At 64.3% G+C, this 57,671-nt stretch carries 48 protein-coding genes (2 of these 48 cut by a window edge); 18 read left to right on the top strand and 30 right to left on the bottom strand.

Going from position 1 to position 57,671, the window contains the following annotated elements:
* The 5 genes from M1D87_RS11195 to M1D87_RS11175 all read left to right on the top strand — a co-directional run.
* Window positions 1–743: the 3' portion of a shikimate dehydrogenase family protein gene (locus tag M1D87_RS11195; protein WP_123084419.1), read on the top strand. It extends 67 nt beyond the left edge of the window; only the last 743 of its 810 coding nucleotides appear in the window; its start codon lies off the left edge, out of view; the stop codon is at window positions 741–743.
* A gap of 4 nt (window positions 744–747) precedes the next feature.
* Window positions 748–2,481, top strand: a complete 1,734-nt coding sequence (locus M1D87_RS11190; protein WP_123084420.1) for an FAD-dependent oxidoreductase — start codon at window positions 748–750, stop codon at window positions 2,479–2,481.
* Window positions 2,466–2,786: an NIPSNAP family protein gene (locus tag M1D87_RS11185; protein ID WP_013972108.1), complete on the top strand. Its 321-nt coding sequence runs from the start codon at window positions 2,466–2,468 to the stop codon at window positions 2,784–2,786. The genes M1D87_RS11190 and M1D87_RS11185 overlap by 16 nt, the downstream gene beginning before the upstream one ends.
* A 39-nt stretch (window positions 2,787–2,825) precedes the next feature.
* A complete protein-coding gene (locus M1D87_RS11180) occupies window positions 2,826–4,505 on the top strand; it encodes an FAD-dependent oxidoreductase (RefSeq protein ID WP_123084421.1) in 1,680 nt (559 codons plus the stop codon).
* 191 nt (window positions 4,506–4,696) lie between these two features.
* The gene (locus tag M1D87_RS11175) at window positions 4,697–6,022 is read left to right on the top strand and encodes an MFS transporter (RefSeq protein WP_123084422.1); all 1,326 of its coding nucleotides are present in this window, start codon (window positions 4,697–4,699) and stop codon (window positions 6,020–6,022) included.
* A 357-nt stretch (window positions 6,023–6,379) separates the two neighbouring features.
* Here M1D87_RS11175 and M1D87_RS11170 read toward each other — a convergent pair whose 3' ends face one another.
* The 3 genes from M1D87_RS11170 to M1D87_RS11160 all read right to left on the bottom strand — a co-directional run bounded on the left by M1D87_RS11170 (window position 6,380) and on the right by M1D87_RS11160 (window position 9,182).
* A complete protein-coding gene (locus M1D87_RS11170) occupies window positions 6,380–7,195 on the bottom strand; it encodes a sugar phosphate isomerase/epimerase family protein (protein WP_123085847.1) in 816 nt (271 codons plus the stop codon).
* A 17-nt stretch (window positions 7,196–7,212) separates the two neighbouring features.
* Window positions 7,213–8,265, bottom strand: a complete 1,053-nt coding sequence (locus M1D87_RS11165; RefSeq protein ID WP_123085848.1) for a Gfo/Idh/MocA family protein — start codon at window positions 8,263–8,265, stop codon at window positions 7,213–7,215.
* Window positions 8,266–8,405: 140 nt separating this feature from the next.
* Window positions 8,406–9,182, bottom strand: coding sequence for an IclR family transcriptional regulator (locus tag M1D87_RS11160; RefSeq protein ID WP_023662480.1), 777 nt, complete (start codon window positions 9,180–9,182; stop codon window positions 8,406–8,408).
* Between the two features lie 194 nt (window positions 9,183–9,376).
* On the opposite strand from M1D87_RS11160, the gene M1D87_RS11155 reads away from it, so the two are divergent.
* Window positions 9,377–11,089, top strand: a complete 1,713-nt coding sequence (locus M1D87_RS11155; RefSeq protein ID WP_123085849.1) for an FAD-dependent oxidoreductase — start codon at window positions 9,377–9,379, stop codon at window positions 11,087–11,089.
* A 353-nt stretch (window positions 11,090–11,442) separates the two neighbouring features.
* On the opposite strand, the gene M1D87_RS11150 is transcribed toward M1D87_RS11155, so the two are convergent.
* From M1D87_RS11150 to M1D87_RS11130, 5 genes are all read right to left on the bottom strand, one after another.
* Complete coding sequence (locus M1D87_RS11150; protein WP_085721595.1) at window positions 11,443–11,706, bottom strand: DUF3077 domain-containing protein; 264 nt, start codon at window positions 11,704–11,706, stop codon at window positions 11,443–11,445.
* A 520-nt stretch (window positions 11,707–12,226) separates the two neighbouring features.
* Window positions 12,227–15,112, bottom strand: coding sequence for an HD domain-containing phosphohydrolase (locus tag M1D87_RS11145; RefSeq protein ID WP_123084976.1), 2,886 nt, complete (start codon window positions 15,110–15,112; stop codon window positions 12,227–12,229).
* Window positions 15,113–15,411: 299 nt separating this feature from the next.
* Window positions 15,412–16,905 carry an aldehyde dehydrogenase gene (locus M1D87_RS11140; RefSeq protein WP_039613332.1) on the bottom strand — a complete coding sequence of 498 codons (1,494 nt, stop codon included), beginning with the start codon at window positions 16,903–16,905 and terminating at the stop codon, window positions 15,412–15,414.
* A gap of 178 nt (window positions 16,906–17,083) precedes the next feature.
* Window positions 17,084–18,466: an aspartate aminotransferase family protein gene (locus tag M1D87_RS11135; RefSeq protein WP_123084975.1), complete on the bottom strand. Its 1,383-nt coding sequence runs from the start codon at window positions 18,464–18,466 to the stop codon at window positions 17,084–17,086.
* Window positions 18,467–18,508: 42 nt separating this feature from the next.
* Window positions 18,509–19,351: a helix-turn-helix domain-containing protein gene (locus tag M1D87_RS11130; protein ID WP_123084974.1), complete on the bottom strand. Its 843-nt coding sequence runs from the start codon at window positions 19,349–19,351 to the stop codon at window positions 18,509–18,511.
* Window positions 19,352–19,631: 280 nt separating this feature from the next.
* On the opposite strand from M1D87_RS11130, the gene M1D87_RS11125 reads away from it, so the two are divergent.
* Together M1D87_RS11125 and M1D87_RS11120 are read left to right on the top strand one after the other, a co-directional pair.
* Entirely contained in the window at window positions 19,632–21,011 is a 1,380-nt protein-coding gene (locus M1D87_RS11125; RefSeq protein WP_123084973.1) for an APC family permease, read from the top strand.
* A 162-nt stretch (window positions 21,012–21,173) separates the two neighbouring features.
* Window positions 21,174–22,547, top strand: a complete 1,374-nt coding sequence (locus M1D87_RS11120) for an 8-oxoguanine deaminase (RefSeq protein WP_123084972.1) — start codon at window positions 21,174–21,176, stop codon at window positions 22,545–22,547.
* A gap of 60 nt (window positions 22,548–22,607) precedes the next feature.
* Here the strand turns inward: M1D87_RS11120 and M1D87_RS11115 are convergent, their stop codons facing one another.
* Entirely contained in the window at window positions 22,608–23,099 is a 492-nt protein-coding gene (locus M1D87_RS11115) for a GNAT family N-acetyltransferase (protein WP_123084971.1), read from the bottom strand.
* A gap of 286 nt (window positions 23,100–23,385) precedes the next feature.
* Here M1D87_RS11115 and M1D87_RS11110 point away from each other — a divergent pair, with 286 nt between their 5' ends.
* Window positions 23,386–23,754: a hypothetical protein gene (locus M1D87_RS11110; protein WP_123084970.1), complete on the top strand. Its 369-nt coding sequence runs from the start codon at window positions 23,386–23,388 to the stop codon at window positions 23,752–23,754.
* 161 nt (window positions 23,755–23,915) lie between these two features.
* Here the strand turns inward: M1D87_RS11110 and M1D87_RS11105 are convergent, their stop codons facing one another.
* Window positions 23,916–24,062, bottom strand: a complete 147-nt coding sequence (locus M1D87_RS11105; protein WP_123084969.1) for a DUF2986 domain-containing protein — start codon at window positions 24,060–24,062, stop codon at window positions 23,916–23,918.
* Between the two features lie 153 nt (window positions 24,063–24,215).
* Between M1D87_RS11105 and M1D87_RS11100 the strand changes: the two genes are divergently transcribed.
* Entirely contained in the window at window positions 24,216–25,994 is a 1,779-nt protein-coding gene (locus M1D87_RS11100) for a phosphoethanolamine transferase CptA (protein ID WP_123084968.1), read from the top strand.
* Window positions 25,995–26,132: 138 nt separating this feature from the next.
* On the opposite strand, the gene M1D87_RS11095 is transcribed toward M1D87_RS11100, so the two are convergent.
* From M1D87_RS11095 to M1D87_RS11080, 4 genes are read right to left on the bottom strand one after another with little or no spacing between them, the layout of a single operon-like run.
* Entirely contained in the window at window positions 26,133–26,666 is a 534-nt protein-coding gene (locus M1D87_RS11095) for a PqiC family protein (protein ID WP_013972090.1), read from the bottom strand.
* A gap of 11 nt (window positions 26,667–26,677) precedes the next feature.
* Window positions 26,678–28,318, bottom strand: a complete 1,641-nt coding sequence (locus M1D87_RS11090; protein WP_123084967.1) for a PqiB family protein — start codon at window positions 28,316–28,318, stop codon at window positions 26,678–26,680.
* Window positions 28,302–28,946 (bottom strand): paraquat-inducible protein A, encoded by a 645-nt coding sequence (locus M1D87_RS11085; RefSeq protein ID WP_024086789.1) that lies wholly within the window; start codon window positions 28,944–28,946, stop codon window positions 28,302–28,304. The genes M1D87_RS11090 and M1D87_RS11085 overlap by 17 nt, the downstream gene beginning before the upstream one ends.
* Window positions 28,943–29,539 carry a paraquat-inducible protein A gene (locus M1D87_RS11080; RefSeq protein ID WP_013972087.1) on the bottom strand — a complete coding sequence of 199 codons (597 nt, stop codon included), beginning with the start codon at window positions 29,537–29,539 and terminating at the stop codon, window positions 28,943–28,945. The genes M1D87_RS11085 and M1D87_RS11080 overlap by 4 nt, the downstream gene beginning before the upstream one ends.
* A 150-nt stretch (window positions 29,540–29,689) precedes the next feature.
* Here M1D87_RS11080 and M1D87_RS11075 point away from each other — a divergent pair, with 150 nt between their 5' ends.
* Complete coding sequence (locus M1D87_RS11075) at window positions 29,690–30,163, top strand: YMGG-like glycine zipper-containing protein (protein ID WP_123084966.1); 474 nt, start codon at window positions 29,690–29,692, stop codon at window positions 30,161–30,163.
* 48 nt (window positions 30,164–30,211) lie between these two features.
* On the opposite strand, the gene M1D87_RS11070 is transcribed toward M1D87_RS11075, so the two are convergent.
* Window positions 30,212–31,117 (bottom strand): LysR family transcriptional regulator, encoded by a 906-nt coding sequence (locus M1D87_RS11070; RefSeq protein ID WP_013972086.1) that lies wholly within the window; start codon window positions 31,115–31,117, stop codon window positions 30,212–30,214.
* A 149-nt stretch (window positions 31,118–31,266) separates the two neighbouring features.
* Window positions 31,267–31,452: a hypothetical protein gene (locus M1D87_RS11065; protein ID WP_015269971.1), complete on the bottom strand. Its 186-nt coding sequence runs from the start codon at window positions 31,450–31,452 to the stop codon at window positions 31,267–31,269.
* A gap of 200 nt (window positions 31,453–31,652) precedes the next feature.
* On the opposite strand from M1D87_RS11065, the gene M1D87_RS11060 reads away from it, so the two are divergent.
* Entirely contained in the window at window positions 31,653–32,039 is a 387-nt protein-coding gene (locus tag M1D87_RS11060; RefSeq protein WP_013972085.1) for a VOC family protein, read from the top strand.
* 7 nt (window positions 32,040–32,046) lie between these two features.
* Here the strand turns inward: M1D87_RS11060 and M1D87_RS11055 are convergent, their stop codons facing one another.
* The 7 genes from M1D87_RS11055 to M1D87_RS11025 are packed head-to-tail and all read right to left on the bottom strand — an operon-like array spanning window position 32,047 to window position 38,330.
* Complete coding sequence (locus M1D87_RS11055; RefSeq protein ID WP_123084965.1) at window positions 32,047–33,414, bottom strand: sensor histidine kinase; 1,368 nt, start codon at window positions 33,412–33,414, stop codon at window positions 32,047–32,049.
* Window positions 33,411–34,073, bottom strand: a complete 663-nt coding sequence (locus M1D87_RS11050) for a response regulator (RefSeq protein ID WP_039613344.1) — start codon at window positions 34,071–34,073, stop codon at window positions 33,411–33,413. The genes M1D87_RS11055 and M1D87_RS11050 overlap by 4 nt, the downstream gene beginning before the upstream one ends.
* Before the next feature lie 2 nt (window positions 34,074–34,075).
* Window positions 34,076–34,717: a tetratricopeptide repeat protein gene (locus M1D87_RS11045; RefSeq protein ID WP_013972082.1), complete on the bottom strand. Its 642-nt coding sequence runs from the start codon at window positions 34,715–34,717 to the stop codon at window positions 34,076–34,078.
* Complete coding sequence (locus M1D87_RS11040; RefSeq protein WP_013972081.1) at window positions 34,714–35,520, bottom strand: SDR family oxidoreductase; 807 nt, start codon at window positions 35,518–35,520, stop codon at window positions 34,714–34,716. The genes M1D87_RS11045 and M1D87_RS11040 overlap by 4 nt, the downstream gene beginning before the upstream one ends.
* Window positions 35,507–36,187 (bottom strand): TenA family transcriptional regulator, encoded by a 681-nt coding sequence (locus tag M1D87_RS11035; protein ID WP_023663323.1) that lies wholly within the window; start codon window positions 36,185–36,187, stop codon window positions 35,507–35,509. The genes M1D87_RS11040 and M1D87_RS11035 overlap by 14 nt, the downstream gene beginning before the upstream one ends.
* Before the next feature lie 15 nt (window positions 36,188–36,202).
* Window positions 36,203–37,663 (bottom strand): AMP-binding protein, encoded by a 1,461-nt coding sequence (locus tag M1D87_RS11030; RefSeq protein ID WP_024086784.1) that lies wholly within the window; start codon window positions 37,661–37,663, stop codon window positions 36,203–36,205.
* Window positions 37,653–38,330: a thermostable hemolysin gene (locus M1D87_RS11025; protein WP_123084963.1), complete on the bottom strand. Its 678-nt coding sequence runs from the start codon at window positions 38,328–38,330 to the stop codon at window positions 37,653–37,655. Before M1D87_RS11025 ends, M1D87_RS11030 begins: the two co-directional genes overlap by 11 nt.
* 111 nt (window positions 38,331–38,441) lie before the next feature.
* Between M1D87_RS11025 and M1D87_RS11020 the strand changes: the two genes are divergently transcribed.
* Window positions 38,442–39,011: a hypothetical protein gene (locus M1D87_RS11020; RefSeq protein WP_013972078.1), complete on the top strand. Its 570-nt coding sequence runs from the start codon at window positions 38,442–38,444 to the stop codon at window positions 39,009–39,011.
* Between the two features lie 111 nt (window positions 39,012–39,122).
* Here the strand turns inward: M1D87_RS11020 and M1D87_RS11015 are convergent, their stop codons facing one another.
* The 3 genes from M1D87_RS11015 to M1D87_RS11005 form a co-directional block, all read right to left on the bottom strand.
* Window positions 39,123–40,799, bottom strand: a complete 1,677-nt coding sequence (locus M1D87_RS11015) for an MFS transporter (RefSeq protein ID WP_013972077.1) — start codon at window positions 40,797–40,799, stop codon at window positions 39,123–39,125.
* A gap of 213 nt (window positions 40,800–41,012) precedes the next feature.
* A complete protein-coding gene (locus M1D87_RS11010; protein WP_123084962.1) occupies window positions 41,013–41,438 on the bottom strand; it encodes a VOC family protein in 426 nt (141 codons plus the stop codon).
* A gap of 294 nt (window positions 41,439–41,732) precedes the next feature.
* The gene (locus M1D87_RS11005) at window positions 41,733–42,659 is read right to left on the bottom strand and encodes an alpha/beta fold hydrolase (RefSeq protein WP_015269963.1); all 927 of its coding nucleotides are present in this window, start codon (window positions 42,657–42,659) and stop codon (window positions 41,733–41,735) included.
* 254 nt (window positions 42,660–42,913) lie between these two features.
* On the opposite strand from M1D87_RS11005, the gene M1D87_RS11000 reads away from it, so the two are divergent.
* The gene (locus tag M1D87_RS11000) at window positions 42,914–47,773 is read left to right on the top strand and encodes an NEL-type E3 ubiquitin ligase domain-containing protein (RefSeq protein ID WP_421091791.1); all 4,860 of its coding nucleotides are present in this window, start codon (window positions 42,914–42,916) and stop codon (window positions 47,771–47,773) included.
* Between the two features lie 7 nt (window positions 47,774–47,780).
* Here the strand turns inward: M1D87_RS11000 and M1D87_RS10995 are convergent, their stop codons facing one another.
* Window positions 47,781–50,297 carry a UvrD-helicase domain-containing protein gene (locus M1D87_RS10995; RefSeq protein WP_123084960.1) on the bottom strand — a complete coding sequence of 839 codons (2,517 nt, stop codon included), beginning with the start codon at window positions 50,295–50,297 and terminating at the stop codon, window positions 47,781–47,783.
* 175 nt (window positions 50,298–50,472) lie between these two features.
* On the opposite strand from M1D87_RS10995, the gene M1D87_RS10990 reads away from it, so the two are divergent.
* Window positions 50,473–51,171 carry a pirin family protein gene (locus M1D87_RS10990; RefSeq protein WP_013972071.1) on the top strand — a complete coding sequence of 233 codons (699 nt, stop codon included), beginning with the start codon at window positions 50,473–50,475 and terminating at the stop codon, window positions 51,169–51,171.
* Window positions 51,172–51,513: 342 nt separating this feature from the next.
* Here the strand turns inward: M1D87_RS10990 and M1D87_RS10985 are convergent, their stop codons facing one another.
* Window positions 51,514–51,999 carry an isochorismatase family protein gene (locus tag M1D87_RS10985; RefSeq protein ID WP_061302472.1) on the bottom strand — a complete coding sequence of 162 codons (486 nt, stop codon included), beginning with the start codon at window positions 51,997–51,999 and terminating at the stop codon, window positions 51,514–51,516.
* Between the two features lie 61 nt (window positions 52,000–52,060).
* Window positions 52,061–52,972 (bottom strand): LysR substrate-binding domain-containing protein, encoded by a 912-nt coding sequence (locus tag M1D87_RS10980; RefSeq protein ID WP_123084958.1) that lies wholly within the window; start codon window positions 52,970–52,972, stop codon window positions 52,061–52,063.
* A gap of 195 nt (window positions 52,973–53,167) precedes the next feature.
* Between M1D87_RS10980 and M1D87_RS10975 the strand changes: the two genes are divergently transcribed.
* From M1D87_RS10975 to ttdB, 3 genes are read left to right on the top strand one after another with little or no spacing between them, the layout of a single operon-like run.
* Window positions 53,168–54,505, top strand: a complete 1,338-nt coding sequence (locus M1D87_RS10975) for a dicarboxylate/amino acid:cation symporter (RefSeq protein WP_023661378.1) — start codon at window positions 53,168–53,170, stop codon at window positions 54,503–54,505.
* 54 nt (window positions 54,506–54,559) lie between these two features.
* Complete coding sequence (gene ttdA, locus M1D87_RS10970) at window positions 54,560–55,459, top strand: L(+)-tartrate dehydratase subunit alpha (protein WP_013972067.1); 900 nt, start codon at window positions 54,560–54,562, stop codon at window positions 55,457–55,459.
* Window positions 55,456–56,064, top strand: a complete 609-nt coding sequence (ttdB, locus tag M1D87_RS10965; RefSeq protein ID WP_003259286.1) for a L(+)-tartrate dehydratase subunit beta — start codon at window positions 55,456–55,458, stop codon at window positions 56,062–56,064. Before ttdA ends, ttdB begins: the two co-directional genes overlap by 4 nt.
* Window positions 56,065–56,216: 152 nt before the next feature.
* Here ttdB and M1D87_RS10960 read toward each other — a convergent pair whose 3' ends face one another.
* Window positions 56,217–57,671, bottom strand: the final stretch of a protein-coding gene (locus M1D87_RS10960) for a peroxidase family protein (protein ID WP_123084957.1). Its footprint extends 9,303 nt past the window's final position; only the last 1,455 of its 10,758 coding nucleotides appear in the window; the start codon falls outside the window, past its right edge; the stop codon is at window positions 56,217–56,219.

The raw sequence follows: 57,671 nt of genomic DNA, 5'->3' as shown, positions 1-57,671 counted from the left end.
AAAACTTCAACACCTGGTTCGCCAACAACAACTGCAACCTCGCCATGCTGCCCATCGACCTGCAGGAGACCGCGCTGGATACCTTTGCCGGCACTCTGCGTGGCTGGCAGAACCTGCGCGGTTGCGTGGTCACCGTGCCGTACAAGCAGGCCCTGGCCAGCCGCCTTGATAGCCTAAGCGAGCGCGCAGCCGCGCTGGGCTCGGTCAATGTGATTCGCCGAGAGCGTGACGGGCGACTGCTGGGCGACAACGTGGACGGCGCCGGCTTCCTCGGTGCTGCACGCAAACATGGCTTCGAGCCGGCCGGCAAGCGTGCGTTGGTAATCGGTTGCGGCGGGGTCGGCAGTGCCATTGCCTATGCACTGGGCGAGGCCGGCATCGCCAGCGTCACCCTCAGCGACCCCAGCACAGCGCGCATGGGCGCTGTGTGCGAGCTGCTCGGCAATGCCTTCCCCACGGTCGAAATCGCCACCCGGGTCGACGGGCTGGAAGGCTTCGACCTGCTGGTCAACGCCTCCCCTGTCGGCATGGGCGGTAGCGCGGAGCTGCCACTGCCTGCCGCCCTGCTCGCCACCTTGCAACCCGAAACCCTGGTCGCCGATGTGGTCACCTCGCCCGAGATCACCCCGCTGCTGAACCGGGCACGCCAGGTTGGCTGCGCGGTCCAGACCGGCCCGGAAATGGCCTTCGCCCAACTCGGCTACCTGGGCGCCTTCATGGGCGTCACGCCGCTGGAGATCTGAAGCCATGCCGACACATGAACATGCGCAACACAACTTTGACCTGGTCGTGCTGGGCAGCGGCGCCGGTGGCCTTACCGCTGCCGCCACCGCCGCCCGCCGGGGGCTGAAAGTGCTGGTGGTGGAAAAGGCCGAGCACTTTGGCGGTACCTCGGCAATTTCCGGTGGGGCGGTGTGGCTCTATGGTACTGATCAAGCCCGCGCCGCTGGTGCGGTGGATTCCCCCGAGGCCATTCGCACCTACCTCAGGCAGGTCATCGGCGACGGCTATGACCCCGCGCTGGTCGACGCCTTCATCGAGCATGGCCACCAGGCGCTGCGCTGGCTGGAGCAGAACACCGAACTGCGCTACGCCCTGCGCCCGCATTCGCCGGACTACTACCCGGACGCCCCCGGTGCCACCCAGTTTGGCCGGGCGCTGGAGATGGTCGAGTACGACGGCAGGCAGCTCGGCTCGCACTTCAAGGACCTGCAGATGCCGCCGCCCGGCATGTTGCTGTTCGGCGGCATGATGGTCAATCGCGTGGATATCCAGCATTTTCTCAGTATTCGCCGCTCGCCCCGGTCGCTGTGGCATTGCCTCAAGCTGATGGCGCGTTACGCGCGGGACCGCCTGCATCATCCGCGTGGCACCCGCCTTACCACCGGCAACGCCTTGATCGCCCGCCTGGCCAGCAGCGCCTTCGCCCATGGCACGCAGCTGTGGTTGCGCAGCGAAGCCCTGGAGCTGATCGTCGAACGCGGCGTGGTCACCGGCGTGGTGGTGCAACGCGAAGGGCGCCGTGAACGGGTGCTGGCCCGGGGCGGTGTGGTGTGCGCCATGGGCGGGTTCGCTGCAGGCGCGCTGGCCGACAGCTACCGGCCGGCCCGGCAGGCGCCGCACCTGACCATGTCACCGCCCAGCAATGACGGCGCTGCCCTGCGCCTTGGCCAAGCCGTGGCCGCTGCCCAGGGTGAGGGCCTGGTGGCCAACTTCTTCTGGGCACCGGTTTCGGAACTGCGCCATGCCAGTGGCGAGCATGAGCGCTTCCCGCACCTGGTCACCGACCGCGCCAAGCCGGGGGTGATCGCGGTGGGCCCGGACGGGCGACGCTTCGTCAACGAGTCCGATTCCTACCACCATTTCGTGCAGACCATGTTCGCCAAAGGCATCGCCAGCTGCTGGCTGGTCTGCGATGCCGAAGCGATGAACCGCTACGGCCTGGGCCTGGCGCGGCCAAAGCCGGTGGACAACCAGACATTGATCGACGCCGGCTACCTGTACCGCGCCGCAACAGCGCAGGCCCTGGCCGAGGCCATTGGCGTCGACCCACAGGTGTTCATGCAGACCCTGGAGCAGTTCAACGCCGACGCCCGCAACGGCATCGACCGCGCGTTCGGCAAAGGCGGCAACAGCTACAACCGCTACATGGGCGACCCGCAACACACGCCCAACCCATGCCTGGCGCCGCTGACCAGCGGCCCGTACTACGCCATCCGCATCCACACCGGCGACCTTGGCTCAGCCCGCGGCCTGGTGACCAACGCCCAGGCCAACGTGCTGAACCGCGATGGCCAGCCGATTGCCGGGCTTTATGCAGTGGGCAACGACATGAACTCACTGATGAAAGGCACCTACCCCGGCCCCGGCATCACCTTGGGCCCCGCCCTCACCTTCGGCTGGCTCGCTGCCAACCACATCGCCGCGCGCCTACAGGCGCCAACCACCCAAATGGAGACCCCAGCATGTACTACGAACTGAGAACCTACACCCTGGACCCACTGAAAATGGCCGACTGGCTGAGCCTGTACCAAAGCCACGCGCTGGAGGTGCAAAGCGAGCATCTCGGTAACCTGGTCGGCTTTTTCACCAGCGAGTTCGGCGAGGTCAACCAGGTGGTGCATATCTGGGGCTATGCCAGCCTCGACGAACGCATGGCACGCCGCGCAGCCATGGCAGCGGACCCCCGTTGGGCAGAGTTCTCAAGGCGCAATCGCGAGCTGGGCGCGGTGCTGCGCTTGCAGTCGCGAATGCTGCGGCCCACCGGTTTTTCGCCGCTGCAGTAAAACTAAAACCTTCCTCCAATGCCTGAGCGGAACCCCACGATGCAACCCCTCGAATGTGACGTACTTGTCATCGGCTCCGGTGCCTCTGGCCTGGCTGCCGCCGTTACTGCCGCCCATCATGGCCAGCAGGTGATCGTCGCGGAAAAAGCCAGCCAACTGGGCGGCACCAGTGCCTGGTCGGGGGGCTGGCTGTGGATACCGCGCAACCCGCTGGCCATTGCCGAAGGCATCGTCGAGACCGACGATGCCCCGGAGCGCTACCTGCGCGGGCAAACCCACGTCAGCGAACTGGACCCGCGCCAGCGCGCCTTCCTGCACCATGGCCCGCAGATGGTGGCGTTCTTCCAGCAACACACCGCCGTGCAGTTCCAGTGCGGCAGCCGCATGCCCGACATGCGCGAGGGCGATGGCAGCACGCGCGGTGGTCGTTCGCTGTGCGCCCTGCCATACGACGGGCGCCTGCTCGGGCCCTGGCTGCACAAGCTGCGCCCACCGCTGGACATCGTCAGCCTGGCCGGCATGGGCATTGCCGGCGGCGCCGACATGGCCGCCTTCTTCAACGCCACACGCTCGCCCACGGCCGCGCTGCATGTGAGCAAACGCCTGCTGCGCCATTGCCGCGACCTGCTGCTGCACCGCCGCGGCCTGCAACTGGTCAATGGCAACGCCCTGGTGGCACGGCTGCTGCGCAGCGCCCTGGACCTTGGCGTGACGCTACTGACCGACAAGCCGGCCAGCCGCCTGCTGGGCGAAGGCCGGGTCAGCGGCGCACAGTTTGCCGACGGCCAGCTGATCCATGCCCGCCGCGGTGTGGTGCTGGCCTGCGGTGGCTTTGCACATGATCGCCAGCGCATCGCGCACCTGATGCCGCATGCGCCGGACGGTACCCAGCATTACTCCGCAGCCCCCAGGGAAAACAGCGGCGACGGCCTGCACCTGGGCGAACAGGCCGGTGGCCTGGTCCAGGCGACCACGGCCCATGCGGGTGCCTGGGCACCTGTGTCGAGGGTGCCGCGCAGCAATGGCAGCTTCGGCCATTTCCCGCACTTGGTCGATCGCGCCAAACCCGGCTTCATCGCCGTGCGCCGCGATGGCCGGCGCTTCGTCAACGAGGCCGATTGCTACCACGACTTCATGAACGCACTGTTCGCCGCCACGCCAAAGGGTGAAGCGCCGGAAGCCTGGCTGATCTGCGACCATGCCGCGCAACGTCGCTATGGTATCGGCTGGGCCAAGCCCTTCCCTTTCCCCACCCGTCACTATCAACGCTGCGGTTACCTGCACAGCGGTCGCACGCTGGAGGAACTGGCGCAGCGCTGCGGGATCGACATCGAGCAGTTGCAGCGCACGGTGGACGGCTTCAACCGCCATGCAACCCGGGGTGAAGACCCGCTTTTCCAGCGCGGTGTATCGGCCTACAACCGGGCGCAGGGCGAGCCGTCGCAAGCCCCCAATCCGTCGCTGCGGCCACTGCTGCACGGGCCGTTCCACGCAGTGAAACTGTTGCCGGGCAGCCTGGGTACCTTCGCCGGCCTGGGCACGGATGCCTCGGCCCGGGTACTGGACCGCAATGCGCGGCCGATCCCCGGGCTGTATGCGGTGGGCAACGACATGCACAGCGTGATGGGCGGGCATTACCCGAGTGGCGGTATCACACTGGGGCCGGGGATGACATTCGGTTATCTGGCTGGTAGAGCGTTGAGTACCTTGACCACCTGAATTCACGTTGCCCCTTGCCTCGCCTGCAGGCCCAACGCAACCGTTCGGTAACCGAACACTAGCCCCTCCCTTTAATTGACGCTGCCGCCTTCACTGCTCACCATGCACCGGCCTTGCGTGCCCCCTGCCTGGGAACTGGTCACGTACTCGCAGCACCGCAGCTGAATACAATTTCAAGAATCGAGCAGTTTATGAACCACTCCAAGACCACCCCCGCCGCCCCCCGGATGCCCCAGGGTTCGATCGGCGACAAGCTTCGCGGCGCCTTCGGCGTCGGCAAGACCCGTTGGGGCATGCTTGCCCTGGTGTTCTTCGCCACCACCCTGAACTACATCGACCGTGCCGCGCTCGGCATCATGCAGCCCGTCCTGGCCAAGGAAATGAGCTGGACGGCGATGGACTACGCCAACATCAACTTCTGGTTTCAGGTCGGCTACGCGGTCGGCTTCCTGCTGCAGGGCCGGCTGATCGACAAGGTCGGGGTGAAGCGCGCGTTCTTCTTCGCCGTGCTGCTGTGGAGCCTGGCCACCGGCGCTCACGGCCTGGCCACCTCGGCCGCTGGCTTCATGGTCTGCCGCTTCATCCTCGGCCTGACCGAGGCCGCCAACTACCCGGCCTGCGTGAAGACCGTGCGCCTGTGGTTCCCGGCTGGCGAGCGGGCCATCGCCACCGGCCTGTTCAATGCCGGCACCAACGTCGGCGCCATGGTCACACCGGCCCTGCTGCCGATGATTCTGGCCGTCTGGGGCTGGCAGGCCGCGTTCATCGCCATGGGCAGCCTGGGCCTGGTGTGGGTGGTGCTGTGGGTGTTGAAGTACTACAACCCTGAAGATCACCCGCGCGTGCGCCAGAGCGAGGTGGAGTACATCCAGCAGGATGACGAGCCCGAGCCAACCCGCGTGCCGTTCAGCCGTATCCTGCGCCTTCGTGGCACCTGGGCCTTCGCGGTGGCCTACGCGATTACCGCACCGGTGTTCTGGTTCTACCTGTACTGGCTGCCACCGTTCCTCAATCAGCAATACAGCCTGGGCATCAACGTGACCCAGATGGGCATCCCGCTGATCATCATCTGGCTGACGGCGGACTTCGGCAGCATCGGCGGCGGCATCCTGTCTTCCTGGCTGATCGGCCGTGGCGTGCGCGCCACCACCGCGCGGCTGGTGTCGATGCTGATCTTCGCCTGCACCATGGTCAGCGTCACCTTTGCCGCCAACGCCAGTGGCCTGTGGGTCGCGGTGGCGGCCATCTCGCTGGCGGTGGGCGCGCATCAGGCATGGACGGCGAATATCTGGAGCCTGGTGATGGACTACACGCCCAAGCACCTGGTGAGCACGGTGTTCGGTTTCGGCAGCATGTGCGCTGCGATTGGCGGGATGTTCATGACGCAGATCGTCGGTAGCGTGCTGACCGCTACCAATAACAACTATGCCGTGTTGTTCACCATGATCCCGGCGATGTACTTCCTGGCGCTGGTGTGGATGTACTTCATGGCGCCGCGCAAGATCGAGAGCGCCTGAACGCGCTGACCATTTTCCTCTACGGGGCCCTTGCGGGCCCTTTTTTTGGCCAGTCAGCAAACAGCAGTTCTTGCCTGCCCGGCCTCATCGCCGGCAAGCCAGCATTGGTTCGGCGAGGTTCTGTAGGAGCAGCCTTGTGCTGCGAAGAGGCCGGGGCTGACAAAGCCTGTCTATTGGCTGTACCGGCCTCTTCGCAGCACAAGGCTGCTCCTACAAAGGACGCGTCAGACGAGCGATATTGGTTCTCTGCGCGACAGCGCAGCCCAAAGGGCAGGGCAATCTCCCACAGTTACCTGTGGGAGCGGGCGTGCCCGCGAACACGGGCGGTAGCCCGTGCCATGCGCCGCCCTCTATCAATCAGACTCTGGCCAACACTGCCATGGCCTTCTCCAGCGCCATACGCGCACGCTGTTCGCCGCTCATACCCTGTTCCAGCAACTGCCGTGTGGGGATCTCCAGGCTCAACGGCACATTTGGCGGCAAGCCGCGCAGCAGGCCGACCAGATCGGCATCGCCCTCGCCCGGGAAGCGCCGCTCGTTGCGTGCCTGGCGCAGGATCTCGTCCATCTCGGCCGGCACCGGGCCGGCAACGTCGCACAGCTGGGCATAGCGCATGCGCTGCGGTGCCAGTTGCGCCAGATCGTCCAGCGAAGAGCCGGAGCGGTTGAAGTGGAAGGCATCCACCAGCACGCAGCCATTGGCACGGTCGGCGTTGGCCACCACCCGCATGGCCTGGCGCAGGTCACGCACATCAGTCCAGGGCATGAACTCCAGATGCGGATGGATGCCATACCCCACCGCCAGGTCACACAACGCAGCAAAGCGCTCGGTCAGCCGCGCTTCATCCGGGTCGTTGCCAGCCACCAGCAGCTCCGTGCCGCCCAGCTCGGCGCCCACCGCCAGGATCGGCTCGAAATCGGCGACACAAGTTTCCGGCTTCAGCCTCAGGATCTCCAGGTCGAGCACCTTGATGCCCGTGTCGCGCAGGCGCGCCTGGGTCTGCCGGCGCAGGCCTGCATCGGCCACCAGCGGGAAATGCTGCTCCTGCTCGGTGGCGGGCACCAGGCGCAGGCCAACGTGGCTGTAACCGGCGCGGGCAGCTGCCTCGACCATGTCCGGCGGGGACAGCTCGAGTACCGTCAGCGCTGCCAGAGAGAAAATTCGATCAGTCATTATCGTCACCCGACAATTCAAGCAATGTGCTCGGGCGCACAGGCCCGGCCAGTTTCCGCGGCCTGGCGGATCGCCTCGATCAGCGCCAGGGTACGGCCACCATCGGCGGCATCGATCAGTGGCGCCTGCTCACCCCGGGCAACCCGCACGAAGTGTTGCAACTGCAAGGTCAATGCCTCGCCGGCAGGGATGCTTTCCTCGCTCTGCAACAACGGCGTGTGCCAGCCCGACCCGGCCTCGGCGTAGTGCCAGCGCTTGAGTTGCGGAATGCTCAGCGCCCCCTGGGTGCCGGCCAGCAGGTAGCACGGTTGGCCATCCTGGCGCGGGTAGACCGGGCTTTCGCCGGAGTCCAGCTCCCAGCTCCACGGCGCGGCCACCGCGTCGGAGCCAGTCAGGCTGCCCAATGCTCCATTGGCGAACTGCAGTAGCACCGCGGCGCTGTCCTCGTTGGCAAAACCGCGCACATCGTTGCGGGTGAATGCCTGCACCTGTACCACCTCGCCGCACAGGTGGCGCAACAGGTCGAGGTCATGGATCAGGTTGGTCAGCAGGAAGCCAGCGCCCGGCTCGCGGCGCCAGGGGGTGTCGAAATAGCTGTCGGGCTTTTGCAACTGCCACAGCGCGGTGACGTTGATCAGTCGGCCCAGCTTGCCGTCGGCAATCACCTGGTGAGCCTTGGCGATCAGCGGGTTGTGCCGGCGATGATGGCCGACCAGCACCGGCACATCGTGGCGGCGCGAGGCTTCCACCAGCGCACGGACTTCATCCAGGTGCACGCCCACCGGTTTTTCGACCAGCACCGGTACACCTGCCTCGACGCAGTCCAGGGCGGTGGCGACATGCAGGTTGTTCGGGTTGGCGACGATCACTGCCTCGGGGCGCGCGTGCTCCAGCATCTGGCGGTGGTCGGCAAAACAGGGCACGCCGCATTCGGCGGCAAAGGCCTCGGCCTGCGGGCCCGGGTCGGCCACAGCGCACAGCTGGGCCTGCGGCACATTCAGCAAATGCTGGTAATGCTGGCGGCCCATGCTGCCGGCGCCGATCAAGGCAATACGAAGGGGTGCGTTCAACAGCCTGTCCTCTTGTCATTGTTGTCATGCGGATTCCGGAATCTTATTCCACAATCCACATTCGACAATTTAGAACCAGGTTCAGCTTTTAAGAAGAAGCCGCAGGACAGAGTGTGCGGTAATCGACCGGAAATGCACCTTCAGGCGAACAACTCACTGGCCCGGCTGGCCGCCGACAGTTCCTCTGCCGCCGCCAGCAACAGCGGCGCCAGTTCTGCCAGGCGGCTTTGCGCCAGGCGCGCACTGGGCCCGGCAATGCTCAGCACACCGATCACCTCGTCACTTTGCGGGCGGCGCACCACCGCAGCCAGGGCCGAGGTGCCAATGGCCGAGGTTTCCTCGACCCAGGCATAACCGCGCTCGCGGGCGCGGCGCAGGTAGCTGAGCAACTCGTCGGTGGAGCGCGGCGCATTCGGGCCGAACTGCGCCGGGTCGGCAATGCCCTGGCGCAATACCATCTGCAGCGCCTGCTCATCGTCCAGGCTGGCCAGCCAGGCATGCCCGGACGCGGTGTAGAACAGCGGCGCGTCGCGGCCCATGTCCGGGTCATAGCGCAGCCCGGAGCGGGCACCCTGGGACTTGGCGATCCAGGTCTGGCGGGCGCCGTCGATCACGCCAAGGCGCACCAGTTCGCCACTGTCCTGGGCCAGGCGGTCGAGAATCGGCTGAATGATGTCGGCACCGCTGCTGGCCAGGTAGCGGAAGCCCAGCGCCACCAGCTTGGCCGACAGCTGGTACCGGCTGTTGTCCCGGTTCTGCCGCACATAGCCCAGCCGCACCAGCTCGGTGAGCATGCGATGGGTGGCGCTCTTGGGGATATCCAGGCGCTCGGCCAGGGTTTGCAACGGCAGCCCTTGCGGCTCACCGGTAAGGCTTTCTACAAGACTGAAGGCGCGTTCGATCTGACTACCAGCCATGACACAGGTCCCTGAAATTTCTGCGAATTCTAGAAGATGATTCCACACCGCCGATAGCCGCCGCAGCAAGGGCGGCACGAACTGTCCGGTTATCGCCCATTACTTGCCCGGAAGGGCGGCCATACCCTTGCGGGCCGATTCGCTGCCGATAAGAATGTGGAACCTTGTTCCAATAACAATACAGGAATCCCGCAATGCCTTCCGCTCCCTACGAAACCGAATGCGATGTGCTGGTCATAGGTTCTGGTGCCGCCGGGCTGGCTGCGGCCGTGACGGCGGCCTGGCATGGGCAGAAGGTGATCGTGGTGGAGAAGGAGCCAGTGTTCGGCGGCGCCACCGCCTGGTCCGGTGGTTGGGCCTGGGTGCCGCGCAACCCGCTGGCACGCCGGGCTGGCATTGAGGAAGACATCGAGCAGCCGCGTACCTACCTTCGCAATGAACTGGGGGCGTATTACAACGCCGAACGCGTCGACGCCTTCCTCGAAGCCTGCCCGCACATGGTGGCGTTTTTCGAAAAGCACACGGCGCTGCAGTTTGCCGACGGCAACGGCATCCCCGACATGCATGGCGACACACCGGGCGCGGCCCAGGGCGGGCACCAGGTGATTGCCGCGCCCTATGACGCCCGCGAGGTGGGTGCGCTGCTGCCACGCCTGCGCAAGACCATGCGCGAAACCTCGTTCATGGGCATGCCGATAATGGCGGGTGCCGACCTTGCCGCGTTCCTCAACATGACCCGCTCGCCCAAGGCCTTGCTGCACGTGTGCAAACGCTTTGGCCGCCACCTGTACCACCTGGCCCGGTATGGCCGGGCGATGCACCTGGTCAACGGCGTGGCGCTGGTGGCCCGCCTGGCCAGGTCGGCACAAGACCTGGGCGTGCGCCTGCAGGAATCGGCGCCGGCCAAACGCCTGCTGGTCGAGGATGGCCAGGTGCGGGGCGCGCTGGTGGCTACACCGCAGGGCGAGCAACTGATCCGTGCCAAGGCCGTGGTGCTTGCGGCGGGTGGCTTCCCCAACGACAACGCCCGCCGCCAGCAACTGTTCCCGCGCGATGCCAGTGGCCATGACAACCTGGCCCTGCCCCCCAAGGGTTGTTCGGGTGACGGCCTGCGCCTGGGCGAGTCGGCCGGCGGTGTGGTCGCTACCGACCTGAAGTCGCCGGTGGCCTGGGCGCCGGTTTCGCGAGTGCCGCACCGCGACGGCAGCGTCGGCCATTTCCCGCACATCATCGAACGCGGCAAACCGGGCATCATCGGCGTGCTGGCCAACGGCAAGCGTTTCGTCAACGAAGCGCATGGCTACTACGACTACGTGTCAGCGATGATCGCGGCGGTGCCGCAGGGCGAAGAGGTGTGTTCGTGGCTGGTCTGCGACCACCGTTTCCTGCGCCGCTACGGCCTGGGCCACGCCCGCCCGGCGCCACTGCCGGTGTGGCCGCACGTGCGCAGCGGCTATCTCAAGCGGGCTGCCACCCTCGAGCAGTTGGCCCAGGCCTGCGGCATCGACCCGGTAGGGTTGCGCGCCACGGTCAGCGACTTCAACAACCATGCCCGCAACGGCCAGGACCCGGCGTTCGGCCGAGGTTCCACACCGTTCAACCGCAAGCAGGGTGACCCGCAGCACAAGGGGCCAAACCCTTGCGTGGCGCCCATCGAACATGGGCCGTTCTATGCGGTGAAGGTGCAGCCCGGCTGCTTTGGCACCTTTGCCGGGCTGCGCACCGACGGGAATGCCCGGGTGCTGGATGAAGCTGGGCAGCCGATTGCTGGCCTGTATGCGGCGGGTACCGACATGGCCAGCGTGTTTGGCGGCTGGTATCCGTCGGGTGGTATCAACCTGGGCCCGGCGCTGACCTTTGGCTATGTGGCCGGGCGGCATATTGCCGGGGCGCGGGAGTATGAGTGATTTGTCCTGTATGCCGAAAGGATTGCAGCGCCTGTAGGACCGAGCGCCGCCCGCGCGGCGCTTCGCGGGGCAAGCCCGCTCCCACATTTGTTGCAACGTGGCCATGCCTGTGAGGCCATGGTCGTCAGCCTTGGCGCACGACTGAAGATAGGTGGGGCGGCAGCCGCGCCAACGGAGAGATATCGTCATGCCAACAAAGCGGGCAACTATGGCCTGACAGGCTTGGCACGTTGCAACAAATGTGGGAGCGGGCTTGCCCCGCGAAGCGCCGCGCGGGCGGCGCTCGATCTGACAGGCGCTGAAACTGCCACGGCAAACACCTTGCGGCCCTCATGCGACCTGAAGGCAAACTCTCACTGCTTCATGCCCAGCTCGGCATCATCCATCAGCGCCTTGGCCATCGCGCTCAGGTAATGGGCGGCCCAGATCATCATCGGTTTCTCATCCATCAGGCCGGTGATGGTCAGTTCGCGGACATAGCCCATCAATTCCGAGGACTGCTCGCGGGCATCGCGGCAGGGGATGCCGGGCTCGATGCGGAACAGTGGATGGGTGCCGTTTTCGCCTTGGTAGAAGGTGGTCTTGCCGACGGTAAATTGGGTCTCTTCTGTGGTCATTGGTGAATCCCCTGAAATTTCTCGACTGCTTGCACTGGCCCTTTCGCGGGCACGCCCGCTCCCACAGGTACTGTGCAACTCTTGAGTACGGTGAAGATCCTGTGGGAGCGGGCGTGCCCGCGAAGAGGCCAGAACAGGCAACACATTACTTATGCCCTGGTGCAAAGTGTCTTCGAAGGAATCGGGGGATGTGGGGTGGATCGGGGACAACTTTCAGCATGCGTTGGTATCCATTTGTTGGGCCACTACCGGCCTGCTGTCAAACAAGTAGGTGGCAGCTGTACATAGGTTGACAGACCGGCGGATACCAGAACCGGCGCACGCGAACGTGCCCCATGCACAGCCACCATGAAGGGCAAAGCCATGCGAAGTATCTCGTCGCGGCCTGTCAAAGCCGATCGCTGATGTGCAGCGACCCGCCGAGACTAGAGCGCTGCCAAAGAGGCCGCAACGGGAAACAGGCGGCGTGAGTATCTTTGGGAAATGGCCTACAAGGAAGGGGCTAAATCTGATTTTTCGTTCAGGCCGGGCAACGCATCTGCTCCAGCCAGTACACCACGTCCACCTCGTCGATCTGCTCGGCACGCAGGAACCGCTCGGCATACTGGCGGTACACCCCACTGCTGAGGAACAGCTCCAGCAACTGGCCGTCGATGTGCCCGCCGCGGGCCATGCCCACCAGGATCTTCACAGACTCGGACAAGGTCTTCGGCGCCTTGTAGGGCCGGTCGGCCGCGGTCAGCGCCTCGAAGATGTCGGCAATCGCCATCACCCGCTCGGCAATGCCCAAGTCCTGCTCGCCCAGCCTGCGCGGGTAGCCGCTGCCGTCCATTTTCTCGTGGTGGTTGCCAGCGATGTCCGGAACCCGCTTGAGCTGGCGGGGGAACGGCAAGGAACTGAGCATGATGATGGTCTGCACGATGTGTTCGTTGATCTTGAAGCGTTCCTCGTCATTCAGCGTGCCGCGGCGGATCGCCAGGTTGTACAGCTCGCCGTAATTGCTGGCACAGGCCGGCAGGCGCATGTCGAAGCCCCAGCGGTTGCGCGGGTCGTCCTTGGCCACCGGCGGCTTGCGGGGGCCCCAGGGCACGCAATGCTCAGGGCGGTCGGCCAGCAGTGGCTCGTCAACCGGTAGCGCAGGTGGAGGCACGTCGGCAAAGCGCTCCAGCTCATCACGGGAGATGCCCAGGCGGTTGTCGAAATGGCGCTGCCAAAGGCGCTGGCCAATCTGCTGCAGGCGCTCGATGTCGGCGTCCTGCATGAACTCGCCGCCGATGTTGGCCTGGGCGACGAAGGCGAAGTCGTCCTGCAGCTGCGCCTGGCTGCGCACCAGGGTGGCTTGCAGCGCCTGCTGGTCGCCACCGCTGGCCAGGCCTTGCCAATAAGCTAGCTCGGCATCCCGCCAGAGCACCTCGAAACGCATGCGCACCTCGTGGATACGGTTGTACAAGGTTTCCAGCTTGGTCGCCTTGTCCACCACATACTCGGGGCTGGTCACCTTGCCACAGTCGTGCAGCCAGGCCGCGACGTGGAATTCGTAGCGTTCAGCCGCGGTCATGTTGAAACTGGCGTACGGGCCGGTTTCGGCCGCCACCGCCTGGTCCAGCAGCATCTGCGCCAGTTGTGGCACCCGCTCGCAATGGCCACCGGTATAGGGGCTCTTGGCATCGATGGCATCGGCCAGCAACTTGATCATGGCATCCAGCAGACGTTGCTGGGCTTCGGCCAGCTGGCGCGTCTCGATCGCCACCGCCGCCACCCCGGACAGTTCCGCGACAAAGCTGCGCAACGGCTGGCCTGCCTGCTCGTGTACATGTCCATCGCCCAGTTGCAGGATCAATATGCCCAGCAGCGCCTGGCTGCGGTCATTCAGCACCAAGGCCAGGGTGCCCTCATGCAGGCCGAGGGCCTGGCTCACTGCCGTGGCCAGGTGCTGCTGGGCAGTCTCATCCACGGCCAGCTCGCCAGGGTACTGCTCGCCATGGCAGGCAGCGGCCAGACGCAGCAAGGCGTGTTCGGCATCGAACAGGTAAACCACGCCGGCACTGCCCCCGGCGGCTTCCACCAGATGGGTCAACACACCGTCGAGCATGCGTTCCAGGTCGCGCTCGCTGCTGAGTGTGAGGGTAATCGCCTGAAAGCTGCGGATGGTGCCGGACATGCGGCTAAGCACGCGGCTCAGCTCGCGCACTTCGGATACCCGCGAGCGCACCCCGACTTCGCGGCTGAAATCAAAGCCGGCCAGGCCTTGTACCTGTTCAGCCAGCAACCGCAACGGGCGGCCGATACGCCGGCCAAGCACACCACCGAGCACCAGCAGCACGCTTATCAGGGCAGCGGTCCAGAGCAACTGTTCGAGCAGTACCTTGCGTGCACCGGCCAGCAACTCATGGCCTGGCACGGCAATCAGCACCTGCAGGTCCTGCCCGGCCAGGTTGGTCAGTTGCACACGCATGCCATACCAGGTCTGCCCGTCCACCTGATAAGGTTGCGGCCGGGTGCCTTGCGGCAGGTCGGCGTAAAGGTGCTCCAGGCTGGGAATGCCCAGTTCGTCGATGCGCGACAAGCGCACGGCCTGCCCTTCGTGCACGATTACCCGCTGCAGGTCCGGGTAGGCCACCACGCTGCCCTGGTCGTCGATCACGACGATCTCGGTGCCGGGGGTCATGCGCAGGCCCTGTGTCTCACTGGCCAGGTCGTCGACCGAAACGTCCATGCCGATCACCGCCCCGCCGTCGAGGCTGCGCTGGGCCATGGTCAGGCCGATCTCGCGGGTGGTGAAGAACACATAGGGGTGGGTCAGCACGGTGGTGGGCTGGGCACTGGCTTCGACAAACCATGGGCGCGTGCGCGGATCGTAGCGGTATTCAGGCTTGGCCTGGGCCTGTAGCAGGTTCAGCGAGCGGTCGTAGAAGCGCCATTCACCCTGCACCGCCCCGCCCTCACGGCTGACGGTCTGCACCAGAAATGCCGTGCCCGGCGGTGCGGCGAAACGCTGCAGCATCTGCGGGTCGCGCAAGCGGCGCACCAGCAGGAACTCACCACTGGGGTAACCGATGTAGGCAGCACTTAGCATGCGGTTGGCGTCCAGCGTCTCGACCAGTTGCGGCAAGCGCTCCAGGCGCTGAGCCGGGGTTTGCGCGGCCGGGTTGTGGGCGAGCAGGCGGATACTGCTGTGCACGGGGTCGATCAGGCGCCGGGCGCGCTCGTCGATGGTCTTGCCTATTTGCTGGGCAGAATCACCCGCTGCGGCCACCAAGGTCTGACGAATGCCGTGATAGCCCTGCCAGGCCAGGGCGGCGCCGAGCAGCAACATGCCCAGCACGATGGCGAGTGCCACCAGCCACTGCAGTGAAATGCCACGTCCAGCGTTGCCAGCAGCACGACCATTCGACACGCAGCCCATCTCAGGTACTCCATGTATGGCGGTTTGACGGGGCAGCCAGGACGATCATGCAGGCAGAAGCCATTCGCAGGCAGCGAGACGGGGGCGTGGCGGCACATAGCCCTGCCCCATCTTGGCAGCAGTGTAGAGCGGACCCGAGCTTTCTGCCGGGTTGGCAAGGAAAATTAACGGAACGCCATGAATGATCCGGGTACCGCGTCGCCTGCTTCGCGGGCTTGCCCACTTTCACAGGGACCGCGCAGCACCTGAGCCAGTGCAGTACCTGTGGAAGCAGGCGACGCGGTGCAAGATCGGATGTATCAGGCGCGCAACTGGTACCAGGTGGTCTTGAGCTGTGAATACTTGTCGAACGAGTGCAGCGACAGGTCGCGGCCAAACCCGGACTGCCTGCCGCCGCCGAACGGCACCGTCACGTCCAGCGCATCGACCGTGTTCACCGACACGGTGCCGGCCTTCAACGCCCGTGCCACGCGGTGCACCTGGTTGAAGTCATCGCTCCACACCGACGCCGCCAGCCCATAAATGCTGTCGTTGGCCAGGCACACGGCCTGCTCTTCACTGTCGAAGGCACTGACCGCCAGCACCGGCCCGAATACCTCTTCCCGCGCCAGGCTCATACGGCCATCGACACCGGCAAAAATGGTCGGCTCGATATAATTGTCCGAACCATCGATAGTCAGGCGCCGACCACCGCACACCAACCGCGCGCCATCCTGCCCGGCACGGGCGATGGCGGCTTCGATCCGGCCAGCCTGACCGGCATCGACAATTGCACCGGCACGGCTCGCCGGGTCCAGCGGGTTGCCTGGCAGCCACTGGCGGGCCTTGGCCTGCAGACGCTCGATGAACTCGTCATGAATGGAGCGCTGCACGTACAGCCGCGAGTTGGCCGAGCACACCTCGCCCTGGTTGAAGAAGATGCCGAATGCCGCCTTTTCCGCAGCCAGGTCCAGGTCCTGGCAGTTTTCGAAGACCAGGTTGGGGCTCTTGCCGCCGCACTCCAGCCATACCTGCTTGAGGTTGGACTGGGCCGAATACTGCATGAAGTACTTGCCCACCTGGGTGGAGCCGGTGAACACCAGGCAGTCCACGTCCGGGTGCAGGCCCAGTGCCTGCCCGGCCTGCTCGCCCAGGCCCGGCACCACGTTCAGCACACCTTCCGGCACACCGGCCTGCAGCGCCAGCTGGGCCAGGCGCAGGGCCGAGAACGGTGATTGCTCGGCGGGCTTGAGCACCACGCTGTTGCCAGCAGCCAGCGCCGGGGCGAGCTTCCAGGCGGCCATGTCGAGCGGGAAGTTCCACGGCACCACGGCGGCGACCACGCCGAGGGCTTCGCGGGTGATGGTGGCCAACGCGTTGGGCGCGGTGGGTGCCACCTGGTCGTACAGCTTGTCCAGCGCCTCGCCATACCAGGCGAACACCTGCGCCGAGCCCGGCACGTCGATGTTGTAGGCGTCCATGACCGGCTTGCCCATGTTCAGCGAGTCGAGCAGGGCCAGTTCTTCGCGATGGGCCAGGATCAGCTCGGCCAGGCGCAGCAGCACTTTCTTGCGCTCACCCGGGGCCATGCGCGGCCATGGGCCTTGCTCGAAAGCCCTGCGGGCGCTGGCGACGGCCAGGTCGACCTCGGCCTGACCGCAGGCGGTGACCTGGGCCAATACCTTGTTGGTGGCGGGGTTGATGGCGGCGAAGGTGGCGCCGTCCTGTGCGTTGACGGGCTTGCCGTCGATCAGTGCATTGGCCGGGAGGTAGAGGTCCGAGGCACGTTGTTGCCAGAATTCGAGGGTGTACATTTGTACTCCAGGCGACCGTCGTGCGGTCTTCTTGCGCAAGTAACAGGTACCACACAGTCCGCAAGCACGCCGCACTCCCTCTGTGGGAGCGGGCATGCCCGCGAACCAGGCGACACGGTGGATGGCACCGGCTTCACCGGTGTTCGCGGGCTTGCCCGCTCCCACAGGGATCAGCGGTCTAGAGTTTGCCGACCAGGCGCGCCGTGCGGTCCACGGCAATGCGTGTCTTCTCTACCAGCTCATCCAGCTCGCTGTGGTTGGCGATCAGTGCCGGCGCCATGATCATCCGGCCCAGGGTGGAGCGAATGATCACCCCTTCCTCGAAACCGAAGGTGCGGCACTGCCAGGCCAGGTCGTTCTCATTGGCAAAGCGCTTGCGCGTCGGCTTGTGCTCGGCGAACTGCAGCGCCGCCACCAACCCGGCACCCTGCACCTGGCCGATCAACGGGTGGTCGGCGAACACCTCGCGCAGGATGCGTTGCAGGTACGGCCCGGTGTCTTCCTTCACCTGGCGCACGATGCCTTCGTCACGCAGCGCCTTCAGGTTGGCGATGGCCACCGCCGCCGCCACCGGGTGGCCGGAATAGGTCAGGCCGTGGGCGAACACCCCGCCCCGCTCCACCAGCGCCTCGGCAATGCGCTTGCTCAGCACCAGGCCACCCATGGGCACGTAGCCGCTGGTCAGGCCCTTGGCGATGGACAGGGTGTCGGGCTCGAAGCCGAAGTACTCGTGGGCAAACCATTCGCCAGTGCGGCCAAAGCCGCCGATCACTTCATCGGCGCACAGCAGCACGTCGTACTGGCGGCAGATGCGCTGGATCTCTGGCCAGTAGCTTTCCGGCGGGAAGATCATGCCGCCCGCGCCCTGGAACGGCTCGGCGATAAAGCCGGCGACGTTCTCGGCACCCAGTTCAAGGATTTTCTCCTCCAGTTGCAGGGCGCAGCGGCGGCCGAACTCGGCCGGGGTCAGCTCGCCGCCCTCGGCGTACCAGTACGGTTCATTGATGTGCGCCACATCCGGGATCAACCCGCCCATTTCGTGCATGAACTTCATGCCACCCAGCGCCGTGGCGGCCAGGGTCGAGCCGTGGTAACCGTTCCAGCGGCCGATCATGATCTTCTTGTTCGGCTGGCCAACCACCTGCCAGTAGCGGCGCACGGTACGGATCAGCACCTCGTTGGCCTCGGAGCCGGAGTTGGTGTAGATCGCGTGGCTGTAGTGCCCCGGCAACAGGCTGAACAGCAGCTCGGACAGTTCGATCACCGCCGGGTGGGTGGTGTGGAAGAACATGTTGTAGTAGGCCAGCTGGTCCATCTGCGTGGCAGCTGCGGCTGTCAGGTCGCGGCGGCCGTAGCCGAGCTGGGTGCACCACAGGCCGGACATGCCGTCCAGGTAGCGCTTGCCCTCGCTGTCCCACAGGTGCAGGCGTTCGCCACCGACGATCACCCGCGGCCCTTCGGCGTTCAGCGCCTTCTGGTCGAGGAAGGCATGGATGTGGTGCGCGGCATCGGCTGCCTGGTAGTCACGGGTCTGGCGTTGCGGGGCGAAAGGCGCATTCATTGTTGGTTTTCCTTTGCGGTGGGGTTGCAGGGTGGCTTGCGCTCAGCGCAGCTTGCCCATGTAGCTTTCCAGCGGGTCCTTGCCCAGCACGCCCTGGGCATTGGCCAGCGCGTCGATGAACAGGGAGAACAGCTCGGACTGGGTGCCGATGTCGAGCTTGGCGTAGACGTTCTTGCGGTGTGACTTGATGGTGTCCTCCGACACCCCCAGGCGCTCGGCCAGCGACTTGGTCGAGTGGCCCCGCAGGATCAGCTGGGCGATACGGCATTCACGCTCGGTCAGCAGCGAGCTGCCGAAGTTGTTAAGCGCCGCGTGGATGCGCTGCTCGAGGATGTTCTCGAAGCGCCCGGCGCGGCTGTCCAGCCCGGCGAAATGCTTGCCGAGCACCGCCAGCACCCAGGGCGTGATACGCGCGAACAACGCACGGGTTTGCCCATCGAGCTTGTCGGTGAACGCCAGCGATACTGCCAGGCTCTGCCCGGGCGCGACCTGCAGGATGTAGTTGAGCTCATCCTCCAGGTGCGAGTGCCGGTAGAACGACTGGTAGTACTCGCTGACCTCGAAATGGTCGGGCGCCACTTCGAACAGGCCGTAGCAACCGGACTCGACCTGCTCCACACAGGCGCCGTAGAACGGGTCGAGCAGATAGAAGCCGGACAGGTAGCGGCTGACATTGCCCTCGGGCTGCCAGGGCGCCTTGTCGTCCTGCTCGAACAGCGCGCAGGGCATGCCGTCGTGCGGGTACAGGTACACCGTGGTCGCCTGGATCGGCCGGATCACGCCAAGCGCAGCAAACAGGGTGGCGGCAAAGCCCGGTCGGCCGATCGCCTCGGTGACCTTGGCCAGGTGCTCGAACCACTGTTGCGAAAGCAATTGATCAGTCACTTTGGGCCTGCCGTCTCAAGTAAAGGCACCGCTGCCAGTGCGGTGCGTCGTTGGCCAGATACTCCCATGGCACTGCAAACACCGAAATCACCCTTTGGGGTGAGCAGGCAAAGCCCCTCCCGGCTCACCCCAAAGGGTGATTCCGGGTACCGGCGGGGTGTGGGAGCATCAACCCGCCCCAGCGCTGCGAGCCACCCGCTCGACCTCCTTGCACAACACCTACCGGTATCGAGCCCGCTCGCATACCGCGGCGTCCTGCATCCCTTTCCAGGAGTTAGCAATGCATACAACAACAAGTACAGCCCATAGCCCTGCACATAGCCCGTCGCAACCCACCGCCAGCAACGGCCGTTTCCGCAAGTCCATGGGGCTGCCCGCCCTGGTGCTGTTCGGCCTGGCCTACATGGTCCCCCTTGCAGTATTCACCACCTATGGGCTGGTCACCCAGATGACCAAGGGGCACCTGCCCATCGCCTACCTGCTGACCCTCGCCGCCATGCTGCTGACCGCCTACAGTTACGGCCGCATGGTCCAGGCCCACCCCTACTCCGGCTCGGTCTACACCTACACCCGCAAGGCCTTCGGCAGCCACATCGGCTTCATCGCCGGCTGGACCCTGCTGCTCGACTACATCTTCCTGCCGCTGCTCAGCTACCTGCTGATCGGCATCTACATGTCGGAGTACTTCCCGGCCATCCACGCCTGGGTGTGGGTGGCCGGCTCCATTGCCCTGGTCACATTCCTCAACCTGATCGGCATCGAGTCGATCACCCGGGTGAACTGGATACTGGTGGTGGTGCAACTGGTGTTCATCGTCGTGTTCGTCGCCCTGTCCATCCACAACCTCAGCGGGCAGGCGCAGCCGGTGTCGCTGCTGGCGCCGTTCCACCACGAAGGCTTCAGCGTGCCGTTGATCATGACCGGCGCCGCCGTGCTGTGCCTGTCGTTCCTGGGCTTCGATGCGGTCTCGACCATGGCCGAGGAAACCAGCAATCCGACCTACCGCATTCCCGTGGCAATCCTTGCCGTGTCGCTGATCGGCGGCATGTTGTTCCTGGTGGTGTCGTACTGCGCACAGATGGTGTTCCCTGACTGGGGCAGCTTCGCCGACCCGGACTCGGCGTCGGTGGATGTGATGCGCCGGGTCGGCGGCGAGCTGCTGGTGACGGCCTTCACCGCCACCTACGTGGCCGGCTGTTTCGCTTCGGCCATGGTGTCCCAGGCCAGCGTGTCGCGGGTGCTGTTCGCCATGGGCCGCGACGGTGCGTTGCCCCGCGCGTTCGGCCAGCTGGTGACGAAAAAGCGCGTACCGGCCACGGCCATCCTGCTGGTCAGCCTGCTGTCGCTGATTGCCCTGGTGATCACCCTCGACACGGTGGCAAACATGATCAGCTTTGGCGCACTGTTCGCCTTCTCGGCGGTGAACCTGGCCGTGGTCAAGCACTACCTCATCGACCAGAAGCTGCGTGGTGGTCGCAACTACTTGCTGTATGGCGCCATTCCCGGCCTGGGCTTTCTCAGCACGTTGTGGCTGTGGAGCAGCCTTACCAGCCTGTCGTTCACCATCGGTTTGTGCTGGATGGGCATGGGCCTTGTGGTGCTACTGGGGCTTACCCGCGCGTTCAGGGTGAAGCTGCCGGAGTTGCAGATGGCCGAGTGACTTACGCGCTGTCGAGCATTTGCGCGGTCCCACAGGGGGCCGCGCATACAGAGGCCAGCACAGGACCATCAGCCCTGTATACAATCCACAAAAACCTTGCTTACAATGCCATGCGCCTATGACATCGGTAATCGCCGATGCGTATTGCGACAGGCTTAAGCCATGTCATCTACAAATGCTCCAAGAACGCTACTGGTCAAAAACGCCGAACTGCTGGTCACCATGGACGGCGAACGCCGCGAGATCAGGAACGGCGGAATGTTCATCGAAGGCAACCTGATCCGCAAGGTCGGCCCCAGCGATACCCTGCCACAACACGCCGACGTGGTGCTGGACATGGCCGGCAAGGTGGTCATCCCGGGCCTGGTAAACACCCACCATCACATGTACCAGAGCCTCACCCGCGTGGTGCCGGCGGCCCAGGACGGCGAGCTGTTCAACTGGTTGACCAACCTCTACCCGATCTGGGCACGCCTGACACCCGAGATGATCGCGGTGTCGACCCAGACCGCCATGGCCGAACTGATCCTGTCCGGCTGCACCACCTCCAGCGACCACCTGTACATCTACCCCAACGGCTGCAAGCTCGACGACAGCATCCATGCCGCCGACGAGATCGGCATGCGCTTCCACGCCGCGCGCGGCAGCATGAGCGTGGGCCGCAGCCAGGGCGGACTGCCGCCTGATTCGGTGGTGGAAAAGGAAGCCGACATCCTCAAGGAATCCCAGCGCCTGATCGAGGACTATCACGACGCCAGCCACGGCTCGATGCGCCGCATCGTGGTGGCGCCCTGCTCGCCGTTCTCGGTCAGCCGCGACCTGATGCGCGAAGCCGCCGTGCTGGCGCGCCAGTACGGTGTGTCGTTGCACACCCACCTGGCCGAGAACGTCAACGACATCGCCTACAGCCGCGAGAAGTTCGGCATGACCCCCGCCGAATATGCCGAGGACCTCGGCTGGGTCGGCCACGACGTGTGGCACGCCCACTGTGTGCAACTCGACCAGCACGGCATCGAACTGTTCGCCCGCACCGGCACGGGTGTCGCCCACTGCCCATGCTCGAACATGCGCCTGGCCTCGGGCATCGCGCCGGTGCGCAAGATGCGCGACCATGGGGTGCCGGTGGGCCTTGGGGTCGACGGTTCGGCATCCAACGACGGCGCCAGCATGATCGGTGAAGTGCGCCAGGCCTTGCTGCTGCAACGGGTGGGCTTCGGCCCCGACGCGATGACTGCGCGCGAGGCGCTGGAAATTGCAACGCTCGGCGGCGCCAAGGTGCTCAACCGCAATGACATCGGCGCACTGGCGCCAGGCATGGTGGCCGATTTCGTCGCCTTCGACCTCGGCCACGTGGCCTATGCCGGTGGCCACCACGACCCGTTGGCGGCACTGGTGTTCTGCACCCCGACCCAGGTGCACACCAGTGTCATCAATGGCCGTGTGGTGGTTAAGGACGGCCAGCTGGCCACGGTCGACCTGCCACGGGTGCTGGAGCGCCACAACCAGTTGGCACGCCAGCTGGTCAGCGGCGAGTAAGCAACCATTCGGGGCCGCCTTGGCGGCCCATCGCCGGCAACGCTGCCGTGTCTTGCGAAATCAGAGGACCATGAGCATCTCATGCCAGGCCATGCCGCCGTGGTCCGACGGCGACGGCTTCACGTACTGATACCCCAGCTTCTGGTACAACGCCACATGCTGTTCCTTGCACATCAGGTGAATGGTCAGCTTGCCCGCCGCCTTCATGCGCACGATGAATTCATCCATCAACCGCTTGGCGTAACCTTTGCCCTGGTGCGCCGGGTCTACCACCACCGACATGATCACCACGTGTGGCGCCGCCGGGTCATGCCCGACCAACTCCTTGAATGCCTCGTCGGACATCACCACTTCGTGGGCACAGCCGCTATTGATGAAACCGACGATCTCGCCCGCGTTTTCCAGCACCAGGAAGCCCTGCGGATACTGCGCGATGCGAGTGCGGATCTTCTCCAGCGTGGCCGCCTCGTCGCCTTCGTAGGCACCGATTTCGATGGCATAGCAGCGTTCGGCATCGGCGGCTGTGGGGGTGCGAAACTGGGGGGCGCTCATGGCGGGTTTCCTTGGTAATGGGCAAAAACAACCGCCATGGTAAATGAGCGCCGCTGCCACAGGTACAGCTTGTTTTGTGTCGCCATAGGCGCAAGGTGCCCTTTTTTGAAGCGCTGAAGTTCTACAAGTTGTTGCCGCTGCGAACTTTTTCCCGTTTACCGGTCTATGTGGGAGGCACAGAAAGGAAACGGAACGCGAGACTAGGTTCGCCCGACACCTGCTGGCCTGATGGCTCAATTGTTATCAGAGGTTGGCTTCGCTCATGAAAATACATGTCGCAAGGTTGATGCTGCTCGGCCTGTTCTCGTTCGCGGCGATGGGCACGGCATCGGCAACACAGATGAAGGCGCCCGCAGCGGCTGCCCCGGCGGTTCAATCACCGTTGCAGCCTGCCGGCAACCCCTGGTCCAGGGTGGCCAGTGTGGCCGATGAACAGCCAGCCACGTTGCTGGCCCACGATGACGACCGCTGGCATGACCACCGCAGCGACTGGCGCCGCGAACAGTGGCGCCGCGAGCAGGCCCGCCGTGATTGGGAGCGCCGGCGAGACTGGGAACGCCGACGCGACTGGGAACGGCGCCGCGACTGGGAACACCGCCATGAGCGGGCCATGCACCACCGCTATAACGATGACTACCGCTACTATCGCCGTTGATCGTTGATCCGCAGTTGGCACGCTCGATGTGGGAGCGGCTTTGTGTCGCGAAAGGGCTGCGCAGCAGCCCCAGCATTGGTTGCCGTAATGCTGCAACCAGGGGGCCGCTCTGCGGCCCGATTGCGACACAAGGCCGCTCCTACAAGGTCCGCGTCAGCCAGTCAGGTGGGGGTATCCCCCGCAGCCTCGGCCTCCATCTTCAAACGGTCGGCCTTGCAAACGTACTTGGGCTTGCGCGGCGCCAGCTTGGCACTGGCCTTCTTGGCGTGCGCCTGCAGTAGCTGCTTGATCTTCTTGCGACGGTTCATTCTCACTCGACCTGTCAGTCCGGTTTGGCTGAATACATCATACCTTGCCTGGGCCAGCGTCTCGTTGACGTTATTTTCACGCTCGGCAGATTAGCGTCACGCCCTTTCCGGCCACGAGCACATCCGCTGGCCGCCAAGTACGACGAGGCATACGTGTCACACACTCCATCCCCCTCCTCGCCCAAGCGCGTGGATTGGGCCGGCCTGGGCTGGCTTTTGCTGTTCTTCTGGTACTTCTCGGGGGTGACCCAGGCGTTGCTGCTGTTCAGCGGTACCACCGGGTTCGCCGGTTTTCGCGATGCATTCTTCCTCAGCAGCCTGTGGCTGGCCCCGGTACTGCTGCTGCCGCGTTTCACTCGCGCCACGGCAGCGGTCATCGGCCTGGTGTTGTGGGCTGCTTCGCTGGTGGGCCTGAGCTACTTCGGCATCTATCGCCAGGAGTTCTCGCAAAGCGTCATTTTCGTGATGTTCGAGTCCAACACCGCCGAGGCCGGTGAGTACTTCAGCCAGTACTTCAGCGCCTGGCTGGGCCTGGCATTGCTGTTGTACACGCTGGGGGCGGTGCTGCTATGGAAGCGCGTGCGCCCGGTCAGCCTGCCACTGCGCAGCCGCCTGCCGGTGGTCGCCCTGCTGCTGCTGGCCAACCTGGTGTACCCGTTCTACAAGCAGATGGTCACCCAGGAGCGCAGCTTCGCCGACGCGGCGGAGAAAGTGCAGCAACGCATGGAGCCCGCCGTGCCCTGGCAACTGCTGGTCGGCTACCGCCAGTACCGCCAGCAACTGGACAACATGCAAGAGCTGCTGGCCAAGAACGCCGCGCTGCCGCCCCTGCAGAACCTGCGTGACAGCAGTGGTGCAGCGCCACGCACGCTGGTGCTGGTGCTGGGCGAATCCACCACTCGCGAACACATGCACCTGTATGGCTACAACCGCGACACCACGCCCAACCTCGATGCGCTGGCCGCCAGCGACAAGGGCCTGACGGTGTTCCGCAACGTGGTGTCGCCACGCCCGTATACCATCGAAGTGATGCAGCAGATCCTCACTTTCGGCGACGAGCAGAACCCGGACCGTTTCCTCACCGACCCGTCGCTGATCAACCTGATGAAACAGGCCGGCTACAAGACCTTCTGGATCACCAACCAGCAGACCATGACCAAGCGCAACACCATGCTGACCACCTTCTCGCAGCAGACGGACGCGCCGGTCTACCTGAACAACCAGCGCAACCAGAATGCCAGCCAATACGACGACGTGGTGCTGTCGCCGTTCGAGAAGGCCCTGCAGGACCCGGCGCCAAACAAGTTCATCATCGTGCACCTGCTGGGTACGCACATGGACTATCGCTACCGCTACCCGGACGATTACGCGCACTTCAACGACCGCCAGGGGGTGCCCGGCAAGCTGACCGACGACCAGATGCAAACCTACAACTTCTACGACAACGCGGTGCGCTACAACGACTACGTGGTGTCTAGCCTGATCAAGCGTTACTCGGCCAGTTCCCCCAATGGTTTCCTGCTGTACCTGTCCGACCATGGCGAAGATGTGTACAGCTCTGGCAACCACGACCGCCTGGGGCGCAACGAAGGCGCGCCGACCCGACCGATGTACACCATCCCGTTCTTGCTGTGGACTTCGCCAAGCTGGCAGGCCGAGCACCCGCGCGACTTGCAGGCGATGGCCGATCGCCCCTACAGCAGCTCGCACCTGATCCATACCCTGTCCGACCTGGCCGGGCTGAGCTACGACCGTTACGAGCCGGCCAAGAGCCTGGTGAGCCCGCAGTTTCTGGTGGCGCCGCGCTGGATCGGCGACCCGTACCGCAAGGATGGCCTGCGCGACTTCGACCAGTTGCCAATGGACAAAGCCGAGCGGGGACAGGAAACGGTCAGCAGTGGCAAGAAACAGAATGCTGGACGCCTGGACTGATTGCTTGTAGGAGCGGCCTTGTGTCGCGATAGGGCCGCGAAGCGATCCCCGGCTTTAAGCATTACAACAACGATTGCTGGGGCCGCCATGCGGCCCTATCGCGACACAAGGCCGCTCCTACAACGGTCCGCGAGACGCTCAGGATGCAGAACAGCTGCCCTGACGGGCACTCACCCGCACCGCCTCGGCCAGTTTGCGCAGGTTGGCCTGGTGGGCATTGACCAGGCTGGCGATGCTGTTGTCTGCGGGCGTCTGTAGCGAGGTACGGCAGGTCAGTTCGGCCTCCCCCGAGCGCGTCAGGCGCCATACCGCCTCCAGCGAGGCGTAGCGCCCCGGCACGGTATCGAAGCGCTGCACGTCCACGCGCAACAACACCTTGCCGCCACCCACCGGCCCGCCCAACTGGTCCTGCAAGGCGCTGCGAAACTCATCCACCAGGTTGGCGCCCCACCACTCCGTCTCGAGGATGGCCAGGCCGCTCTGCCCTTGCCGCACCACCAACTGCGGGCGGTCCACTTGCGGCGGCACGACCACCCTCGCCACCTGGATGCGCTGGCCACCGTCGCGTACAGGCTCGCTCGGTACCAGCGTGTGATAGTTGTTCGGGGTACTGCTGCAGCCCAACAGCACTGCCAGCAGGCCGGCGCCACATACATTGCGCAGTCGAAGCATCGGCTGTCTCCTCAGGGTTCCAGCTCGGCGGCAGTGGCCGCTTTCGGCCGGCCGCGTATCAGTGATTCGGGGTGCCGCCCCAGGTAATCGGCAAGGTCACGCAGCGAACGCGACATGCGCTCCAGTTCGTCCAGGGTTTCCCCCATCCGCTCGCGCTGCGGCGAGTCCTCGGAAATGGCCGAATTGGCCGTGCTCAGGGTCTTGTGCACTTCGTCCAGTGCCACCTTCACCTCCGGCAGCGTCTGGCCATTGAACTGCTTGAGGCTGGCACGCAGCTCTCGCAGGCTGCCGTCCAGGTTGCTGGCGATGCTCTCCAGCGGCAGTTTGCTGATGCGCTCCACCACCCGCTGCAGCTGTTCCTGGAGCTGCTCCAGGCTGCCGGGCAATGTGGGGATGGTGATAGGGTCTGCGGTCTTGTCGAAGGCCACCTTGGGGGCATCCGGGTAGAAGTCCAGGGAGATGAACATCTGCCCGGTGATCAGGTTGCCGCTGCGCGCCTGGGCCCGCAGGCCGTGCTCGACGAAGGTGCCGATCAACCGTCGCGCGCCGTCCATGTCACCTTCGGAATGCTTGAACACAGACAGCATCTTGCGGTGTACCGGCCCCAGCCGCTGCGGGTAGATCACCGCTTCGACCACCACCGGGAAGGTCTGGCGGGTGGCATCATAGTCGAGCTGCACCGATGTGACTCGGCCAAACTCGACCCCCTTGAACTCCACTGGGGCGCCTACCGACAAGCCGCGCATGGCCTGGTCGAAGCGCAACTGCAGGTACTGGGCCTGGCCACTGGGCGGTGCCAGAGCGGCATCGCGGTCGGCAAACAGCTGGAAGTGCGCCTGGTCGGCAGCAGGCTCGGCTTGCGGGGCGAAGTCGGGCGAGCCAAAGGCCAACCCGCCCACCAGGATCGATGACAGTGATTCGGTATCGATCTTCAGGCCGTTGGCACCGATCTGCATGTCGACGCCACTGGCGTTCCAGAAGCGGGTATCGGCGGTGACGAAGCTGTCGTAAGGGGCCTGCACGAACACGCCGATCTCCACGCCCTTGCCATCGCCCTGCAGGGCAAATGACACCACTTCGCCCACCGGGATCTTGCGGTAGTAGATCGACGAGCCAATATCCAGCGAGCCCAGGTCACTTGCGGTCAGGACAAAGCGCTTGCCCTTTTCGTCGTAGGTGATCGGCGGTGGCAGCTCCAGGCCGACAAAGGACTTTTCCGGCACTTTCGATTCGCCGGAATCCGCCCCGATGAAACTGCCCGACAGCAGCGTGTCCACGCCGGACACGCCGCCCACGCCAATGCGTGGCCGCACCACCCAGAAGCGCGCCCCCTGGGTGGCGAACGCACGGGCGTCGTTGGACAGCTGGACCTTGGCGACCACGCTCTTCTTGTCGTCGGCCAGGTCCACCGTGGTGACTTCGCCGATCACCACGCTGCGGTACTTGACCTGGGTCTTGTGCGCCACCAGCCCTTCCCCGGTGTGGAAGGAAATGGCGATGACCGGGCCTTGCTGCATCCAGTTGCGCACCACCAGCGAAGCGCCGATCAGGATCGCCAGTATCGGCACGATCCATACCAGCGACACGCTCCAGCGCCGGGTGCGCACTTCAACCTGCCCCGCGCCATCGCGCTTGTCAGTCTGTTGCACCATCAATGCGGCCTCCCTCGTTGGTACGGCTATCCCAGATCAGGCGTGGATCGAAGCTCATCGCAGAAAACATGGTCAGTACCACCACCATGCCGAAAAACAGGATGCCCACCCGCGGTTCGATGGTGCCCAGCCCGCGCAGTTGCACCAGCGCCGCCACCAGCGCCACCACCATCACATCGAGCATCGACCAGTAGCCGATAAGCTCGACGAAACGGTACAGCTGCGAGCGCTGCCGGCAGGCCCAGGTAGAACCGCGCTGGGCGGTGAACAGCAACAGGCCGAGCGAGAAGAACTTGATGGCCGGCACACCCACGCTGGCAATGAAGATGATCAGCGCGATGTCCCAGGCCCCTGCCTCCCAGAACTCCAGCACGCCGCCGCCGATGGTGCTTTCGCTGCCACTGCCGAGCATTTCGGTGTGCATCACCGGCAGCAGGTTGGCGGGAATGTAGAAAACCAGCGCCGCCAGCAGAAACGCCCAGCCACGGCTGATGGCATTGGCCTTGCGCCGGTGGATGGCGGCACCACAGCGCTCGCAGGTGTGCTTGTCGCTGCCCAGTTCGCAGGCCTGACCGCAGCCATGGCACAGGCACAGGCCCAGGTCGTCGGCGTTGGCCGGGGTATTCATACCTGCTCCCAAAGGCCGCGGATGTCCTTGCCGGCGATATGGATGATCAGCATGCTCAGCGCCGCCAGCGCCAGCAGGCCGATGCCAGGTATCACATCGAGAAACCCCGCCAGCTTGATCACCGCCACCATCGCCCCCAGCAGGCACACCTCCAGCATGCTCCAAGGCCGCAGGCCCTCCAGGCTGCGCATGCACAGGGCAAAACCGGGGGCGCGCTGGCCGGCCAGGGCGAAACCCAACACCCAGCACAAGAGGGTAATCTGCAGCACCGGCGCAAAGATGATCGACAGGGCCATGACCAGGGCGATGAAGGTGATGCTGCCGTGGCTGAGGATCTGTACCGAGTCCCATAATGTCGCGGAATGGGTGAGCCCTTGCATGCCGATGGTCATCACCGGGTAGGCGTTGGCGAACACCAGCAGGATGCCACCCGTCACACTCAGGGCAAGGCGTTGCTGCACCGTCAGCGAGGTATGCCGGTACAGTACGCCGCCACAGCGCTGGCAAACGGCGCGCTGGTGCTTGAGCAACGGCGCACGGTGGTACACCGTGTCACAGTACTCACAGATGATCAGTTGCTGGCTCTGGCTCATGGGGTTTCCACAGGTAGCCCGGATTCACGCCGTGATACGCAGGCGAACCACGTTTGATATCCGGTTTAGACCATCCCGGCAAAACTGCCATCATCGGCAGCAAAGAGAACTATCCTGTGAAACGGGATCCCCACCCGCTGGAGGTTTGCCATGCGTACGTTCACGTGGAGTTGCCTGCTGGTGCTGCTGTGCGCGGCATCGGCAGCCCAGGCGCAGTCGGTGGTGCCGCTCAAGGGCCAGAGCAGCCAGCAGATGCAACTGGATATCAATGATTGCAATACTGTCGCGACCAATGCCGCGAACAGTGCCGCGACCTCCAGCGACCCCCATGTCGGTGGCCGGGTACGCGGTGCCGCCGCCGGCGCGGTTGCCGGTGCGGCAGGCGCGCAGGTGCGCGGCAACCAGCACGACGAGCTGTATGACCGGGTCGGTGACGATGCCAAGGTGCAATACCGACAGAACCGCGCCGGCGAAGTGGCCGCCGCCGGTGCTGCGGTCGGTGGCATGCGCCAGCGTCAGGACCGCCGTCAGGACAGGCGCGGCCAGGACGAAGCGAAAGCCCAGGCTCATGCCAGTGCCTACGCCGGCTGCCTGCAAGGCCGTGGCTATCAGGTCAACCCCTGATCAGCAGGCACGCCATGCCTCGGCAGAAGGATGCATGGCGTGCCCGTTTCAGAACTTGGCCAGTTCTTCCCGGCAAAACTCGACGAACAACTGCGCCGGCTTGGTCAGTTGCACCCGTTTCAACCACGCCGCCGCCAGCCCTGACAGCGCCACTGGCTCGGCGATATCCAGCATGGCCAGACGTTGCCCGTCGTAGGTGTACTCCGAATGCGGCCGCGTCACCAGCAGCGAAAAGCCAAAGCCCTGCCCGACCATGCCGCGTACCATCTCGATCGACGGCGAACTGAAGACGATATTGGGCGTCAGGCCCATTTCGTTGAACAGGCTGACGAAGTAGGTACGGCTGGGGGCAACGTCCAGCAGGATCATCGGCTCCGGGCACAGATCGCGCAGCGACACCTGGGCCTGCCCGGCGAAGCGGTGGTTCTCGGGGAGCAGCACATAGGGCTTCTGCGGCGGCATCAGCGGCTCGGCCTCGATGGTGCCGTCCAGGTCATGGTCGTAGAGGAACGCCAGGTCGAAGGTACCGGCAGTCAGACCCTGGATCAGGTCCTGCTGCTCGCCGTCGCGCAGGCGGATGTCCACCCCCGGGTAACGCTGGCGAAAGCCGGCGATCAGGCGCGGCAGGTACAGCGGTGCCACGGTTTCGAAGCAGCCGATGTCGATTTGCCCGGCTACGGTGTCGTTGTCGGCCAGGGCGTTCTGCTCGAATTCGTGGGCCATCTGCAGCAGCGACTTGGTCTTGGCATAGAAGCGCTTGCCGCTGGGCGTCAGAGACACACCCTGGGCGTGGTGGCGGATGAACAGCTGCACGCCGAAGCTTTCTTCCAGGCTCTTGATGGCCGTGGAGATGGACGGCTGGGCAATGTACAGCTGGCGTGAAGCCTCGGCCACGCTGCCGGCCTCGACGGTGGTGACGAAGTACTTGAGTTGTCGCAATGTGTAGGCCGCCACGGGCACCTCTCTGACGCCGGTCTGGGCGCGCTGGGATCATGCCTGTCACTTTACCCTCGGCAGCGGCCGGGTGGGGGCCGGGTGATGAAGGATTTACCTATGGCTTGAGCAGGTTTTTACGAGGGGCGCGATGCGCCCCCCCCTTTGCTTCACTCGAAATCGATATTGGCGATTACACAGTCATCACCAATCAGCTTGTACCCTGGCCTGCAGGGCATGCCGACTACTGGCCCTATACCGCGCTTGCGCCGGGACAACGTTGCCTGCGGTTCTGCATTTTCCAGCTGTTCGTGGTCGAGCGTGTCGTCTGGCTCGTTAACGGGTTCTTCTTGCATGGGGTTCACTCCTTGGTTTGGGTGGTATCGCCCGATCAACGCTACAACCCCCATTGCCACCAACCCATCTGGAACTTTGACCGTGAAGAGAAATGCTGTCGGATCGCGTTGCAGGGTAAGCAGTGAACCCGGTGCCCTGGCCAAATGCCGCTGATTGTCTTTACTGGTACTCAACGACTCCAGGCATACGGTGTGCGTTCATGAAGATCATAGTCACCAGCATCCTCGTCGACGACCAGGCCAAAGCCCTGGCTTTCTACCACTACGTACTCGGTTTCGAGCCCAAGCACGACATCCCCATGGGCCGACACCGCTGGTTGACCCTCACCTCCCCCAACGACCCCAACGGCGTCGAGCTGCTGCTCGAGCCCGACGCGCACCCGGCCGCCAAGGTCTACAAGGCCGCGCTCAAGCAGGACGGCATCCCCGCCACCTCGTTCGGCGTGCGGGACATCCAGGCCGAATATACCCGGCTGTGCGCAGCGGGCGTGCAGTTCACCCAACCGCCTACTGCCATGGGGCCGGTCACCGTAGCGGTGTTCGATGACACTTGCGGCAACCTGATCCAGATCGCCCAGAAACACTAGCAAGCGTTCAGGGCTCCACGGGCAGGCGCAAGGTCGCGCGCAATCCGTGTGGCGTCTGGTTGCGCAACTGCACGCTGCCACCGAGGCGGGTCATGATGGTGCTGACGATCGACAACCCCAGCCCGGCGCCATTGGTCGAGCCCTTGCTGTAGAAACGCTCGAACACCCGCTGCTGGTCAACCACCGCTATGCCCGGCCCTTCGTCGTCGACGCTGACCAGCAGGGCCTGGCCTTCGCGCTGCAGTGTCACGGTGATGCGACCGCCTGCAGGCGAATGGTCCACGGCATTGGCCACCAGATTCTGCAAGGCAATACCCAACGCGCCAGCGTCGGTATGCAAATGGTAGTCGCCGGCAGCGATGTCCAGCGAAGGCTCCAGCCCGCGCTCCAGTATCCAGGGGGTAAGCTCTGCCAGGGTCTCGGCCACCACGCCCTCCAGGTCCACCCGCGGCCAGTCACGCCGGCCTGGTCGCGGCTCCAGGCGGGCCAGGGTCAACAACTGGTTGACCACCCGGGCAAGGCGGTCGACGCCGCCCATCAGGAACTGCAGGGCCTTGTCCCGCTCGGCAGCGCTGTCTGCATTCAGGGCGTTCTGCGCATGCAGGCGCAGGATGGCCAAGGGCGTGCGCATCTCGTGGGCAGCGTCGGCGATGAAACGGTGTTCGCGGCGCAGCAGGTCGTCGATCTGCCCGAGCAGGCGGTTGATCGCCGCCTGCATCGGCTCCAGCTCCTTAGGCAACGGCACCAGCTGCAACGGCTCGAGCGACTCGGCGTGGCGGGCGCGGATCACCCTGGCCATGTTCTGCAGCGGCCGCAGCCCCCAGCCTATGGCCGCCCACACCAGCAAGGCCAGGGCCAGGCTGCCGAACAGGAATGGCAACAGCGTGTGCTGCACGATGCGTTCGATCAGGTCGTCACGCACGTCGTTGCGCTCGCCCACCCAGATCACCCAGTGTTTTTCCGGCACCGGCAAGACAAAACTGCGCCAACGGCGCCCATCCACCACCACGTCGGCAAAACCCGGCACCCGCGGCGCCTGCCCCAGCTGCGGGGCGCTGGGCGTGTGTACCAGCAGCCCGCCGTCGTCGGCCCATACCTGGAAGGCCAGCTTGCTCTCGTAGCGGTGCCCCACCTTGTGGTGCCCGGCCTTGCTCAAGGCCTCGTCGAAGGCGCGGTACAACTCGTCACGGCTCTGCTCTTGCACCGGCAGGCTCATGATGCCCTGCAGCAGCCGGGCGTTCTGCGCCAGGTGGGCGTCGTACACTTCGTTAATTTCGTGGTGGCTGTCGTGATAGTTGTACAGCGCCAGCAACCCGCTGCCGACCAGCAACAGCAGCATCACCCGCCACAAGGTGCGTTGGCGCAACGAGCTCATGACTTGCGTTCCACCAGGTAGCCAATCCCGCGCACGGTGCGGATCAGGCCGTTGAACAGCTTCTTGCGCAGGTGGTAGATGTTCACTTCCAGGGTGTTGCTCTCCGGCTCTTCATCCCAGCCATACAGCAACTGGGTCAAGCGTTCGCGGGTAAACACCTTGCCCGGCTGGGCCAGCAGCTCGTGCAGCAGCAGGTATTCCTTGGGCGTGAGTACCACCGGCTGGCCCAGGTAGTGCACCTGCTGGCTGACCGGATCCAGGCATACCCCGGCATGCTCTATCAGCACCCGGGCGCGGCCGCTACTGCGCCGCAGCAAGGCCCGCAAGCGGGCCTTGAGTTCGTTGAGGTCGAAGGGTTTGACCAGGTAGTCGTCGGCACCGGCATCCAGCCCGGCAATGCGGTCATCGGTGGCGTCGCGGGCGGTCAGCACCAGCACCGGCAGGCTCTTCCCGGCCGCACGCAGGCGCCGCAGCAACTCGATGCCATCCAGGCGCGGCAAGCCCAGGTCGAGGATGGCCAGGTCGAACTCTTCGTGACACAGGGCATGCAAGGCACTGGCGCCATCCTGCAACCAGTCGAGGGTATAGCCCTCGCGGCGCAGGCCGTCACAAATCCCCTCCCCCAACGCGGCGTCGTCTTCTACCAGCAGCAGGCGCATGCTTAATCCTGTTTGTCCTTGATCGCTTTGAGTAAAGCATCGATTTCACCACGCCGGCCCTGGTCGGCCAACTCTCTCCCGGGCCGGGGCGGTGCCTGCAACGCCTTTTGCAGGGCGGCGCGGGCTTCGTCGTAGCGGTTCTGGCGGTACAGGTGGTCGGCCCAGAAATAGTTGCTGTCGATACCGTCGGGGTTGATCGCCAGCGCCTGGCGCAGCATGGCCTCGGCCTTGGCCTGGTCGCCGAAGCTCAATGGCCAGCCGGGCACTTGGTCGTACAACGCGCCCAGGCTGGTGTAGGCCGAGCCTTGCAGCGCCTTGGGGTCCATGGCCAGGGCCTTTTCCAGGCTGGCGCGGGCGGCCTTGACCTTGCCCAACGCGCCCAGCCCACCGGTGGCGCCGGCCCAGCTGCTGTTGACGATGCCGTCCCAGATCAGCGGCTCGGCCGAGCCCGGATGCTGGCGCACCAACGCCGCCGACTGTGCCGCCAGGGCCTCGAATGCCCCGGCACGCTGGGCTTCGGGCAGGTTATAGCGAACCACCGCCCAGCGCTGCTGGATGGCGTTGAGTTGCTGGGTACCGTTCTGGTCGAGGGCCCAGGTGAACGGGGCGATGGCCAGCAGGCTGGCCAGTATCAGACGTTTCATTTGCTCGACTCCTTGCTGTGCCAGTTGCTGTAGCGACGGATCAGCGGCAATTGCTTGCGCAGGGCGCGGTCGACCACGCCTGGCAGCATGCCGTTAAGGCGCACGAAGAGTTTCTCCGGCCAACCCAGGTACAGTTCGCTGCGCTCGGCCTGTACCGCGTCGAGCACTGCCCGGGCGACATCCTGCGGGTCATCGACGCCTACCTTCAACGCCTGATTAAGGGCCTGCGCGGCGCTACTGTTCATCGTCGTGCGGGTAGTGCGCGGTGCGGCATACAACACGTTCACCGAGGTGTCGGCAAGCTCGCGGCGCAATGCCTCGGAGAACCCGCGCAAGGCAAACTTGCTGGCGCAGTAGGTGGCGTAGCCTGGGTAGCCGATGGAGCCGTAGATCGACCCCACGTTCACCACCAGCGCACTGGGCTGGGCGCGCAGCAGCGGCAGGCACAGGCGGGTGAGCTGCACGGCGGCCTTGATGTTGAGGTCGAACAACTCGTCGAGGGCGGCCTCGTCCATCTGTTCGAGCAAGGCGAAGCGGTTGACCCCGGCGGCGTTGATCAACAGGTTGCAACTACCCATCGCCCGCGCTGCCTCCAGCACGTCACGGCGGCCTTCGGCGCAGCGCAGGTCGGCCTGCTGCCAGCGCAATTGCCCGGGGTAGCGCGCCATCAGTTCGGTCAGCTTGCCCTGCTGCCGGCTGACCGCCAGTACGCGAGCACCGGCACTGCATAGCTGGGCCGCCAACTCCAGGCCGATGCCACCGCTGGCACCGGTGAGCACCGCCACGCAATCAGGCAAGCGCATGCTTTACCTCCTGCTGCGCGGTACGCGGCAGCCCTTCGAACATGGCGGTATACAGGCGATACACCACTTTGGCAGCGTGGATTACCGCCTGCTGGTCTTCGGGCTGGTCCAGACGGTTCATCAGGCCACGGTAGGTGGCCATGTGGTCCTGGTCCAGGGCGCCGTGGGAACTCAGGTAGCTGAAAGCCTTGTCCGGCAGGCCGAGGCTGCTCTGCAGGGTACCGGCTGCCTGGGTGGCGAGGGCAATGCTGGTGCCTTCGAGCACGTTGACCATACCGAACAGCCCGACCGGGTTGCCACGGGCAATCTGGTCGTAGAGAAACGCCACCATCAGCTCGATGGGCAATGCCGGCCGGCCGCCGGCAACCTGGTGCGGGTCGCCACCACAGGCGGCGATGTCATCGAGAATCCAGCGCTCATGGCCGTACTCCTCGTCGATGTACTCGCACACTGCGCCGCGCAGCCACTCAAGCCGCGCCGGCAAACGGGCCCCGCAGGCCATCATCAATGGCACGGTGTGCCGCACGTGGTGGTAGGCCTGGGTGAGAAAGGCCACATAGGCCTCGAGGCTGGCCTTGCCGGCCAGCGCGTCGCGGATGACCGGGACACTGAACAATGCCGTACGCTCGTCGGCGGTTTCCTGCTGCAGCATGTCGAAGAAAAGCATGGCAAACCTCGTAGATCATTGAAGGTCGGATAACAGGGACTGGTAACACCGCAGGATCTGTTCGCGGCGTGGCCGGCCGTTGGCGGTCAGGGTTTGCCCGGCGGCACTCAAAGGTTCGGGCAGACGCCGCCAGGCATGCACCCGGGCATAGTCCGGCAGGCCGGCATTGGCCTGGCGGATGGCCTGTTCCAGGGTGTGGTCGTCAGCCTGCGGGTCCAGCGGCCAGATCAACGCCAGGTTGTGTGCCAGGCCTTCGCCGTGGACGAACGCCTGGGCGATCACCCCGCCCTGGGTCAGTTCGGCCTCGACCCATTCGGGGTTGACGTTGCGCCCGAAGCTGGTGCTGTACTGGTGCTTCTTGCGCCCGGCCAGGTACAGGAAGCCGTCGCTGTCGAAGTGGCCCAGGTCACCGGTCGACAACCACGGCTCGCTGAAGGGTGGTTCGCCCAGGTAGCCGAGCAACGCCGAACCGGCCACCTGCACTTCGCCATCTTCGGCAATGCGCACCTGCACATGCGGCAGCGGCCGCCCGACACTGCCCGCACGATGCGCCCCGGGGCGGTTGAGGCATACCACCGAAGCGCATTCGGACAAGCCATAGCCCTCGAACACCGGTAGCCCGATGGCCTGGGCCCGGGCCAGCAGGCTCGGCGCCACCCGCGCGCCGCCCACCGCCACGAAGCGCAACGGGCCGACCCGCATCAGGCCGCGCTCGATGGCAGTGACCAGCCCAAGCAGCAGTTGCGGCACCAGGATCAGGCTTTCGGCACCACTCAAGGCGATGGCGCCCAGCAATTGCTTGAAGTCGACCTGGCTGGCACCGCGAAAACCCAGTTGCGCCTGCGGATACAGGGCAATGCTCGCCCCGGCCAGCAGGGCCGCGTACAGGCCCAGGTTTTCCAGCAGCACCGCCAGAGGCAATACCGCCAGGTACTTGCCGGGCGCCGTGGGTCGGCTGGCAGCCTCCAGCTCACGCGCTACCCGCAGCATGGCCTCGGCGCTCAGGCATACGCCCTTGGGTGCACCGGTACTGCCGGAGGTGTAGGTGACTTTCGCGGTGCCCGGCGGCAAGGGTGCGGCCGCTGGCGGCTGCCGGCTCCAGAAGCGCTCACCGGCAGTGAAGCCGCTGGCGTGCAAGTCGTCAGCGAAAGCCTCTTCGGCCAGCGCCAGCACCGCCCCGCTCTGTGCCAGGCAGTGGCGGCGCTGGGCGCTGCTGAAGAACGCCGGCAGAATAACGATGGGGCGCCCCGCGAACAGCGCCGCCAGGTCCCAGAACAGCGCCTCGGGACCGTTCTCCAGGGCCAGGGCGAAAGTGCCCGGTGGCTGCGCGCTCAGCCAGGCCTGGCGTTGCTCGACCTCGTCCAGCAATTGTTGATAGGTGAACGGCCCGCCAAGACCCAGCAACGCCGGTTGCGCCCCTCGGTGGCGGGCATGCAGTTGCAACACTTCCCTGAACAGCTGGCATTCACGCGGCATGGCCGGCCTCCTGCACGCTCGCGGGCAAGCCCAGCCGCTCGAAAACGCCGCCGCGGGCCAGGGCTGCATGGCCGTAGCCGATGTTGCCAACGAACACTTGCGGGTGCTGCGCGTAGTAACTGCCCCAACTGTCGGCATCGCCGTTCAGCCGGCCAGGGTCGGCCACGGCCAGCGCCGTCGGCACCAGGCCCAGGCGATGAAAGCTGTTGACCAGGGTCGCGGCACCGGTGAAGGCCACCCACTGCAAACCGCGGGCAGCCAGCAACCAGGTCACGGCAATGATCATGATCCGCGCGCTGCCGGCGCTGAGCGCGGCCAGGTTGCCCACTTCCACCAACTGTGCACGGCTCACCGAGCTGCCAGACAACCGGGTCACGGCCGCTTCCAGCGACTCATCCAGATAACGCTCGAGAAAGGTCGGCCCACTGCTGGCCAGGCGTATGCCGGCGGCGGCCATCAGGCGCCCGTGGCTGTCATGCAGGCCGAGCAGTTCGGGCAGGTAGTGCTGCACGTCGGCGTGGTGCGCACAGGCAAAGCGGGCGTGAATGAACTGTTCCAGCTCGTCGCGCCCGGGCTCCCCCGGGCGTTTCAGCGTCATGCGGGCAAGGCGCTCGCCGTGGCTGCCGATAGCCAGTGGAAACAGGCTGGCGCTGTCTGCCTGAGTCATGGCGGTCCCCCTTTCAAGTCAGGTGTTGGGGGCAGTATCAGGGGGCAATCTGAAGCCAATCTGAAGTGCTACATTTGCCATTGCCCTCACGCGCACCAACAAGGAAAACAGATGCGCCACGAATTCAGCGAAGTGCTCAACGACCTGGTCGACTACTTTTTGCTCGGCGATATCCAGTTGCTCGAGCGCTTCAAGCAACAACATGAATTGCCCGACGACCTTGCCCATGCCTTCACCCACGGCGACAGCGGCGACCAGGCCGTGCGCGAAGGGGTCGTGCTGCCACTGGCCGGGGTCGATAACCTGCCCTACCGCATCCTGTTCACCCTGGACAACCATACCCCGGCCCTGCGCGAACCCGGCAGCCGCCTGAAGCACCGCCGCAATGGCTATGTGCTGCAGGTCGAGCACGGTGCGCTGATGCTGTACACCTGGCGCATCCTGCAGCACTTCACGCCCAAGACACTGGGTGACCTGATGGCGCGCTACCAGGTGCCGGGGCGGCCGATCATCGAGCTGGACAATGGCTGGTATGACGTGGAGGTGCTGGCGGGTGCACTGGTGCGGGACGGGCTGTACGAGCCAGCGTTCGAGTTCGTGTTGAAGAAGCGCTGGAGCCGCGGCGAGGCAGCTGGGGTGGATACCGGATATGCCTTTGGGTTGCGTGGCTATTTCGACTGATGGGTTGACTGTGCCGGCCTCTTCGCGGGCTTGCCCGCTCCCACAGGGCACAGTGGTATCCCTGTGGGAGCGGGCAAGCCCGCGAAAAGGCCGGTACAGGCAGCCTCAACTTCAAGTGTGGTTGATATCGCGGTCCTTGGTCTCTGGCAGGAAGAAGATCCCCAGCACCGCCGTCATCACTGCAATCACGATCGGGTACCACAAGCCGTAATAGATATCCCCGGTCGCCGCCACCATGGCAAACGCCACGGTCGGCAGGAAGCCGCCGAACCAGCCGTTGCCGATGTGGTAAGGCAGCGACATCGAGGTGTAGCGGATGCGTGCCGGGAACAGCTCCACCAGCCAGGCCGCGATCGGCCCGTAGACCATGGTCACGTAGATCACCAGAATGGTCAGCAGCAACAGCACCATCGGGTAGTGGATCTTCGCCGGGTCGGCCTTTTCCGGGTAGCCGGCTTCCTTCAACGCCCCGGTCAAGGTCGCGGTAAAGGCATCACTCTGTGCCTTGAAGTCCGCTGCCGCCAGGCTGCGTCCATCAAAGCTTGGCAGCACTCGTTCACCAATGCGGATCTGCGCCACGCTGCCAGGTTCTGCCGCTTCGTTGGTATAGGGGATGGCCCGCTTGGCCAGCAGGCTCTTGGCGATATCGCACGAACTGGTGAATTTGGCCTTGCCCACCGGGTCGAACTGGAACGCGCACTGGGCAGGGTCTGCCATCACCACCACCGGGTTCTGCTCCTGGGCGACGAACACGTCCGGGTTGCCGTACTGGGTCAGTGCCTTGAAGATCGGGAAGTAGGTCAGCGCGGCGATGATGCAACCGGCCATGATGATTTTCTTGCGGCCGATGCGGTCGGACAGGCTGCCGAAGAAGATGAAGAACGGTGTGCCGATCAATAGCGAACCGGCAATCAGCAGGTTGGCGGTCTGCGGCTCGATCTTGAGCATCTGCAACAGGAAGAACAGCGCATAGAACTGCCCGGTGTACCACACCACGGCCTGGCCGGCGGTGCCACCGAGCAGCGCCATGACCACCACCTTGAGGTTGTCCCAGCGGGCGAACGACTCGGTCAGTGGCGCCTTGGACGCCTTGCCCTCGGCCTTCATCTTCATGAACACCGGCGACTCGTTGAGTTGCATGCGGATGTACACCGAAATCGCCAGCAGCAGTATCGACAGCAGGAATGGCACTCGCCAGCCCCAGGCCTCGAACACCTCGTTACCCATGGCCGTGCGGCAGGCCATGATCACCAGCAGCGAGAGGAACAGCCCCAGGGTGGCCGTGGTCTGGATCCAGGCGGTGAAAAAGCCGCGCCGGCCCTTGGGTGCATGTTCGGCCACGTAGGTGGCCGCACCGCCGTACTCGCCACCCAGTGCCAGGCCCTGCAGCAGGCGCAGGCTAATGAGGATGATTGGCGCTGCCACGCCGATCGTGGCATAGCTGGGCAACAGGCCCACCACAGCGGTGGACAGGCCCATGATGACGATGGTGATGAGGAAGGTGTACTTGCGCCCGATCATGTCGCCCAGGCGACCGAACACGATGGCGCCGAATGGCCGCACGGCAAAGCCGGCGGCAAAGGCCAGCAAGGCGAAGATGAACGAGGTGGTTTCATTGACCCCGGCAAAGAAGTGCTTGGCGATGATCGCCGCCAGAGAGCCGTAAAGGTAGAAGTCGTACCATTCGAATACCGTGCCCAGGGACGAGGCGAAGATGACCTTGCGCTCCTCCCGGGTGATACCGCGTTGGGGCGCGCTGCCCGTGGATGTGCTGTCGAGAACCGCCATGGGGTGCCTCCGTCTTGTCGTCATGCAGGCCGGGAGCACCTCATATTTTTTTCACCGTCGCACCCAGGCCCTGGGGGGCTTGCTTTGGATATGCGAAGCACGACGAGGCTGGCCGCCTCGGATCGCAGCAAGGTAAATGAAGCATAATAGGCTTTGCCGGGATATCCACCTGAACCTTGCGCAATCCCTACCGCTCGCGGGTGTGCAGGTTGCTCATGGAGCCTCCGTTGCCAATACCGGCCCTTTCAGCTCGACCTGGTTGCCATCGGGGTCGTAGCAGTACAGCGACAGCCCCTCGCCTTCGGCGCCATAGCGTTTTTCGGCAGGTTCGACTTCAACCCCTGCAGCTTGCAGGTAGGCCGTAAGTGCCGCCTCGTCGAACGGCTCGATGCGCAAGCAGAAATGGTGCAGGTTGCGCCCCTCGGTCCCCGGTGCCGCACCACCTGGCTGGCCCAGGGGACCGTCCAGGGTCACCAGGTCGATCATCGCCGTGCCCGTGGCCAGGTGGACCATGCCCAGGTCGTCGCGCACGCGGCTGACCGTGCAGCCGAGCAGCTCGGTGTAGAAGGCGACGCTGCGCTCCAGGTCGCTGACCCGCAGAACGAGGTGGTCGATGTGCTTGATGACGAATGGTCGCATGCCAAGGCTCCTTGTGGCCGCTGGATTCCTGTGGTTTGGCTCATTGGTTTGCCAGGGGCCTGTAGGAGCAGCCTTGTGCTGCGAAGAGGTCGGTACCGACAATGCTTGTCCGTTGCCTTTACCGGCCTCTTCGCAGCACAAGGCTGCTCCTACAATGGACGCACCAAGCGAGCGATATCTGTTATCTGCGCGACAGTGCAGCCCAAAGAGCTGGACAACCTCCCACAAGGGATCACGCAAGCCCGATGAGATTAACCACCATAGCCCACGTGCGCATGGCATGACCATATCCAGTTACTCGTTTACCAACCGTTGCAGAACGCCCCCTTCATGGCGGGTGAGGATGCGCAGCAGCTGATCGACCAGCGCCCGGTCCGGCGCATCCAGGTGGAAGTGGTGCCCGCCCGGATGCCAGGAGATCTTCGCCTGGCTGGGCAAGGCCGCCTGGCGCCGGGTAAAGGCTTCGCCGGTGAATGCCCCCTGGCGCCCGAACAGCAGGTACAACGGGCAACGGATCTGGCTGAGCAGGTCACAGGCTTCGCGCTCGGTCAGCGGCATGGGTTCGGGCAGCACCAGACGTGGGTCGTGGCGCCAGCAATAGCCCTCGCCCAGTTGCAGCAGGTCACGCAGCGCCAGCAGCCGTGCCGCCTCTTCCGACAGCTCGGTGTCCAGGCGCTCGCGGCGTTGTTCCAACGCCGTGTCCAGGTCCTCGAAACGGTCGACGTCCGGCTCGGAAAAACCCTGCAACTGGCTGCGCTGCACCATGCGCTTGAGCCGGTAGGCCCGGGCCAGGTGCTGCACGCGGTCATCCTCGGCCACCGTGAACGGTGCGCCCATGCCGTCGAGGAAGGTCATGCTGGCAATACCGCTGGTCATGGCCGCCAGCAGCGATGCCACCCCGGTACCCATGCCATGGGCCAGCACATGGAATTGCGACAGGCCCAGGCTGTCGGTCACTGCCAGCATGTCCTCGGCATGTTCCCACAGGTAGTAGCCACTGTCGTGGCGGCGATGGTCCGAGCGGCCGTGGCCAACCAGGTCGGGGGCGACCACGAAGCAGCCGTCGAGCATCGGTGCCAGGCGTTCGAACGAGGCGGCGTTGTCCAGCCACCCGTGCAGAGCCAGCACCGGGATGCCGTCCTCCGCCCCCCAGGTGCGTACCGCTATTTCAATACCGTCGAGGTCCAGCAGGTGATCCTTGGGACTGCACAGCGAATGCATCGTAGTTCTCCCTGATAGAACGCCGGCCCATGGCCAGGCATCACATGACGTCGGCCCATACCCCACGTGCCGGCGTCATCCACACGACATGCCTACCCCATGCCTTGCCCCACCATCTCCCAACAGCCCTGCCCGCGCTGCTCCCCTACCGACGCTCTCGTGCACAGGACCGACCTGTGCGTTCAACTAAATACCACCGCATGCCGAGCCGAAACCTGTCGACTGGCCCCTCCATCGACAACGGAGACTTCAGCATGTCCAGCACACCCATGCCTTTCCATCAGGCCCAGATTGTCCGTAACCTGCCTGACTGGTGCCGAACGATGTACCCTGACCATACCCGCCGCGTCGTTCAGAGCATCCGCAAGGACTACCTCGACGAAAACGGTTCACCTTACGCCTGGTACGCCGCAGCCAGCGATGAAGACCAGGCGCGTTTACGGCAGCTGATCAGCGCCCGCGATGCCGAGTTCAAAGCTCTGCGGGCCTTGCTCGAGGACTTCAGGCAGATCAGCGAATTCTGCAAGCCTTTGCTCGAGAGCCGGTTGGGCCCGGATGTCAAAGCGGACAAGGCCCAGTACCTGCACCAGCCGTTCAAGGTGTACACCACGCTGGTGAATGTCCCCGGCCTCGATTTCTCACTCGGCGGTGACGAGACGTACATCAAGCGCCCCGAAGGGCCGCCACAGAAGCGCACGCTGCTGGAGGCCGCCCTGCACAATTTCGAAGGCACCGACGAAGTGGGCCCGTTCGACACCCTGACCCTTGGCCCGGACGACGACGCCTCACTTCCTGGGCTGGAACCCGAAGCGTTCGTGAACCTTTGCCGAAGCCTGGACCTGGGCCGGCAGTATCAAGACCACCTGCAGAGTATCTATGAAGGCCCCAGAAAAGCCGCAATCGAGCAGCAGTGGATCGATGCAAGCCAGCAGGCACTGAAAACCGAGGCGATGATCGCTTACCTCAAGAGCCTGCTGACGCTCAAAGGTCGCGATGCCCTTGTACAGCTATGCGACAACGAAAGCACGCCTCGCTATGGCGAACACAAGCTTCGCTGCTGGCGCTTCAGCCTGCTCGGCATCCCGATTCATGGCGTACTGCTGCTGGGCCCTGATGAAGCCGACCAGACCAACCCGTGCATGCTCTACATTCCCCAGGATGCACAACACCCGCTGAGGGAGTTCGCTTCTTTGCAAAAGGCCGGTGCTCACATACGTCAACGCCTGCTGCAAACCACGTTTCGACAGCACTTGATCAGCTTCGCTGACAAGGACAACCAGGTCGAGTTCAGCCGCAAGCTCGAACATGCCCTGTTCGAGCAGGGTACCTCCACGCGCAGACCCAAGGACAAGCCTGAACTGCACTTCAAGCGAACCCGCCTGGCGCTTCCCATCTGGCAGGTGCTTTACAAAGACCACAAGCGCCGCCTCAAGGCAACTGCCAGAACGATCGCGGTACCAACCGCCGATGCCGATGCCAAGGCACGCAAGGAACGGCTGCAACACTGGCTGGACGCCGGCATGAACGTTCTGAACGTGGCCGCCTTCTTCGTACCTGGGCTGGATGCCGCGATGCTTGGAGTATTCGCCTACGACCTCATGGATTCGGTGTTCACCGGGTTCGAAGCCTGGGAAGAAGGCGATACCCAGGAAGCGCTGCAACAACTCGAGTCGCTGGCCATCAATGCCGCCGTTGTTGCCGGCTTCGCCGCCGGCAGCAGCGCGCTCAAGGCATCGGGGTTCGTCGATGCGCTGGAAAGTGTATTGAAAGGTGGCCGCGAACGGCTTTGGCACCCAGACATGGGCCCTTACAGCACCTCGGACTCCTTGCCAGTCGGAGTGCCGACAAATTCCGAAGGGCTCTACATCTTCGATGGCAAAAGCCACGTCTGGCTGCAAGGCAAACTGTATGAGGTGTTCGAAACCGGCGGGCAGTGGCATGTGCGTCACCCGAACGCCCCCGATGCCTACGCACCGGCCTTGCGCTACCTCGGCGACCAGCGTTGGCAATTGGCGCATGACAACCCGCTCGAATGGGACGATGCGCAGTTGCTCGAAGGGCTGGGCCAATTCAGCCAGGGGCTGGATGCATCGGAGCAACTTGCCGCCTTGCGTATAACCGAGGTCGATGCAGACACCTTGCGTCACAGCCAGGTCAACGGTTCGCGGCCCCCGGCTCTGTTGGCCGATGCCTTGCTGCGCCTGCGACTGACCAACGACGTGCAGACCATCATCACCCGAGTACGTCACGGCCTGCCGTTGGCTGCGCATATGAATTTCGCGCTGCCCGAACTGGTACAGATGCCTGGTTGGCCTGCGCATTACAGGCTGAAGGTCTTCACCGGTGCCGAAAAATGGGGAGAGGCGGTCTACTTCGGAGCGGAGCCAAAAGCCGACACGTTGCAGATAGAGATCGGCCGCGAAGAGCTTGACAATGGCGAACTGAGCAAGATTGTCCTGGCGGGGATGGATGAAGATGTCATAGAACAGCTGCTACCCGATACGCCAGTTGAGCAGCGCCCGAAAGCCCTTGACGAGCTATTGGCCAACCGCCTGTCAGCGCGTCGTCGCGAAGTCTTCGAGAGCATGCTGAAAAGCCATCGCGCAGCGCTTGGCGACGAAGCGAAGACCTTGGGCCGCCAGTTCCCCGGTTTGCCTGACAATGCCCTGGAAGAGCTCGTCGCGCATGCCGACAGCGCCGAACGCGATCGCCTGAAAAGCGGACGCGTGCCCTTGCGCGTGGCTGAAGAAGCCCGCTACCTGCAGGCCCGCGCCCGCCTCGATCGTGCCTTGACCGGCCTGTACCGAGCAGACCTGGCCAATGATGACAGCCAACTGCTGCGCGATGCATTGGTAGCCGAAAAGCCGCAGGCGACTGAGACCGAAGTGTTCGCCAGCGCCGTCGCCGACCGCTCGGGCTGCGCCGCACTGCTGGGCCAGCAGCCGATCAAGCCAGGCTTCCGCTCGCCCATGCGCCTGGCACATGGACGATTCGGTTACCCACTCAGTGGCCGAGGAACAGGCCCGATCGGCGCATACGCCGCAATACGTCGGCTCAAATCACTTTTCCCCTCGCTGAAGAGCAACGAGATCAACGCCCTGAGGGGCGAACTGAGCCAGACCGGTGATCTCGGCTCGGCAATTCGGCAACTGGAAACAGAGTGGAGAGATCTGAATAGTTATCTGGAGGCGTGGTACAAGAGCCCACACGACATCTTCGAGCGCCTCGATCGACAAAGATGCACTGATCGCCTCATCGAGGCTTGGCAGCGGAAGGGTCGCACGCTCGAGCTGGAGCGTATTCGGTTACCCGAGTTGCCAGCGATCACAGCCAGCCTGCTCCACATCCGTGAGCTCAAGCTGAACGAGCTTCAGCTGCAACGACTGGACAGCACGTTCCTGTCACGTTTCCCCAACCTGCAAGTGCTGGAAGTCACCAACAACCGAGAAATCGACGGGGAAGCGCTGTTCCAGGCACTCGAATCGGTGCCCAGGCTGCGCACGCTGGACCTGACCAACAACACCCTTGCTACCCTCTCGCCCACCGCACAGCGAGTGCTGGCAGCGATGCCAGACCTGCGCCAGCTGAACCTGCGGCGCAACCAGTTGACACTGGATGAAGCGACATTGACTTTCCTTTGCGGCCGACCACTGGATGTCCTGAGGCTGGGGCACAATCTCATCACGCTCGATGAAAACCTCGCCACGCGCTTTCAGGACATGATCCATCCGCAGCAACTGGAGCTGGACTTCAACCCGCTGCAGCGCGCACCTGATATACGCTACATGGCGCGGTTGCAGCACCTGAACCTGTCCAACGCTCATCTGCGGGCCTTTCCCCCTGGCTTGAGCAACCTGATGAATCAGTCACAGTACCAGTTGCGCTACCTGGACCTCTCATCCAACCGCATTCGCCAAGTTCCGGACCTGGCAAGCATCCTGCGCAGTCCGTATGCGCGAGACCTCGCCGCCCGCTTGCCCGAGCGCCGCTGGCTGTTCAACTACAACAACCTGGAGGCCGAGTCGGCCAGTCGGCTACGAGCCAGCGGCGTCAATATTTTCGAGCACACGCCGGAAAGGCCGGAGTGGCAAGGGCTCTGGCGCGATTCCGCGACCGACCATCAGCTGCAGTTGTGGTCCGATCTGTTCGATCAGAACGACAATGGCGACCTGCAAGCGGTGTTGGAGCGCCTGACCAACTCAGTGGAAGCGCGAAGGGATCCGGATGGCCTGCGTGCGCGAGTGTGGGAACTGTTGGAGCACGCCCATGGGGACACGGCGCTGCGCGAGCGTTTGAACGAGGTGGCGCAATCCTTCCCGCCAACTTGCGGTGATGCCGGCGCCGAAGCATTCAGCGCTCTGGAAGTGGAATTGCTGGTCAACCAAGTGTCTGGGTGGGCACAAGACACGGCCAAGCCGCTGCTCGACCTTTACCGCAAGCTGTACCGTCGCGAGAAAGTCAACGAACTGGCCGATCGCATCAGCCTGCAACGCAGTTCGCGCAAGCGGGCGCTGCAGGAGCATGCCGGTCAGTTACCGGACCGTGACGTGCTGGACGTCGCGGCGGCGTTCCCCGATGCGGACCTGGCCACAGGCCTGGTCGACGACATAGAAGTCCGCCTGGCACTGCGCCAGTCCTTGAGCGGAAAGCTCGATTTCCCCGAACCCAGCAGCGGCATGCTCTATCGCAATGCCGCAAGGATCAACCAGCAAATCATCGACAACGTTCGCGCTGCCGTGCTGGAACTCGATGCTGACACCACCGCCAGGCAGCAATGGATGAGCGAACAGCCGGTCTGGGTTGACTACCTCAAGCGCCAATATGCCAGTCAGTTCGAAGCCATTACCGACTTCTGGCGCCCAGGCCTCGATTACCTCTTTTATTGCCTGGACGAAAGCCAGGAGCCGATCACTTACCTGGACAACGCGATAATAAAAGTATTGTTCCCGAAAAAGCCCATACCGGCGCTGGACGAAAACGGCACATTGCGCAGGGTTCCGTTCAATGAGGAAGCGTATGTCAAGGCCACGAACGCCTTGACCCAGGCACAACAGGAGGTAGAAGCAGGGCTATTGCTGAGCCTTACCAGGCAAGCGGACATCCTCGATGCCTGAACACTGATCAATGACCACGCAGGTCTTCGAAGAAGGCCTGCCGCCCATCCACCTGGCTCGACGCACGCGGCGCTGCCGCCGCCTCTGCGTTGGCCGCCTCCACATGCCAATAGCAGTGCCTGACCGCGCGGGTTACCGCCACGTAGGCCAGGCGCTGCACCTCTTCCTTCTGCGCGGTATCGAATGGCTGAGCATCACCGGCCTTGCCCAACCCGGCCTGGCGATACACCTGGTTCTTGTAGGGTGAACTGGTCAGGTACTGGCAGTCGCCCAGCATGAAGACCGCATCGGCCTGCAAGCCCTTGGCACTGTGGTAGGTCAACTGACGCAGCCGGCGCTGCTCGGCCGGCAACGCCGCTTCGGCGTGCAGCACGCCTTGCAGGTGCTCGTTCATCAGCGCCCTGTCGCTGCCCTTGCGGTAAAGCATCATCACCGTCTCGCCACGCTGGTAGTGCTCGATCAGCGTTTCACCCAGGGCTGCCTCGTCACGGTCGAACACCTTGACCGGCGAGCCTGGCAACTCGGCCGCCGGGCCACTGGCCCTGGCTTTCTTGCCGGCTATCGCCGGGGTGCCCTTGACCAGGTGCTCGGCCGCGTCGATCACCTGCTGCTGGCTACGGTAGTTGTCGACCAGCATCACCCGGGTGTTGGCCGGCGACGGGAAGGCCTTGGTGAACTCCATGAAGTACTTGGGCGAACTGCCACGCCAGCCGTAGATCGACTGCCAGTCGTCGCCCACACACAGCAGCGACGAATGCTGGGCATGGCACCCGATGTGCATCGCCGGGCCGCGCCGGCGGATCTCGGCGAGGCTGGCCCGCAACCAGCTGACGATCTGCGGCGACACATCCTGGAACTCGTCGATCATCAGGTGCGCCAGCGGCCGCAGCAACGGGTCGGGCAGCAGTTGCAGGTTTTCCGGGTTGTTCTCGCCGAACAAGGCGAACATGCGGTTGTAGCTCATCACCGGCGGCGACTGGTCCAGCAGGTGGGCCTCCAGGGCCTTCCAGTACAGGGCCAGGGCCTCGAAAAACAGCGCATCGCTGTCGCCGGAGGGGAAGCTCATCGCCGCCACGGCAGTGTTCACTTCCAGGCCGAGGTTCTCGATGAAATTCGCCGCGCCGACAAAGGCATCGAGCAGTGGCGCCGGGGCCAGTTCGCCCTTGACCTTGTATTCGAAGCCGGGGCCGGCCACGGCATCACCGGCCAGCGAGGCTGCCAGGCGCCGGGCCATGGCGTAGTTGTCGAGCCAGATCAGAGGCTGGTCGCAGAAGGCCTGCAACAGGGTGCGCTTGACCGCCCACTCGGCACGCACCGCCAGCTTGGCGCCGGGGCGCTGGTACTGCGCGCTTTCCGCCGGGTCGAAGCCCAGCACGAGCAAAGGCCCCTGGCCGGCCAGACGACCATGCACATGGAAGCGGCTGCCACGGATATCGATGGTCTCGCGGCAGGGTTCGATGCCCTTGATCGGCCAGGCGCCGGCGGCGAACCACAGGTCTTCGATCACATCGCACAGCTCTTCGTCGCGCTGGGCAGCCAGCTGGGTTACCTGGGCGCGCTTCTGCACATCGGGGTTGTTCGGGTCCAGCGGCTTCAGTTGCAGGGCTTCGCTGCGCAACAGGCCGACCAGCTCGGCAAAGCGCGGGCTCTCGCCCAGCAGCGTGCTGTAGCACTGGTTCAGCTGCTGGCGCTGGGCATCGTTCAGGCGCAGGTCGAACGGGTTGCTCTCAGCCTCGGCTTCACGCCCGGCCGGCATCTCGTTGCCCAGCGTTTCAAACGCGCGCACCTGGCCAAACCCCGGCAGGCTGCGCACCAGCGGCAGGATGCGCGAATGGAAGGTGCGCACCAGCTCGCGGGCCTGCGGCGGTTGCAGGTTGATCTGCCACAAGGCGAAAACCTGCAGCAGGCGCTTGATGAAGTCCTTGCGCGACTCGCGGGTGAAGGTGACCACGGTCATCGCATCCAGCTCGTAGCCCAGGTAGTGGCGCAACAGCAGGATGCGCAGCACCAGCGAGGTGGACTTGCCCGCCCCGGCCCCTGCCACCACGCAGGTGGACGGTGTGTCACTGAAAATCAGCTTCCATTGCGCGGCACTGGGTTGCGCCTCGGCGGGCAGGCGCTGGGCGACATCGGCCTTGAAACGCTTTTTCAGCTCGGCAGTCAGCGGCAGGCGCCAGTCATCGAACAGGTTGTCGTCCCGGCCCGGTACGCCGGCGGTGTCTGGCCGGGTGTCGCGGATCACCAGCACCTGGCGCCCGGCCTCGTAACCTTCCACCCGCCCACGTTCGAACCCTTCACGCACGCCATCGGCATGGCCACTGCGCTGGCCGCTGGCGTGGCCGAGGAACCAGGAGTCGCGGTGCTGGGCCTGCAGGCGGGTCAGGCCACGCCCCAGCAGGCGGGCCGCCAGGCGGCGAAACCAAGGCAGTTGTGCAGGAGGGGTAAGGTCGGCGGGGGCCTGGGGTTGCTCGTGGGCCACGGTCACTCCGTTGAAAAACAAAATCAGCGGGCATGTTCGCCGCATCGACAAAAAATCGCCAGCGAATGCTTGCAGATCAGTGGATTAGGTGATGAAGCGAATAAAACACTCCATCGCAATTAATCTATTTTACTGATTGTTTTAAGCCGATATTTACGCTTATTTTCGATGCTTCTTTGACGCATCATGGCCTCATTCCACTGATTCAAGGAGCACGACCATGCTGCAACTGCGACCGTTCGAAAGCCTCGGCCACGCCAACCACGGCTGGCTCGACGCCCACCATCATTTCTCGTTTGCCGAGTACTACGACCCGGCGCGCATGCACTGGGGCAACCTGCGGGTGTGGAACGACGACCTGATCGCTGCTGGCAGCGGCTTCCCGCCGCACCCGCACCGCGACATGGAAATCATCACCTATGTGCGTGAAGGCGCGATCAGTCACCAGGACAGCCTGGGTAACAAAGGCCGTACCGAAGCCGGTGACGTGCAGGTGATGAGCGCCGGCACTGGCATCGTGCATAGCGAGTACAACCTGGAAGACGTCGACACGCGTATTTTCCAGATCTGGATCGTGCCGGAGCGCACCGGCGAAGCACCGCAATGGGGTACCCGGCCGTTCCCCAAAGGTGAGCGTGGCGAAGGCTTCGTGACCCTGGCCAGCGGCCGTGCGGGCGACGAGGACAGCCTGCAGATCCGCACCGATGCGCGGTTGGTGGCTGCCACCCTGCGGGCCGGTGAAACTGCCGAGTACCGCTTCGATACCGCTCGCCGGGGTTACCTGGTGCCGGCCAAGGGGCTGGTGGAGGTCAACGGGCTGCGTGCCAAGGCGCGCGATGGCGTGGCGATCGAGCAGGAGGAGGTGCTGCGGGTGACCGCCATCGAGGACAGCGAGATCGTGCTGGTGGATGTGGCCTGAGGTTTTTGCCTTGCGACACGTTCTGTGTAGGAGCGGCCTTGTGTCGCGAAAGGGCTGCGCAGCAGCCCCTCGATTTCAGCTGCACTGCACATATTGCCGGGGCTGATTTGCAGCCCTTTCGCGACACAAGGCCGCTCCCACAGAACTGCACATGACTCATTGAATTAGCAGGGACTCTGTGGGAGCGGCTTTAGCCGCGAACACCGGCGCAGCCGGTGCCATGCACCGCGTTGTATTCTTCGCGGCTAAAGCCGCTCCCACAGGGTACGCGGACCGCTTGCGAATTCAGTTCTCTACGTGACAGCGCAGCGCAAATGCATGCCCGCATGATGATTGCATGCACTAGCCTCGTGAGGCCACTTCGGCCAGCACCTCGGCCGAGGTAGTGACCTGGCGGAAGTGATGCTTCCAAAGGTCGATGCCCAGCTTGCCCGACCTGTCCAGCGAAGACCCTACAGTCATGTCCGTTACCAGGGTGGGCATCAGCCCCGCATCGAACAGGGCAAAACCGGCGGCCAGCACGCAAGTTTCGGTCTGCAACCCACATACCAGCACCCTCTCCACGCCCAGTTGCCGGATGTACTCGATGGCCTCTGCGCTCTGCCCGTAGCCATGCTTGACGAACACCTGGTCGGCTTCGACCAGGCTCTCGTCCTCCGCCGCCGGGTGCCAGCCGAGCTGGCGCTCGAACGGCGTGACCTGTTCATCGTGCAACTCGACCGAGGCAATGGTGGGGATGTTCGCCGACAACCGGCGCAGGCCATCGACCAGCCACTCGGGCGGGCTGAAGGTGGACTGGACATCGACAATGAGCAAAACCTGGCGCATGGGCGGATTCCGGGCATGGGCAAAGGCGCGGAGTATAACGCGATCGCCTGTGGTAAAGGCCTCAATGCCACGCTGCCAGGCTGTCCCCCTGGCGGAAGAATGCCCTCAGGTGCTCGACGAAACACGACACCTTGGCCGACAGGTTCAGGCGTTCCAGGTACACCGCATAGATATCCGCAGGCGGCGTCTGGTAATCGCCAAGCACCTCCACCAGGCGCCCGCTGCGCAGGTGATCGGCCAGGTTCCACTCGGCCCGCAACAGAATGCCCTGCCCGTCCACCGCCCAGTTCAGGGCGACCTCGCCATCATTGGTGCTGAGGCTGCCATGCACCTTCACCGATTCGCTCTGCTTGCCGCGGCTCAGCCGCCAGATACCGAACGCGGCGTCATTCTGGCGTAACACGATGCAGTTGTGGCTGGCCAGGTCCTTCGGCGCTTCGGGGGTACCGTGGGCTTCCAGATAACCGGGCGACGCACACAATCGGCGGCGGTTGGCTGCGATCTTGCGGGCGATCAGCCGCGAGTCGGGCAGCTCGCCAAAACGGATGGCCACGTCGATGGCGTCGTTCGGCAGGGCAATGGGGCGGTCGGTCAGGTGCAGTTGCACCTCCACTTCGGGATAGCGCTTGGCAAACGACGACACCGCCGGCCCCACATGGGTACGGCCAAAGCCCAGCGGCGCATTGACCCGCAGCAAGCCCTTGGGCTCGGCACGGCTGCTGGACACCTGCCGCTCCATTTCCTCGATCTCGCCCAATATGCGCTTGGCATTCACCAGGTAAGTCTCGCCCTCGGCGGTAAGGCTGATGCTGCGTGTGGTGCGGTTTAGCAGGCGCACGCCCAGGCGCTGTTCCAGCTGCGCCAGGCGCTTGGAGACCGCTGGCGGGGTCAGGTTCAGTTCGCGAGCGGTGCCCGCCAGGCTACCCACCCTGATCAGCTGGGTGAAGAACGCCAGCTCCGATACCGGATTCATAATTAACCTGAGGGAAACAATGAGTTGAATTTCATTGTATTACAGCATTTTTGAAAAACCATTACCTTTTGCCCTGCGTGATTAACCACAAGAAAGCTGGGCTCTTCGGCCGCCAAGGCCAGGTGTGACCTGCACCCTCACGAGCAGCCCGGCCGCCAGATAAATCCGACTCACAACAATAATTCGGAGACGGCAATGGCCAAGCGATTGTTCGGCAAGCTCTACGTACAGGTATTGATCGGCGTAACCCTCGGGGTGCTGATCGGGGTGTTCTGGCCGCAGGTTGGCGCTGATCTGAAGCCCGTCGGTGATGCCTTCATCAAACTGATCAAGATGGTCTTCGCCCCGATCATCTTCGCCACGGTGGTGCTGGGCATCGCCAAGATGGAAAACATGAAGGAACTCGGTCGCGTCGGCGTACGCGCGCTGATCTACTTCGAAGTGCTGTCCACCTTTGCCCTGGTGCTTGGGCTGGTGGTGGTCAATATCGTGCAGCCCGGCCAGGGCATGAACGTCGACCCCGCCACCCTCGATGCCAAAAGTATCTCCACCTACACCGCCGCGGCAGCCGGCAACAGCGGCGGCTTCATCGACTTCCTGCTGCATGTGATACCCGGCAGCGTGACCGATGCCTTCGCCAAGAACGAGATCCTGCCGATCCTGCTGTTCAGCACGCTGTTCGGCATCGCCCTCTCCCACCTGGGCCCGCGCGGCAAGCCGATGGTGGATGTGCTGGAAGCGTTCTCCCACGGCATGTTCTTCATCGTCGGCATGATCATGCGCGTGGCACCGCTGGCCGCCTGCGGGGCCATGGCCTTCACCGTGGGCAAGTACGGGCTGGGCTCGATCGTTTCGCTGGGCAAGCTGATGGCGACCATGTACCTGACCTGCTTCCTGTTCGTGGTGGTGGTGCTGGGCGCCATTGCCCGGCTGTGCGGCTTCAACCTGTGGAAGTTCCTCAAGTACCTCAAGGAAGAACTGTTCACGGTGCTGGGTACCAGCTCATCCGAGTCGGTAGTGCCACAACTGATGAACAAGCTGGAAAAGGTTGGCGTGTCCAAGCCTGTGGTCGGCCTGGTGATCCCTTCGGGCCTCACCTTCAACCCGGACGGCCAGTGCATCTACTACACCATGGCCGCCATCTTCATCGCCCAGGCCACCAATACACCGTTGACCCTGATGGACCAACTGATCGTGCTGGGTGTGCTGCTGCTCACCTCCAAAGGCTCTGCCGGCGTAACCGGCTCGGGCTTCATCACCCTGGCCGCGACCCTGGCGACCATGGACAACATCCCGGTGGCCGGCATGGTCCTGCTGCTGGGCGTGGACCGCTTCATGTCCGAAGCCCGGGCCATCACCAACACCATCGGCAACGCGGTCGGCACCGTGGCCATCGCCAACTGGGTGGGTGCGCTGGACAAGCAGCGTATGGCCAAGGCCCTGGACGGCCAGTTGCCGACCGAACCCGAACCCGAGGCCGCGGCTCCGCACCCCGCCCTTGCACGCATGGAGGCCGGCACCCCCGCACCCTGACCTTTCGAAAACCAGCAAAAAGAACCCGCCTTGTGATGCAGTGAGGAAATAATCATGGACAAAGAAACAGCCGTGTCATCGCTTACCGACGTGATGGCCAAGTTCACCGCCTATATCGGCAAGCGCCTGCCCCGCGACGTCAAGGAAAAAACCGCCAAGTTGCGCGCCGCCGAAACCAACCCGCTCGCCATCGCCGTGTACGACTCGATGGCCGATAATCAGGAATACGCCGACAAGCTCAACCGGCCAAGCTGCCAGGACACCGGCGTCATCCAGTACTTCGTCTCGGCAGGCGCGCGCTTTCCGCTGCTGGGCGAGATGGAAGGCATCCTCGAGAACGCCACCAGGGAAGCCACCATCCAGGGGCCGCTGCGCCACAATGCGGTGGAAACCTTCATCGAGAAGAACACCGGTACCAATACCGGCTCGAAGATCCCGTGGCTGGACTGGGAAATCATCCCCGATGCCGACTACGCCATCGTCGACGTGTACATGGCCGGCGGCGGCTGCACCCTGCCGGGCTCGGCCAAGGTACTGATGCCGGGGCAAGGCTATGAAGGGGTGACCGAGTTCGTCTTCGATGTCATCACCTCACGCGGTGTCAACGCCTGCCCGCCACTGCTGGTGGGTGTAGGGGTATCGACCTCGGTGGAGACGGCGGCACGCCTGTCGAAGAAGGCCATCCTGCGCGAAGTGGACTCCAGCCACCCCAACGAAAGCGCGGCGATGATGGAAAAGTTGCTGGAGGAAGGCCTAAACGAAATCGGCATCGGCCCACAGGGCCTGACCGGCAACAGCAGCGTGATGGGCGTGAACATCGAGTCTTCGGCCCGCCACCCGTCCACCATCGGTGTGGCGGTATCCACCGGCTGCTGGGCGCACCGCCGCGGCAAGATCCGCATCAACGCCGACCTGTCCTACGACATCCTCTCGCACGAAGGGGTAGTACTGTGAAGAAAATCCTGAGCACACCAATCAGCGACGAAGACCTGGCCAACCTCAACGTGGGCGATGTGGTCTACCTCACCGGCCAACTGGTGACCTGCCGTGACGTTGCCCACCGCCGGCTCATCGAGCTGGGCCGCGAGCTGCCGGTCGACTTGCGTGGCGGCGCGATTTTCCACGCAGGCCCCATCGTCAGGAAGAAGGATGATGGCAGCTTCGAGATGGTCTCCATTGGCCCGACCACCAGCATGCGCATGGAAAAGTTCGAGAAACAGTTCATCGAGCAGACCGGCGTCAAGCTGATCGTCGGCAAGGGCGGCATGGGCCCGGAGACCACGACCGGTTGCCTGGAGAACAAGGCAGTGCATGCAGTGTTCCCGGGCGGTTGCGCGGTGCTGGCGGCGACCCAGGTGGAAGAGATCGAGCGTGCGGAATGGCAGGACCTGGGCATGCCGGAGACCCTGTGGGTGAACCGCGTGCGCGAGTTCGGCCCGTTGATCATCTCCATCGACACCAAGGGCAACAACCTGTTCGAGCAGAACAAGGCCCGGTTCAACGAACGCAAGGGGGCGGTGATCGAGAAGATCAACAGCCAGGTGCGGTTCATTAAGTAAGCGCGTGCGACATCGGCCGCTATGCGGCCCAATCGCAGGCTAGCCCGCTCCCACAGGGGTATCATCAAGCCTGAGGGCAGTGATATCCCTGTAGGAGCGGGCTTGCCCGCGAATGGGCCGCAGAGCGGCCCATGCTGCGTCCTCCCAGGCCCTCAACCTGCCAGGTTGAAGTCCGCTACGGTCACCGTGGTTGCATCCGCCACCCCCACCAGGCGGATGGAGTCGGTAGCACCGATGCTGACCAGCGTGTCATTGCCGACATCGGCGATGGTGACGTTGGCGGCAAAGGTGGCCGCGGTAATGTTGAGGGCAGAGATATCCAGCCGGTCCTGGCCACCCTGCGGGACTGCGTCGAAGTTGATGATCAGGTCATTGCCGAAGCCGGCAGCGAACTGGAAGACATCATTGCCATCGGTGGCCATCATCGTGTCGTTGCCGGCACCGCCCACGACGGTATCGTTACCCGCCCCACCGTTGAGGAAGTCATTGCCGGCACCGCCCTGCAAGGTGTCATTGCCAACGTCACCAAACAGCGTGTCGTTGCCATCGCCACCCTGCAGCACATCGACGCCGTTGCCGCCGTCAAGGTTGTCATCACCGGCACCACCCTGCAGGTTATCGTTGCCGGCGTCCCCGAACAGCGAGTCGTTACCGGCGCCGCCGTCGAGGGTGTCGTCGCCAGCGCCACCGTTCAGGGTGTCGCTGCCCAGGCCACCGAGCAACTGGTCGTTGCCGCCATCGCCGTTGAGGGTGTCGTTACCCGCCGCGCCGGTAATGATGTTGGCCAGGCCATTGCCGGTACCGGCGAAGTTGCCCGCCCCGATATAGGTCAGGTTCTCGACGTTGGCCCCCAGCGTGTAGCTGGCCGCCGTGGCACGCACGGTATCCGTACCGGCAGCCGTAGCCTCGACTACCACATCCCCGGCGTTGTCCACCACATAGGTGTCGTTGCCCAGGCCACCGACCAGGCGGTCGATACCGGCACCGCCATCGAGCAGGTCATTGCCAGCACCACCGGTGATGGTGTTGGCCAGCGTGTTGCCGGTACCCGTGAAGTTGCCTGCCCCGGTAAAGGTCAGGTTTTCGACGTTGGCACCCAGGGTGTAGCTGGCAAGGGTGGTCTGCACCAGGTCGACACCGCCGTTCAGCGCCTCGCTCACGGTATCGCCGAGGTTGTCGACCACGAAGGTATCGTTGCCTGCACCGCCAACCATGGCATCCGCACCAAGCCCGCCGTTGAGGGTGTCGTTGCCGGCACCGCCGTCGAGGCTGTCGGGGTCGTTACCGCCGTTGAGGATGTCGTTACCATCACCGCCGAACAGTTGGTCGGCGCCGCCAAGGCCGTTGAGCACATCGTTGCCGCCCAGCCCCGAGAGCGTGTCATTGCCCGCGCCACCGGTCAGGGTGTTGGCCCCGGCAGTACCGACCAGCACCACGCCTGGCGGCGGCACCACCGCCGCAGTCGCTGCCGAGGTCAGCGATTCCAGGGTGCCGAAGGCGTCGGTGTAGCTCACGACCACCCGCAACTGCCGGTTACCCTGTTCGAAGCCCGGAGTGAAGGTTGCAGCAGTGGCACCCGCGATGTTGCTGAAGGTGCCGCCAATGTT

This window comes from Pseudomonas sp. SA233 (assembly GCF_054792385.1).
Note: the sequence above shows the minus strand (reverse complement) of the source record. Positions and strands in the feature narration are given on the sequence as shown.

Bases quoted from the DNA above. Each gene is read 5' to 3' on its own strand.
- M1D87_RS11175 (WP_123084422.1), top strand. From the start codon at position 4,697: ATGAACCACTCCAAGACCACCCCCGCCGCCCCCCGGATGCCCCAGGGT.
- M1D87_RS10975 (WP_023661378.1), top strand. From the start codon at position 53,168: ATGGCCAAGCGATTGTTCGGCAAGCTCTACGTACAGGTATTGATCGGC.
- M1D87_RS11015 (WP_013972077.1), bottom strand. From the start codon at position 40,799: ATGGCGGTTCTCGACAGCACATCCACGGGCAGCGCGCCCCAACGCGGT.
- M1D87_RS11135 (WP_123084975.1), bottom strand. From the start codon at position 18,466: ATGAATGCGCCTTTCGCCCCGCAACGCCAGACCCGTGACTACCAGGCA.
- M1D87_RS11010 (WP_123084962.1), bottom strand. From the start codon at position 41,438: ATGCGACCATTCGTCATCAAGCACATCGACCACCTCGTTCTGCGGGTC.
- M1D87_RS11050 (WP_039613344.1), bottom strand. From the start codon at position 34,073: ATGCGCCTGCTGCTGGTAGAAGACGACGCCGCGTTGGGGGAGGGGATT.
- M1D87_RS11020 (WP_013972078.1), top strand. From the start codon at position 38,442: ATGCGCCACGAATTCAGCGAAGTGCTCAACGACCTGGTCGACTACTTT.
- M1D87_RS11160 (WP_023662480.1), bottom strand. From the start codon at position 9,182: ATGGCTGGTAGTCAGATCGAACGCGCCTTCAGTCTTGTAGAAAGCCTT.
- M1D87_RS11105 (WP_123084969.1), bottom strand. From the start codon at position 24,062: ATGAACCGTCGCAAGAAGATCAAGCAGCTACTGCAGGCGCACGCCAAG.
- M1D87_RS11005 (WP_015269963.1), bottom strand. From the start codon at position 42,659: ATGCATTCGCTGTGCAGTCCCAAGGATCACCTGCTGGACCTCGACGGT.
- M1D87_RS11170 (WP_123085847.1), bottom strand. From the start codon at position 7,195: ATGACTGATCGAATTTTCTCTCTGGCAGCGCTGACGGTACTCGAGCTG.
- M1D87_RS11125 (WP_123084973.1), top strand. From the start codon at position 19,632: ATGCATACAACAACAAGTACAGCCCATAGCCCTGCACATAGCCCGTCG.
- M1D87_RS11035 (WP_023663323.1), bottom strand. From the start codon at position 36,187: ATGCTTTTCTTCGACATGCTGCAGCAGGAAACCGCCGACGAGCGTACG.
- M1D87_RS10980 (WP_123084958.1), bottom strand. From the start codon at position 52,972: ATGAATCCGGTATCGGAGCTGGCGTTCTTCACCCAGCTGATCAGGGTG.
- M1D87_RS11045 (WP_013972082.1), bottom strand. From the start codon at position 34,717: ATGAAACGTCTGATACTGGCCAGCCTGCTGGCCATCGCCCCGTTCACC.
- M1D87_RS11180 (WP_123084421.1), top strand. From the start codon at position 2,826: ATGCAACCCCTCGAATGTGACGTACTTGTCATCGGCTCCGGTGCCTCT.
- M1D87_RS11060 (WP_013972085.1), top strand. From the start codon at position 31,653: ATGAAGATCATAGTCACCAGCATCCTCGTCGACGACCAGGCCAAAGCC.
- M1D87_RS11145 (WP_123084976.1), bottom strand. From the start codon at position 15,112: ATGGGCTGCGTGTCGAATGGTCGTGCTGCTGGCAACGCTGGACGTGGC.
- M1D87_RS11140 (WP_039613332.1), bottom strand. From the start codon at position 16,905: ATGTACACCCTCGAATTCTGGCAACAACGTGCCTCGGACCTCTACCTC.
- M1D87_RS11110 (WP_123084970.1), top strand. From the start codon at position 23,386: ATGCTGCTCGGCCTGTTCTCGTTCGCGGCGATGGGCACGGCATCGGCA.
- M1D87_RS11090 (WP_123084967.1), bottom strand. From the start codon at position 28,318: ATGGTGCAACAGACTGACAAGCGCGATGGCGCGGGGCAGGTTGAAGTG.
- M1D87_RS11065 (WP_015269971.1), bottom strand. From the start codon at position 31,452: ATGCAAGAAGAACCCGTTAACGAGCCAGACGACACGCTCGACCACGAA.
- M1D87_RS11085 (WP_024086789.1), bottom strand. From the start codon at position 28,946: ATGAATACCCCGGCCAACGCCGACGACCTGGGCCTGTGCCTGTGCCAT.
- M1D87_RS11185 (WP_013972108.1), top strand. From the start codon at position 2,466: ATGTACTACGAACTGAGAACCTACACCCTGGACCCACTGAAAATGGCC.
- M1D87_RS11055 (WP_123084965.1), bottom strand. From the start codon at position 33,414: ATGAGCTCGTTGCGCCAACGCACCTTGTGGCGGGTGATGCTGCTGTTG.
- M1D87_RS11150 (WP_085721595.1), bottom strand. From the start codon at position 11,706: ATGACCACAGAAGAGACCCAATTTACCGTCGGCAAGACCACCTTCTAC.
- M1D87_RS10995 (WP_123084960.1), bottom strand. From the start codon at position 50,297: ATGCGGCGAACATGCCCGCTGATTTTGTTTTTCAACGGAGTGACCGTG.
- M1D87_RS10985 (WP_061302472.1), bottom strand. From the start codon at position 51,999: ATGCGCCAGGTTTTGCTCATTGTCGATGTCCAGTCCACCTTCAGCCCG.
- M1D87_RS11155 (WP_123085849.1), top strand. From the start codon at position 9,377: ATGCCTTCCGCTCCCTACGAAACCGAATGCGATGTGCTGGTCATAGGT.
- M1D87_RS10990 (WP_013972071.1), top strand. From the start codon at position 50,473: ATGCTGCAACTGCGACCGTTCGAAAGCCTCGGCCACGCCAACCACGGC.
- M1D87_RS11095 (WP_013972090.1), bottom strand. From the start codon at position 26,666: ATGCTTCGACTGCGCAATGTATGTGGCGCCGGCCTGCTGGCAGTGCTG.
- ttdA (WP_013972067.1), top strand. From the start codon at position 54,560: ATGGACAAAGAAACAGCCGTGTCATCGCTTACCGACGTGATGGCCAAG.
- M1D87_RS11025 (WP_123084963.1), bottom strand. From the start codon at position 38,330: ATGACTCAGGCAGACAGCGCCAGCCTGTTTCCACTGGCTATCGGCAGC.
- M1D87_RS11030 (WP_024086784.1), bottom strand. From the start codon at position 37,663: ATGCCGCGTGAATGCCAGCTGTTCAGGGAAGTGTTGCAACTGCATGCC.
- M1D87_RS11080 (WP_013972087.1), bottom strand. From the start codon at position 29,539: ATGAGCCAGAGCCAGCAACTGATCATCTGTGAGTACTGTGACACGGTG.
- M1D87_RS11120 (WP_123084972.1), top strand. From the start codon at position 21,174: ATGTCATCTACAAATGCTCCAAGAACGCTACTGGTCAAAAACGCCGAA.
- M1D87_RS11075 (WP_123084966.1), top strand. From the start codon at position 29,690: ATGCGTACGTTCACGTGGAGTTGCCTGCTGGTGCTGCTGTGCGCGGCA.
- M1D87_RS11115 (WP_123084971.1), bottom strand. From the start codon at position 23,099: ATGAGCGCCCCCCAGTTTCGCACCCCCACAGCCGCCGATGCCGAACGC.
- M1D87_RS11000 (WP_421091791.1), top strand. From the start codon at position 42,914: ATGTCCAGCACACCCATGCCTTTCCATCAGGCCCAGATTGTCCGTAAC.
- M1D87_RS11040 (WP_013972081.1), bottom strand. From the start codon at position 35,520: ATGCGCTTGCCTGATTGCGTGGCGGTGCTCACCGGTGCCAGCGGTGGC.
- M1D87_RS11190 (WP_123084420.1), top strand. From the start codon at position 748: ATGCCGACACATGAACATGCGCAACACAACTTTGACCTGGTCGTGCTG.